Origin of the sequence: Mycobacterium sp., from assembly GCF_035633495.1 — a bacterium.
Lineage (GTDB): Bacteria > Actinomycetota > Actinomycetes > Mycobacteriales > Mycobacteriaceae > Mycobacterium.
Window position 1 is genome coordinate 1 of the sequence record NZ_DASQEU010000013.1, and the last position, 55556, is coordinate 55556.

58 protein-coding genes and 2 pseudogenes (1 of these 60 running past the window's edge) are annotated in these 55556 nt (G+C 67.3%); 31 read left to right on the forward strand and 29 right to left on the reverse strand.

All coding sequences use genetic code 11. The features are described from left to right. Together VET27_RS01910 and VET27_RS01915 are read left to right on the forward strand one after the other, a co-directional pair. Positions 1–144 (forward strand): annotated as a pseudogene (locus VET27_RS01910) (SatD family protein); the annotation flags it as partial. Next, positions 141–878 carry a hypothetical protein gene (locus VET27_RS01915; protein WP_526514690.1) on the forward strand — a complete coding sequence of 246 codons (738 nt, stop codon included), beginning with the start codon at positions 141–143 and terminating at the stop codon, positions 876–878. The pseudogene VET27_RS01910 and the gene VET27_RS01915, both read left to right, overlap by 4 nt. Positions 879–905: 27 nt before the next feature. Here VET27_RS01915 and VET27_RS01920 read toward each other — a convergent pair whose 3' ends face one another. The 5 genes from VET27_RS01920 to ipdE1 form a co-directional block, all read right to left on the reverse strand. Then, complete coding sequence (locus tag VET27_RS01920) at positions 906–1775, reverse strand: endonuclease domain-containing protein (RefSeq protein ID WP_526514691.1); 870 nt, start codon at positions 1773–1775, stop codon at positions 906–908. 164 nt (positions 1776–1939) lie between these two features. After that, a complete protein-coding gene (gene fadA6 / locus VET27_RS01925) occupies positions 1940–3088 on the reverse strand; it encodes a steroid 3-ketoacyl-CoA thiolase FadA6 (RefSeq protein ID WP_526514692.1) in 1149 nt (382 codons plus the stop codon). Between the two features lie 3 nt (positions 3089–3091). Then, the gene (kstR2, locus tag VET27_RS01930; protein WP_526514693.1) at positions 3092–3685 is read right to left on the reverse strand and encodes a TetR family transcriptional regulator KstR2; all 594 of its coding nucleotides are present in this window, start codon (positions 3683–3685) and stop codon (positions 3092–3094) included. Beyond that, positions 3682–4470 (reverse strand): (5R,7aS)-5-hydroxy-7a-methyl-1-oxo-2,3,5,6,7,7a-hexahydro-1H-indene-carboxyl-CoA reductase, encoded by a 789-nt coding sequence (gene ipdF / locus VET27_RS01935; RefSeq protein ID WP_526514694.1) that lies wholly within the window; start codon positions 4468–4470, stop codon positions 3682–3684. Before ipdF ends, kstR2 begins: the two co-directional genes overlap by 4 nt. After that, positions 4467–5615: an acyl-CoA dehydrogenase IpdE1 gene (ipdE1, locus tag VET27_RS01940; protein WP_526514695.1), complete on the reverse strand. Its 1149-nt coding sequence runs from the start codon at positions 5613–5615 to the stop codon at positions 4467–4469. Before ipdE1 ends, ipdF begins: the two co-directional genes overlap by 4 nt. A gap of 47 nt (positions 5616–5662) precedes the next feature. On the opposite strand from ipdE1, the gene fadD3 reads away from it, so the two are divergent. The 9 genes and pseudogenes from fadD3 (at position 5663) to VET27_RS01985 (ending at position 13599) form a co-directional block, all read left to right on the forward strand. Beyond that, positions 5663–7207: a 3-((3aS,4S,7aS)-7a-methyl-1,5-dioxo-octahydro-1H-inden-4-yl)propanoate--CoA ligase FadD3 gene (fadD3, locus tag VET27_RS01945; protein ID WP_526514696.1), complete on the forward strand. Its 1545-nt coding sequence runs from the start codon at positions 5663–5665 to the stop codon at positions 7205–7207. Then, positions 7207–8337, forward strand: coding sequence for an acyl-CoA dehydrogenase family protein (locus tag VET27_RS01950; RefSeq protein ID WP_526514697.1), 1131 nt, complete (start codon positions 7207–7209; stop codon positions 8335–8337). The genes fadD3 and VET27_RS01950 overlap by 1 nt, the downstream gene beginning before the upstream one ends. 9 nt (positions 8338–8346) lie before the next feature. Further along, on the forward strand, positions 8347–9315 hold the full coding sequence (locus tag VET27_RS01955; protein WP_526514698.1) for an acyl-CoA dehydrogenase family protein: 969 nt from the start codon (positions 8347–8349) through the stop codon (positions 9313–9315). Continuing rightward, positions 9312–10253, forward strand: coding sequence for an acyl-CoA dehydrogenase IpdE2 (ipdE2, locus tag VET27_RS01960; protein ID WP_526514699.1), 942 nt, complete (start codon positions 9312–9314; stop codon positions 10251–10253). Before VET27_RS01955 ends, ipdE2 begins: the two co-directional genes overlap by 4 nt. Positions 10254–10262: 9 nt before the next feature. Continuing rightward, complete coding sequence (locus VET27_RS01965) at positions 10263–11441, forward strand: pyridoxal phosphate-dependent aminotransferase (protein ID WP_526514700.1); 1179 nt, start codon at positions 10263–10265, stop codon at positions 11439–11441. Between the two features lie 335 nt (positions 11442–11776). Beyond that, positions 11777–12136: pseudogene (locus VET27_RS01970) on the forward strand (LysR substrate-binding domain-containing protein); the annotation flags it as partial. A 43-nt stretch (positions 12137–12179) separates the two neighbouring features. Then, entirely contained in the window at positions 12180–12425 is a 246-nt protein-coding gene (locus VET27_RS01975) for an AbrB/MazE/SpoVT family DNA-binding domain-containing protein (protein WP_526514701.1), read from the forward strand. Next, complete coding sequence (locus VET27_RS01980) at positions 12422–12787, forward strand: PIN domain-containing protein (protein ID WP_526514702.1); 366 nt, start codon at positions 12422–12424, stop codon at positions 12785–12787. Before VET27_RS01975 ends, VET27_RS01980 begins: the two co-directional genes overlap by 4 nt. Positions 12788–12831: 44 nt before the next feature. Then, positions 12832–13599, forward strand: coding sequence for an alpha/beta hydrolase (locus VET27_RS01985; protein WP_526514703.1), 768 nt, complete (start codon positions 12832–12834; stop codon positions 13597–13599). A gap of 70 nt (positions 13600–13669) precedes the next feature. Here VET27_RS01985 and hsaB read toward each other — a convergent pair whose 3' ends face one another. The 4 genes from hsaB to hsaA are packed head-to-tail and all read right to left on the reverse strand — an operon-like array spanning position 13670 to position 17229. Beyond that, positions 13670–14233, reverse strand: coding sequence for a 3-hydroxy-9,10-secoandrosta-1,3,5(10)-triene-9,17-dione monooxygenase reductase subunit (hsaB, locus tag VET27_RS01990; protein WP_526514704.1), 564 nt, complete (start codon positions 14231–14233; stop codon positions 13670–13672). Between the two features lie 9 nt (positions 14234–14242). After that, positions 14243–15145: an iron-dependent extradiol dioxygenase HsaC gene (gene hsaC / locus VET27_RS01995; protein WP_526514705.1), complete on the reverse strand. Its 903-nt coding sequence runs from the start codon at positions 15143–15145 to the stop codon at positions 14243–14245. After that, positions 15142–16032 (reverse strand): 4,5:9,10-diseco-3-hydroxy-5,9,17-trioxoandrosta-1(10),2-diene-4-oate hydrolase, encoded by an 891-nt coding sequence (gene hsaD, locus VET27_RS02000; protein WP_526514706.1) that lies wholly within the window; start codon positions 16030–16032, stop codon positions 15142–15144. Before hsaD ends, hsaC begins: the two co-directional genes overlap by 4 nt. A 12-nt stretch (positions 16033–16044) precedes the next feature. After that, entirely contained in the window at positions 16045–17229 is a 1185-nt protein-coding gene (gene hsaA, locus VET27_RS02005; protein WP_526514707.1) for a 3-hydroxy-9,10-secoandrosta-1,3,5(10)-triene-9,17-dione monooxygenase oxygenase subunit, read from the reverse strand. Between the two features lie 191 nt (positions 17230–17420). Between hsaA and VET27_RS02010 the strand changes: the two genes are divergently transcribed. After that, positions 17421–18479 (forward strand): 2Fe-2S iron-sulfur cluster-binding protein, encoded by a 1059-nt coding sequence (locus VET27_RS02010; RefSeq protein WP_526514708.1) that lies wholly within the window; start codon positions 17421–17423, stop codon positions 18477–18479. Positions 18480–19123: 644 nt separating this feature from the next. Here VET27_RS02010 and msrA read toward each other — a convergent pair. Further along, positions 19124–19873 (reverse strand): peptide-methionine (S)-S-oxide reductase MsrA, encoded by a 750-nt coding sequence (gene msrA, locus VET27_RS02015; protein ID WP_526514709.1) that lies wholly within the window; start codon positions 19871–19873, stop codon positions 19124–19126. Between the two features lie 114 nt (positions 19874–19987). On the opposite strand from msrA, the gene msrB reads away from it, so the two are divergent. Beyond that, positions 19988–20485, forward strand: coding sequence for a peptide-methionine (R)-S-oxide reductase MsrB (msrB, locus tag VET27_RS02020; protein ID WP_526514710.1), 498 nt, complete (start codon positions 19988–19990; stop codon positions 20483–20485). Positions 20486–20492: 7 nt separating this feature from the next. Here msrB and VET27_RS02025 read toward each other — a convergent pair whose 3' ends face one another. Then, positions 20493–22649, reverse strand: coding sequence for an acyl-CoA dehydrogenase family protein (locus tag VET27_RS02025; RefSeq protein WP_526514711.1), 2157 nt, complete (start codon positions 22647–22649; stop codon positions 20493–20495). Positions 22650–22929: 280 nt separating this feature from the next. On the opposite strand from VET27_RS02025, the gene kstR reads away from it, so the two are divergent. Together kstR and otsB are read left to right on the forward strand one after the other, a co-directional pair. Then, a complete protein-coding gene (kstR, locus tag VET27_RS02030) occupies positions 22930–23535 on the forward strand; it encodes a cholesterol catabolism transcriptional regulator KstR (RefSeq protein WP_526514712.1) in 606 nt (201 codons plus the stop codon). 3 nt (positions 23536–23538) lie between these two features. Beyond that, positions 23539–24285 carry a trehalose-phosphatase gene (otsB, locus tag VET27_RS02035; protein ID WP_526514713.1) on the forward strand — a complete coding sequence of 249 codons (747 nt, stop codon included), beginning with the start codon at positions 23539–23541 and terminating at the stop codon, positions 24283–24285. Here the strand turns inward: otsB and VET27_RS02040 are convergent. Next, the gene (locus VET27_RS02040) at positions 24282–25382 is read right to left on the reverse strand and encodes an Rv3575c family transcriptional regulator (RefSeq protein WP_526514767.1); all 1101 of its coding nucleotides are present in this window, start codon (positions 25380–25382) and stop codon (positions 24282–24284) included. The two genes, otsB and VET27_RS02040, sit on opposite strands and share 4 nt — an antisense overlap. A gap of 311 nt (positions 25383–25693) precedes the next feature. Here VET27_RS02040 and VET27_RS02045 point away from each other — a divergent pair, with 311 nt between their 5' ends. The 4 genes from VET27_RS02045 to VET27_RS02060 all read left to right on the forward strand — a co-directional run bounded on the left by VET27_RS02045 (position 25694) and on the right by VET27_RS02060 (position 29536). Further along, positions 25694–25876: a hypothetical protein gene (locus VET27_RS02045; protein WP_526514771.1), complete on the forward strand. Its 183-nt coding sequence runs from the start codon at positions 25694–25696 to the stop codon at positions 25874–25876. Positions 25877–26943: 1067 nt separating this feature from the next. Then, complete coding sequence (locus VET27_RS02050; protein ID WP_526514714.1) at positions 26944–27867, forward strand: metal ABC transporter solute-binding protein, Zn/Mn family; 924 nt, start codon at positions 26944–26946, stop codon at positions 27865–27867. 9 nt (positions 27868–27876) lie between these two features. Beyond that, positions 27877–28683: a metal ABC transporter ATP-binding protein gene (locus tag VET27_RS02055; protein ID WP_526514715.1), complete on the forward strand. Its 807-nt coding sequence runs from the start codon at positions 27877–27879 to the stop codon at positions 28681–28683. Continuing rightward, positions 28676–29536, forward strand: coding sequence for a metal ABC transporter permease (locus tag VET27_RS02060; RefSeq protein WP_526514716.1), 861 nt, complete (start codon positions 28676–28678; stop codon positions 29534–29536). Before VET27_RS02055 ends, VET27_RS02060 begins: the two co-directional genes overlap by 8 nt. On the opposite strand, the gene VET27_RS02065 is transcribed toward VET27_RS02060, so the two are convergent. After that, a complete protein-coding gene (locus VET27_RS02065) occupies positions 29523–30353 on the reverse strand; it encodes a sulfurtransferase (protein ID WP_526514717.1) in 831 nt (276 codons plus the stop codon). The genes VET27_RS02060 and VET27_RS02065 overlap by 14 nt on opposite strands. Positions 30354–30371: 18 nt before the next feature. Here VET27_RS02065 and bluB point away from each other — a divergent pair, with 18 nt between their 5' ends. Genes bluB through VET27_RS02085 form a run of 4 tightly spaced genes read left to right on the forward strand, consistent with a single transcriptional unit; the run spans position 30372 to position 33965 of the window. Further along, on the forward strand, positions 30372–31058 hold the full coding sequence (gene bluB, locus VET27_RS02070; protein ID WP_526514718.1) for a 5,6-dimethylbenzimidazole synthase: 687 nt from the start codon (positions 30372–30374) through the stop codon (positions 31056–31058). Next, the gene (locus VET27_RS02075; protein ID WP_526514719.1) at positions 31007–31810 is read left to right on the forward strand and encodes a LamB/YcsF family protein; all 804 of its coding nucleotides are present in this window, start codon (positions 31007–31009) and stop codon (positions 31808–31810) included. Before bluB ends, VET27_RS02075 begins: the two co-directional genes overlap by 52 nt. Continuing rightward, complete coding sequence (locus VET27_RS02080) at positions 31810–32730, forward strand: MBL fold metallo-hydrolase (protein WP_526514720.1); 921 nt, start codon at positions 31810–31812, stop codon at positions 32728–32730. Before VET27_RS02075 ends, VET27_RS02080 begins: the two co-directional genes overlap by 1 nt. Further along, a complete protein-coding gene (locus VET27_RS02085) occupies positions 32727–33965 on the forward strand; it encodes an SLC13 family permease (protein ID WP_526514768.1) in 1239 nt (412 codons plus the stop codon). Before VET27_RS02080 ends, VET27_RS02085 begins: the two co-directional genes overlap by 4 nt. Positions 33966–33979: 14 nt before the next feature. Here the strand turns inward: VET27_RS02085 and VET27_RS02090 are convergent, their stop codons facing one another. The 7 genes from VET27_RS02090 to carD all read right to left on the reverse strand — a co-directional run bounded on the left by VET27_RS02090 (position 33980) and on the right by carD (position 39440). Then, on the reverse strand, positions 33980–34834 hold the full coding sequence (locus VET27_RS02090) for an SDR family NAD(P)-dependent oxidoreductase (RefSeq protein WP_526514721.1): 855 nt from the start codon (positions 34832–34834) through the stop codon (positions 33980–33982). 64 nt (positions 34835–34898) lie between these two features. After that, positions 34899–35339 carry a MarR family winged helix-turn-helix transcriptional regulator gene (locus tag VET27_RS02095; protein ID WP_526514722.1) on the reverse strand — a complete coding sequence of 147 codons (441 nt, stop codon included), beginning with the start codon at positions 35337–35339 and terminating at the stop codon, positions 34899–34901. Positions 35340–35431: 92 nt separating this feature from the next. Continuing rightward, positions 35432–35770, reverse strand: coding sequence for a YciI family protein (locus tag VET27_RS02100; RefSeq protein WP_526514723.1), 339 nt, complete (start codon positions 35768–35770; stop codon positions 35432–35434). A 222-nt stretch (positions 35771–35992) separates the two neighbouring features. After that, entirely contained in the window at positions 35993–36931 is a 939-nt protein-coding gene (rlmB, locus tag VET27_RS02105; protein WP_526514724.1) for a 23S rRNA (guanosine(2251)-2'-O)-methyltransferase RlmB, read from the reverse strand. A 6-nt stretch (positions 36932–36937) separates the two neighbouring features. Continuing rightward, positions 36938–38395 (reverse strand): cysteine--tRNA ligase, encoded by a 1458-nt coding sequence (cysS, locus tag VET27_RS02110; RefSeq protein WP_526514725.1) that lies wholly within the window; start codon positions 38393–38395, stop codon positions 36938–36940. A gap of 29 nt (positions 38396–38424) precedes the next feature. Further along, the gene (gene ispF, locus VET27_RS02115; RefSeq protein WP_526514726.1) at positions 38425–38901 is read right to left on the reverse strand and encodes a 2-C-methyl-D-erythritol 2,4-cyclodiphosphate synthase; all 477 of its coding nucleotides are present in this window, start codon (positions 38899–38901) and stop codon (positions 38425–38427) included. Between the two features lie 50 nt (positions 38902–38951). After that, positions 38952–39440, reverse strand: coding sequence for an RNA polymerase-binding transcription factor CarD (gene carD / locus VET27_RS02120; protein ID WP_526514727.1), 489 nt, complete (start codon positions 39438–39440; stop codon positions 38952–38954). Between the two features lie 306 nt (positions 39441–39746). On the opposite strand from carD, the gene VET27_RS02125 reads away from it, so the two are divergent. From VET27_RS02125 to disA, 3 genes are read left to right on the forward strand one after another with little or no spacing between them, the layout of a single operon-like run. Further along, the gene (locus tag VET27_RS02125) at positions 39747–40340 is read left to right on the forward strand and encodes a copper chaperone PCu(A)C domain-containing protein (RefSeq protein ID WP_526514728.1); all 594 of its coding nucleotides are present in this window, start codon (positions 39747–39749) and stop codon (positions 40338–40340) included. A gap of 46 nt (positions 40341–40386) precedes the next feature. Beyond that, positions 40387–41787 carry a DNA repair protein RadA gene (gene radA, locus VET27_RS02130; RefSeq protein ID WP_526514729.1) on the forward strand — a complete coding sequence of 467 codons (1401 nt, stop codon included), beginning with the start codon at positions 40387–40389 and terminating at the stop codon, positions 41785–41787. Next, positions 41787–42905: a DNA integrity scanning diadenylate cyclase DisA gene (gene disA / locus VET27_RS02135; protein WP_526514730.1), complete on the forward strand. Its 1119-nt coding sequence runs from the start codon at positions 41787–41789 to the stop codon at positions 42903–42905. The genes radA and disA overlap by 1 nt, the downstream gene beginning before the upstream one ends. A gap of 10 nt (positions 42906–42915) precedes the next feature. On the opposite strand, the gene VET27_RS02140 is transcribed toward disA, so the two are convergent. After that, a complete protein-coding gene (locus tag VET27_RS02140) occupies positions 42916–43707 on the reverse strand; it encodes a hypothetical protein (RefSeq protein WP_526514731.1) in 792 nt (263 codons plus the stop codon). A gap of 59 nt (positions 43708–43766) precedes the next feature. After that, positions 43767–44387, reverse strand: a complete 621-nt coding sequence (locus VET27_RS02145; protein WP_526514732.1) for a carbonic anhydrase — start codon at positions 44385–44387, stop codon at positions 43767–43769. Between the two features lie 28 nt (positions 44388–44415). Between VET27_RS02145 and VET27_RS02150 the strand changes: the two genes are divergently transcribed. Beyond that, the gene (locus VET27_RS02150; protein WP_526514733.1) at positions 44416–45312 is read left to right on the forward strand and encodes an iron-sulfur binding domain-containing protein; all 897 of its coding nucleotides are present in this window, start codon (positions 44416–44418) and stop codon (positions 45310–45312) included. A 9-nt stretch (positions 45313–45321) separates the two neighbouring features. Next, positions 45322–46671 carry a bifunctional lipase/adenylate cyclase LipJ gene (lipJ, locus tag VET27_RS02155; protein WP_526514734.1) on the forward strand — a complete coding sequence of 450 codons (1350 nt, stop codon included), beginning with the start codon at positions 45322–45324 and terminating at the stop codon, positions 46669–46671. Between the two features lie 19 nt (positions 46672–46690). Here the strand turns inward: lipJ and VET27_RS02160 are convergent, their stop codons facing one another. Beyond that, positions 46691–47659 carry a GlxA family transcriptional regulator gene (locus VET27_RS02160; protein ID WP_526514735.1) on the reverse strand — a complete coding sequence of 323 codons (969 nt, stop codon included), beginning with the start codon at positions 47657–47659 and terminating at the stop codon, positions 46691–46693. Positions 47660–47730: 71 nt separating this feature from the next. Between VET27_RS02160 and VET27_RS02165 the strand changes: the two genes are divergently transcribed. Next, positions 47731–47952 carry a hypothetical protein gene (locus VET27_RS02165; RefSeq protein ID WP_526514736.1) on the forward strand — a complete coding sequence of 74 codons (222 nt, stop codon included), beginning with the start codon at positions 47731–47733 and terminating at the stop codon, positions 47950–47952. Here the strand turns inward: VET27_RS02165 and VET27_RS02170 are convergent. Further along, a complete protein-coding gene (locus VET27_RS02170; RefSeq protein WP_526514737.1) occupies positions 47926–48696 on the reverse strand; it encodes an alpha/beta fold hydrolase in 771 nt (256 codons plus the stop codon). The two genes, VET27_RS02165 and VET27_RS02170, sit on opposite strands and share 27 nt — an antisense overlap. 97 nt (positions 48697–48793) lie before the next feature. Here VET27_RS02170 and mhuD point away from each other — a divergent pair, with 97 nt between their 5' ends. Continuing rightward, positions 48794–49111 (forward strand): mycobilin-forming heme oxygenase MhuD, encoded by a 318-nt coding sequence (gene mhuD, locus VET27_RS02175; protein ID WP_526514738.1) that lies wholly within the window; start codon positions 48794–48796, stop codon positions 49109–49111. Continuing rightward, positions 49086–50447 carry a serine hydrolase gene (locus tag VET27_RS02180; RefSeq protein ID WP_526514739.1) on the forward strand — a complete coding sequence of 454 codons (1362 nt, stop codon included), beginning with the start codon at positions 49086–49088 and terminating at the stop codon, positions 50445–50447. Before mhuD ends, VET27_RS02180 begins: the two co-directional genes overlap by 26 nt. Positions 50448–50462: 15 nt before the next feature. Here VET27_RS02180 and VET27_RS02185 read toward each other — a convergent pair whose 3' ends face one another. From VET27_RS02185 to lsr2, 5 genes are all read right to left on the reverse strand, one after another. Next, entirely contained in the window at positions 50463–51014 is a 552-nt protein-coding gene (locus VET27_RS02185) for a histidine phosphatase family protein (RefSeq protein ID WP_526514740.1), read from the reverse strand. A 69-nt stretch (positions 51015–51083) separates the two neighbouring features. Continuing rightward, positions 51084–51896, reverse strand: a complete 813-nt coding sequence (locus tag VET27_RS02190) for a CbtA family protein (protein WP_526514741.1) — start codon at positions 51894–51896, stop codon at positions 51084–51086. A 22-nt stretch (positions 51897–51918) separates the two neighbouring features. Next, complete coding sequence (locus VET27_RS02195) at positions 51919–52134, reverse strand: CbtB domain-containing protein (protein WP_526514742.1); 216 nt, start codon at positions 52132–52134, stop codon at positions 51919–51921. 253 nt (positions 52135–52387) lie between these two features. Further along, positions 52388–54943, reverse strand: coding sequence for an ATP-dependent protease ATP-binding subunit ClpC (gene clpC1, locus VET27_RS02200; RefSeq protein ID WP_526514743.1), 2556 nt, complete (start codon positions 54941–54943; stop codon positions 52388–52390). Between the two features lie 275 nt (positions 54944–55218). Continuing rightward, positions 55219–55556 carry the 3' portion of a histone-like nucleoid-structuring protein Lsr2 gene (gene lsr2, locus VET27_RS02205; RefSeq protein WP_526514744.1) on the reverse strand. The gene runs 4 nt beyond the window's last position, so only the last 338 of its 342 coding nucleotides appear in the window; the start codon falls outside the window, past its right edge; the stop codon is at positions 55219–55221.

Below are 55556 nucleotides of genomic sequence, written 5' to 3' on the forward strand. Positions count from 1 at the left end.
CTGAGAGGTCTCGTGCTCGACCGGTCCAAGCGCGAACTCGCCGCCGACGAGGGCATCAGCCCGTCGGCGGTGTCCCAGCGTGCGGCACGCGACGGGCTGGACCTCATCGTCGCTGCCTCGCAACGCCTTTCGGAGATTGCATGAGTGCGCTGGCCGTGCTGCTGATCGCCGTCGGGATCGGCGACGTGTGCCGACGCCTGATCGACGCCCGATGGGCGGCTCCGATGGCTGCCGTCGTGTCGATCGCGGCCTGCCTGCTGCTCGCTGCGCTGTGGCATCCGGGCGACCTGCTTCTACTCATCGTCGCCGCCGTGTCCAGCGTCGCGTGGCTGCTGTTGTGCGACCGTGCCGAGCGCACGGCCAAGCACCAGGCATTACCGCTCACGGTCTTCGGCGGTGCAGTTTCCACGCTGATCCTGTTGTCCGGCTTGGGGACTGATGTCGGAGGTCTGGTCGGGCGCTGGTTGGCGTGGGTGGGCTACGCCACCAGCCCGAACCGTGCGTTGATGGTGGTGGGCGTGCTGCTGGTGCAATTGGCCACGGCGAATCAGGTGGTGCGCCTCGTCCTGGGCTCCGTCGGCGCCGTCAAGCCTGCCGGTCAGCCGCAGGCGTCGGATCAGCTCAAGGGCGGCCGACTGCTCGGTCCCATGGAGCGGCTGCTGATCGTCGGGTTGGGACTGGCCGGTCAGCTGACCTTGGCCACGGCCGTCGTGGCGGCCAAGAGCATCATCCGGTTCCCCGAGATCAGCGCCAAGCGCGACAAGAACGGCACGCCCGAGCGGGTCGGGATCGACGACGTCACCGAGTACTTCCTGGTCGGCAGTTTCGCCAGCTGGATGCTGGCATTCGGCGCCCTCGCACTCGTCGCCGCGACCTAACCCTGACCTAACCCCTTGGCTGCCGCATCACATCACGAAGTTCCGCTCGCGCAACGCCGACTCCACGCGCACAACGTAGGTCGGCCGCCGATATCGCAGCAGGTCGCGACTGACCCGAATGATGAACCAGCCCAGCGCCGTCAGCTCGAACAGTCGGTCGATGTCCCGCTGCCGTACGGCCGGGTCGGTCCAGTGCTGCGGACCGTCGTACTCGATGCCCACCTTGACGGCTTCGTAGGCCATGTCGACGCGTGCGACGAACTCACCATATCGACCGAACACCTCGAACTGCGTACTGGGCGCGGGTAACCCAGCGTCGACGAGCGCCAACCGCGCAGCGGTCTCCTGGGGTGATTCAGCACCGCCGTCCACCAGTGGCAGCACGGAGCGAAGACGAGACAGTCCACGAATCCCGGGATGCGCCTTCACCACGGCTTCCACTTCCGGGAGGGTCACCAAGGTGGCGTGGGCGAGCGCGTCGAGTCGCTGTACGGCTGCCAGCCGAGAAGCGGTGTGTCGTCCGATGTCGAAGGCGGTTCGGGCGGCTGTGGTCACGGCCAGGCCTCGCATATTGAGCACCTCGCTCGGACGCAACACGTCGGAGTGGACGGTGAGCAGTGCTGGAGACTTTCGATTTCCATGGATGAGTTCGGCAGACCGTCGACCGTCGATCCACTTGGCGCCGAGCATGGCGGCCGCCGACTGCCCGGCCACGACGCCGCGGCGCCTGGACCACAGCCAGGCCGCCTCGGCGCGCTGACATGCTGACGGCTCGACACCCCGAGGCACGTAGACGCCGGGATACAACTGCTCGTAACACCTGCGCATGGCGCGCTCGGGCATCACGCCAGCCGCCAACGCCTCTACGCCGACGAACGGCCACCGAACATCCCTCATGGCCGCATGCTGCGGCCGACACCCGACAGAACGAATGCGTCAGCTGGCGGTCATCCACAGCCATGCACGCCGAGTGTGAATTTCACGACGCTTTCGCCGAGCGGACCGTCGTGAAATTCACACTCGCGGCGGGGGTGAGGGCAGGAGGGCGGCGGCGGGGGGAGCTAGAGCCGTTCGATGATCGTGACGTTGGCGGTGCCGCCGCCCTCGCACATCGTCTGCAGGCCGTAGCGACCGCCCGTGCGCTCCAGCGTGTTGAGCATCGTCGCGAAGAGCTTTGCGCCAGTTGCGCCCAGCGGGTGTCCGAGCGCGATGGCACCACCACTCGGGTTCACCTTCGCGGGGTCGGCCTTCGTCTCCTGGAGCCACGCCATGACGACTGGCGCGAACGCCTCGTTGATCTCGATGGTGTCGATGTCCTCGATCGACAGCCCGGTCTTCTCCAACGCGTAGTGCGTCGCCGGGATCGGGCCGGTCAGCATGTACACCGGGTCGGCGCCGCGGGCGCTGACGTGGTGGATGCGAGCCCGCGGCTTCAGTCCATGGTCCTTGACGGCTTGCTCGGACGCGATCAGCACGGCGCTGGCGGCGTCGGAGATCTGGCTGGCCATCGCCGCCGTCAACCGACCGCCCTCGACGAGAGTATTCAGCCCGGCCATCTTCTCCAGCGACGTCTCGCGCGGTCCTTCGTCGGTGACGAAGCCGTCCACCGCGACTATTTCGTTCTCGAAGTATCCGGCGCGGATCGCCTCCTGCGCCCGATGGTGGCTCGTCAGCGAGTACTGCTCCATCTCCTCGCGCGAGATGTTCCATTTCTCCGCGATCATCTCCGAGCCACGGAACTGCGAGATCTCCTGATCGCCGTAGCGGTGCAGCCAACTCTTCGACTCGTTCGTGGGCGAGGTGAAGCCGAACTGCTCGCCTACGATCATCGCCGACGAGATCGGGATCTGGCTCATGTTCTGCATGCCGCCCGCGACGATCAGGTCAGCGGTACCGGACATGATCGCTTGTGCGCCGAAGGAGATCGCCTGCTGACTAGAGCCGCACTGCCGGTCGACCGTGACGCCGGGCACCTCTTCGGGGAAGCCCGCGGCCAACCACGACAGCCGGGCGATGTTGCCCGCCTGACCACCGATGGCGTCGACGCACCCGGCGATCACGTCGGTGACGGCACCCGGGTCGACGTCGTTGCGGTCGAAGAGACCACGCCAGGCGGCGGCCCCGAGGTCGACGGGGTGCAGGCCGGCGAGCGATCCGTTGCGCTTGCCGACTGCGGTACGCACAGCGTCGATGATGTACGCCTCACCCATTGTTCAGTCTCCTTCATTCGTGATTCCGCCAAGAACGATGGCGAGGTACTGCCTGCCGACCTGCTCGGCCGTGAGGGGTCCACCTGGTTGGTACCAGCGGACGGAAACCCATGTCGTGTCGCGGATGAACCGGTAGACCAGGTCGACGTCGAGGTCTGCGCTGAAGCAACCCTCGGCGACGCCCTGCTTGAGCACGTCCACCCACATCGTGCGCTGCTCTCGGTTGCGCTCGTCGACGAACGCGAACTGTGGGAGTGGTGAAAGTCGTTTGGCTTCATCCTGATAGATGACGACCTGGGCGTGCCGGTGCTCGATGGCCTCGAAGGACGCCATGAAGAGCCCCTCGACGCGCTTCAGTGGGTCGGTCTCGGCCTCGACGATCTCCTGATACCGGTCGAAGAGCCAATCGAGGAAGTCACGCAGCACCTCCTCGACCATCTGCTCCTTGGACTTGAAGTGGTGGTAGAGGCTCCCGGACAGGATTCCCGCGGAATCTGCGATGTCGCGCACGGTCGTGGCCCGCAACCCGCGCTCGGCGAACATCGCCGCGGCGAGGTCGAGAAGCTCGTCGCGGCGACTCGGCGGAGGGACGGTCATGCGCGCTGGCTCGACACCGAAATCACTTCTCCGGTCAGATAGCTGGAATAGTCGCTGGCAAGGAACGCCATGGTCGCCGCTACTTCCCACGGCTCGGCGGCGCGACCGAAGGCCTCGTCGCCCGCCAGCCGGTCGAGAAGCTCCGAGCTGCTCGTCTTCTCGAGGAACTCGTGCCTGGCGATGCTCGGCGAGACCGCGTTGATGCGAACGCCGTACTCGACGGCTTCGATTGCGCTGCAACGGGTCAACGCCATCACGCCGGCCTTCGCCGCTGCGTAGTGCGACTGCGAGTGCTGGGCGCGCCACCCGAGCACGCTGGCGTTGTTGACGATCACGCCGCCGTGCCCGGCATCGCGGAAGTACCGCAGCGCCGCACGCGTGGCGCGCATGACCGACGTCAGCGTCACGTTCAGGACGCGGTCCCACTCGTCGTCGGTCATGTCGATTATGGGCGTCTGCCCGCCGAGGCCGGCGTTGTTGATGAGGACGTCCAGACGACCCATCTTCTCGACCGCCGTGGTGATCAGTGCGTCGACGGCCTCGGTCGACGTCACGTCGCACACCACCGAGTCCACCCGGCCCAACCCGAGTCCGGCCAGCTCGTCACGGGTCTCGCCGAGTCGCCGCTCGTGGAAGTCCGACACGACGACGTCGGCGCCCTCGGCCAGCGCGCGCCGTGCCGCGGACGACCCGATGCCGGTACCCGCCGCGGCGGTCACCAGTACGACCTTGCCAGTCAGCAGTCCGTGACCGTCGATCTCCTTGGGCGCAATGGCCAGATTCATCCCTTGACCTCTCGAGGCAGGCCGAGCACGCGCTCGGCGATGATGTTGCGCTGGATCTCGTTCGAGCCGCCGTAGATGGTGTCCGCGCGCGAGAAGAGGTACAGCCGTTGCCATTCGTCGAACTCGCCACCGTCGAGCAGCAATCCGGACATGCCCTGGACGTCCATCGCGATCTCTCCGAGTTCGCGATGCCAGTTGGCCCACAACAGTTTCGACACGTTGTCCTGGCCCGGCTGCTCGACGTCCATGGTCGCCAGCGCATACGACCGCATGGTCTTCAGCCCCACCCACGACAGTGTCAGCTTCTCGCGGATCAGCGGGTCGTCGATGGCCCCGGTCTTCTTGGCTAGCTCGACGATGCCGGAAAGCTCACGCGCATAACGAATCTGCTGCCCCAACGTCGACACGCCACGCTCGAAGGTCAACGTGCCCATCGCGACGCGCCACCCGTCGCCGGGCTCCCCCACGACCAGGCTCGCGTCGGTGCGGGCATCGTCGAAGAAGACTTCGTTGAACTCCGAGTCGCCCGTCAGCTGGACGATCGGGCGCACCTCGACGCCCGGCTGATCCAGTGGGACGAGTAGGTACGAGAGGCCGGCGTGCCGCTTGGAACCCCTTTCGGTCCGCACGACGACGAAGCACCACTGCGCCCAGTGCGCCAGCGAGGTCCACACCTTCTGCCCGTTGATGACCCACTGGTCACCGTCGAGTTCGGCGGTCGTCGACACGTTGGCGAGGTCGCTACCCGCGCCCGGCTCCGAGTACCCCTGACTCCACAGTTCCGTGACGTGGAGGATGTTCGGCAGGAAGCGCTTCTGCTGCTCTGGCGTGCCGTAGGCGATGAGCGTCGGCCCCACCAGCTCCTCGCCGAAGTGGTTGACCTTGTCGGGGGCGTCGGCGAGGGCGTACTCCTCGTAGAACGCGACGCGGTGCGCCACCGTCAGACCTCGGCCGCCGTGCTCCTCGGGCCAACCGAGACACGTCAGCCCGGCCGCGGCAAGATGCTGGTTCCACGCGCGTCGGCCGTCGAACGCCTCGTACTCCCGGCCCGGTCCGCCGAGCCCCTTGAGCGCGGCGAATTCACCGACGAGATTGTCGGCGAGCCACTGCCGGACCTCGGCCCGGAACTCCTGGACCTCTATCACCCCTGTAGGCTAACCTACCAAGCACTTGCTTTGTTAGAGGAGTCTCGATGGAGAGCCAGCCGAGGACCATTCCCGGCGTACTGGACCGAGTCAGCGGCGAATTCTCCGACCACGAAGCGCTCGTCACCGAGGATCGGATACTGACCTACGCCGAACTCAGGGCCGAAGTCAGGCAGGCCGCCGCGGCAATGATCGACCTCGGGGTCAACGCTGGAGACCGCGTCGCGATCTGGTCGCCCAACACCTGGCACTGGGTGGTCGCGTGCCTCGCGACGCACTACGCGGGCGCCATCGTCGTTCCGCTCAACACGCGATACACCCCGAGCGAAGCCACCGACATCCTGGCCCGTACCGACGCGCCGCTGCTGATCGGCATGGGTGAGTTCCTAGGCTCCGACCGGATCACCGAACTCGACCGGGAGGCGCTGCCCGCACTGCGACACATCGTCCGGGTACCGATCGAGAAGGACGACGGCACGTGGGACGTGTTCATGGCGCGTGGGGACGGGGTTGCCGCCAAAGACGAAGTCGACGTCCGCGCCGCGGCGGTCGACCCCGACGACGTGTCCGACATCCTCTTCACCTCGGGCACCACCGGGCGCAGCAAGGGCGTGCTGTGCGCGCACCGGCAATCCCTCGACGCACCCGCGGCGTGGGCGGAGTGTGGTCGGCTCACCAGCGACGACCGCTACCTCTGCATCAACCCGTTCTTCCACAACTTCGGCTACAAGGCCGGGATCCTGGCGTGCATGCAGAAGGGGGCCACGCTGATCCCGCAGCTGACGTTCGATCCCGAGAAGGCGATGCGGGCCGTCCGGGACCAGAAGATCACCGTGCTGCCCGGCCCGCCGACGATCTACCAGACTCTGCTCGACCACCCAAGTCGCAGCAAGTACGACCTGACGTCGCTGCGGTTCGCCGTGACCGGCGCGGCCGTCGTGCCCGTGATCCTGATCGAACGCATGCAGGAAGAGCTGGACATCGACATCGTGCTGACGGCCTACGGGCTCACGGAGGCAAGCGGTTTCGGCACGATGTGCCGGGCCGACGATGATGCCGTCACGGTCGCGACGACGTGCGGTAGGCCGATCGCGGACTTCGAGCTGAGGATCGACGCGGCCGACGAGGGTGGCGCTGGCGAGGTTCTGTTGCGCGGACCCAACGTGATGCTCGGCTACCTCGACGACCCCGCGGCGACCGCCGCCGCGATCGACGCCGACGGCTGGCTGCACACCGGCGACGTCGGAAAGCTCGACGAACGCGGCAATCTCAGCATCACCGACCGTCTCAAGGACATGTACATCTGCGGCGGCTTCAACGTCTACCCCGCCGAGATCGAGCAGGTTCTCGCCCGCCTCGACGGCGTGGCGGACAGCGCCGTGATCGGGGTGGCCGACGAGCGACTCGGCGAGGTCGGGAAGGCCTTCATCGTCGCCAAGGCAGGCCACCAGCTCGACGAGGCGACCGTGATCGCCTACACCCGCGAGCATCTGGCGAACTTCAAGACGCCACGGTCGGTTGCCTTCGTGGACGTGTTGCCGCGAAATCCTGGAGGAAAAGTGGTCAAACCGCTACTGCGAGAGATCAGTTGATGGATCTGACGTTCGACGACGAGACCGAGGAGTTTCGCGCCGAGATGCGCGAGTTCCTGGCCGCCAACAAGGCGCACTTCCCGACGAAGTCCTACGACACCGCCGAGGGTTTCGAGCAGCACCGCGACTGGGACAAGGTGCTCTTCGACGCGGGCCTGTCGGTGATCGCCTGGCCCAAGAAGTACGGCGGTCGGGACGCGACGCTGTTGCAGTGGGTCGTCTACGAGGAGGAGTACTTCCGCGCAGGGGCACCGGGCCGGGCCAGCGCGAACGGTACCTCGATGCTCGGCCCGACGCTGTTCGCCCATGGCACCGAGGAGCAGCAGACGAGGGTGCTGCCCAAGATGGCCAGCGGCGAGGAGATCTGGGCCCAAGCGTGGTCGGAGCCCGAGTCGGGCAGCGACCTGGCGTCACTGCGGTCGACGGCTACCAGGACCGATGGCGGTTGGAAGCTCAACGGACAGAAGATCTGGAGTTCGCGAGCCCCCTTCGGCGATCGGGCCTTCGGGCTGTTCCGTTCCGATCCGACAGCCCAACGGCACCGCGGTCTGACCTACCTGATGTTCGACCTCCACGCCGACGGCGTGACCGTGCGGCCGATCGCTCAGCTCGGCGGGGACACGGGCTTCGGCGAGATCTTCCTCGACGACGTGTTCGTACCGGACGACGACGTCGTCGGGGCCGTCGACGACGGCTGGCGCGCCGCGATGAGCACGTCGAGCAACGAGCGTGGCATGTCGCTACGCAGCCCCGCCCGCTTCCTCGCGCCGGCAGAACGTCTGGTTCGGGCATGGCAGGCCGACCGCAATCCCGCCTTCGCCGACCGCGTCGCGGACGCGTGGATCAAGGCGCAGGCGTATCGGCTACACACGTTCGGCACCGTCACCCGATTGGCCGAGGGCGGCGAACTCGGCGCCGAGTCATCGGTGACCAAGGTGTTCTGGTCCGATCTCGACGTCGCGCTGCACCAGACCGCGCTGGACCTGCGCGGCGCGGACGGCGAACTCGCCGACCACTGGACCGATGGCCTGTTGTTCGCCCTTGGCGGCCCGATCTACGCCGGCACCAACGAGATTCAGCGCAACATCATCGCCGAGCGGCTGCTGGGCCTACCTCGGGAACCGAAATGAGACTTCGCCGTGCACTTTGAGATAGACGCTTCTCAGCGTGACTTCGCGGCCAGCATCGACGGTGCCCTGGCGGCCGCCGACGTGCCCGCCGTCATCCGCGCCTGGTCCGCAGGCGATACCGGACCCGGGCGCAAGGTGTGGGCCACGCTGGCCGACCTGGGCGTGACGGCATTGGCCGTACCGGAGAAGTTCGACGGCATCGGCGCCCATCCCGTCGACCTGGTGGTGGCTGCCGAAAGGCTGGGCCGCTGGGGGGTGCCCGGTCCCGTCGCCGAATCGATCGCCGTGGCGCCGATCCTGCTGGCGGACGACGAGCGCAGCAGCGCCTTGGCGTCCGGCGAACTCATCGCCACGGTCGCGATGCCGCCACGCGTGCCCCGTGCCGTCGACGCCGATTCCGCTGGTCTCGTCCTGGTCGCCTCCGACGGCGAGGTGCGGGACGCCGACGCGGGACCGCAGCACGAGTCGGTCGACCCGGCGCGCCGCCTCTTCGACGTCACCGCCTCCGGTGCGCCACTAAGGGTTGACACCGCAAGGGCTTTCGAGTTCGGCGCGCTGGTCACCGCCGCTCAATTGATCGGCGCGGGTCAAGCCATGTTGGACGGTTCGGTCGCCTACGCCAAGCAGCGCACTCAGTTCGGCAGGGTGATCGGCTCATATCAGGCGATCAAGCACGAGCTCGCCGACGTGCACATCGCCATCGAACTGGCCCGCCCGCTGGTCTACGGCGCAGCGCTGTCGCTCGCCGACGGATCACCCGACAGCGCACGCGACGTCAGCGCGGCCAAGGCAGCCGCCTCAGAAGCCGCGCTGCTGTCGGCCCGATCGTCGCTGCAGACGCACGGAGCCATCGGTTACACGCAGGAGCACGACCTCTCGCTGTTGCTCCTACGGGTGCATGCGTTGCGGTCGGCGTGGGGCGATCCGACCTGGCATCGCCACAGGGTCCTCGAGGCACTGGCATGGAGGACGTCATGACCGAAGAACGGGAGATGCTGCGCGACACCGTCGCGTCGCTGGTCGAGAAGCACGCGTCCCCCGGGGCAGTGCGCCGCGCAATGGCATCCGAGCGCGGCTACGACGAATCGCTGTGGACGCTGTTGTGCGAGCAGGTCGGCGCGGCGGCCCTCGTCATCCCCGAGGAGCTCGGCGGGGCGGGTGGTGAACTCGCCGATGCTGCGGTCGTCGTCGAGACACTGGGACGCAACCTGGTACCGACGCCGCTGCTGGGTACGACGCTGACCGAGCTGGCCCTGCTGTCGGCCGACGAGCCGGACGCCGACGCCCTGGAGAAGCTGGCCGAGGGCGCGTCGATCGGTGCGGTCGTCTTCGATGCCGGGTACGTCCTCAACGGCGACGTCGCCGACGTGGTGGTGGGCGTCGACGACGGCCGGTTGAGCCGCTGGACGGGTTTCACCGCGGAACCGCAGGTCGCCATGGATCCCACCCGCAGGCTGGCGCGCGTCACGGCCGGCGACACGGTGGCGATCGGCCCGGACCCCGGAATCGCCGACACCGCGGCAATCCTGTTGGCGGCCGAACAGATTGGCGCGGCCAGCCGCTGCCTGGACCTGACCGTCGCCTACACCAAGGACCGCGTCCAGTTCGGCAGGCCCATCGGCAGTTTCCAGGCGCTCAAGCACCGGATGGCCGACCTCTACGTGCTGGTGCAGTCGGCGCGAGCGGTCGTCGACGACGCGGTCTCCGAGCCGTCCGCGACGGCTGCGGCGCTGGCACGAGTATCGGCCAGCGAGGCGTTCAGCGCCGTCGCCGCCGAGGCCGTGCAGATGCACGGCGGCGTGGCGATCACCTGGGAATACGACATTCAGCTGTACTTCAAGCGAGCGCACGGCAGCGCGCAACTGCTCGGACCGCCGCGGGACTACCTGCGTCGCCTCGAATCCGAGGTGCTCTAGCCTGGCTAGATGAGTGATCGTGTCGCGCTGCGCGCCGGGATTCCACCGTTCTACGTGATGGACGTGTGGCTGGCCGCCGCCGAACGCCAACGCACCCACGGTGACCTGGTGAATCTCTCGGCCGGGCAACCGAGCGCCCGGGCGCCCGCGCCCATCCGTGCCGCGGCTGCCGCCGCGCTTGCCGAGCACAATCTGGGATACACCGTGGCGCTGGGCATTCCAGAGCTTCGCGGGGCCATCGCCGCGTCCTACCAGGACCGCTACGGCGTGGCGGTCGGCCCCGAGGACGTCGTCGTCACCACCGGGTCCACCGGCGGATTCCTGCTCGCATTCCTGGCCTGCTTCGACGTGGGCGACCGCGTGGCCGTGACGAGCCCAGGATATCCGTGCTACCGCAACATCCTCTCGGCGTTGGGTTGCGAGGTCGTCGAGATACCGTGCGGCCCCGAGACCCGGTTCCAGCCGACCATCGAGATGCTCGCCGAGATCCAGCCGCCCATCAGGGGCGTCGTGCTCGCCAGCCCGGCCAACCCGACGGGCACCGTCATCCCGCCTGCGGATCTGGCGACGATAGCGGCGTGGTGCGAGGCCAGCGGCGTCCAGTTGGTCAGCGACGAGATCTACCACGGCCTGGTGTACCCCGGCGCGCCACCGACCAGCTGCGCGTGGGAGACATCGCGCGAAGCCATTGTGGTGAACAGCTTTTCGAAATACTACGCGATGACCGGCTGGCGACTCGGCTGGCTACTCGTACCGCCCGCCCTGAAGCGTGCGGTCGACCGGTTGACCGGGAACTTCTCCATCTGCCCGCCCACGCTGCCGCAACTCGCTGCCGTCGCCGCGTTCACGCCCGAGTCCGCAGCCGAGGCCGACGAGTTGGTCGAGCAGTACGCCGTCAACCGCGAGATGCTGCTGCATGGCCTGCCGGAGATCGGACTGCCCCGACTGGCGCCGGCAGACGGCGCGTTCTACGTCTACGCCGACATCTCCGAGTACTCGATGGACTCGCTTGGCTTCTGCGCAAAATTGTTGTCCGACACCGGTATTGCGATTGCGCCAGGGGTCGACTTCGACACCGTGCACGGCGGCGGGTACGTGCGGCTGTCGTTCGCGGGCGCCACCTCCGACGTCGCAGAGGCGCTGCGGCGGATGGGGCCGTGGCTCGCCTGTGCTAGCGGGGGAGCCTGACTGCCCGATCCGAACCGACGTGCGCGTTCATCCAGCGGTCCAGTTCGTCCGCGGGCAGCGGAGGTCATCTCGACTCCCTGCTCGCGCCAGGTTCGCACCTGGCCCAGTGCCGTGAGGAGAAGTGCCCATCTCCGGTCAGCGCGAGCCGGCATCGAGAGCGCGCCGGCGCCGAGAGCGACCAGGAACAGGTCGCCGACCGGGAATGCCAACGCCAGCACCACTTGCGCGGGAGACCCGCTGGTGCCCGTGCCCCAGGGACCGAACGCGATTGCGGCGACCGCGGCCACTGCCGAACCGGCAATCAGGGCATCCAGCGACAACGCGAGCGCCAGGCGTCCAGAGCCGATCTCACCGGCCACTCGCTCGTCTACTTCATCGACTCCATGTTGCAGGTCGACGACCTCGACCTGGCCCGCACCTTCGCCCCCTCGCTGCGGGAGTCCATCACCTCCACCAACGTCTTCGTCCACGTCGAGGCGACCCGGGCGGCCGCGGGACTCGGCCTGCTGCCGTGCTTCATGGCGGACCGGCACTACGACCTGGTGCGGGTACTCCCCGACGACGTCGGCCTCCTGCTGACCTACTGGCTGGTGGCTCGCAACGAAACCCTCCGCAAGCCTGAAGTGGGGGTGCTGATCGACGCGATCCGGGCCCGCATGGAAGACCAGCGGAACGTGCTCCTCGGCGCGCGGTGAGACGATCATCCCACTGCCGAGAGGCAAATGGTACGTTTAGGTCGTGAGTGGGACGTATACGGCAACGATGGGAGATCGAGGACGACTCGTCATCCCGGCAACCCTTCGCGAACGGGCGGGTCTCGTCGAGGGCCAACCCGTTGTGCTGCTCGAGACCGCCAAGGGAATCGTGCTGCTCACCCGCGAACAACTGAAGGAGCTCGTTCGCGCCGATCTGAACGGTCTCGATCTCGTAGCCGAGTTGGTGAGCGAACGACGTCGCGAAGCCGCCGTGGAGGACGTGGCTTGAACGTCTTCGACGCGTCGGCGTTGCTCGCGTTCCTCCAAGCTGAACCCGGTGCTTCGGCAGTGGAAGGCGAACTCGCCACGGGCGGGCACTGCGGAGCCGCCAACTGGTCCGAGGTTGCGCAGAAGGTGCTTGCGCACGGGCGCGATTGGGACTTGGCCAAGGCGCTGTTGCTCAGCTACGAACTAGAGGTTGATTCGGTCACCGCGAGCGATGCCGAATGGGCTGCCCGTCGGTGGCGCCGCGGCGAGCGACTGTCGATGGCAGACCGGCTTTGCCTCGCGCTCGGCGAACGGCTCGACGCGTTGGTGTGGACTGCCGACACAGGTTGGCCATCCAACGAGAGAGTCAGGCAGATCCGCTGAGCAGATGTGTTGCGGGATGCGCGGACACCTGATGAGGTCGGGGCATGCCATTCCTGGAGACCGACGACGGACGGGCCTACTATCGCCACTGGGCCACCCCCGACCCTCGAGCCGCCGTCATCTTCCTACACGGCTTCGGTGAACACACCGGGCTCTACCACCGCTACGGCTTCGCCCTGAATGCGGCGGGCATCGACCTGTGGGCCGTCGATCAGTTCGGGCACGGATTGACGCCGGGCGAACGCGGCGACTTCCGCACTCTCGAAGCCAGCGGGGCACTCGCCGATCGGCTCACCGAGTTGGCACTCACCGAGCACCCCGGCATTCCGCTTGTCGCCCAAGGGCATTCGTTCGGTGCGGTCGTCACGTTGTTCCGGCTACTCGGAGCGCCCGACCGCTACCGAGCCGGGGTGATCTCCGGTGCGCCGCTGGTTCCGGTGCCCGGGCTCGTCGACGCGGACTCGACGTTCGAGATCGCGCCCAGCCAGTTGTCCGCCGACCCGTTCTACCTCGACGCGATGGAGAACGATCCGCTGGCCTTCGTCGACGCCGACGGCGGCCCGTTGGCACGGGAACTGGACAGGGGCTGGGACACCTTCGGAGCGACGTTGCCCGCGCTGGCGGTGCCGACGCTCGCGGTGCACGGCAGCAACGATCCGATCGCGCCCGTCGGAGCGCTCAGGGCGTACGCCGAGCAGATCGAACCGCTGTCGCTCATCGAGATCGCGGGCGGCGGCCACGACATCCTCAACGACGTCACGCACCGCGAGGTGGCGGCGGCCATCATCAAGTTCATTGGCGAACAGACGTAAAGTGACCCCGACACGCCGACTTCAAGGGACGTTTGCGTCTGCTCGCGCAGGAAAGAGCCGCTCCGAACGGCTAGAGCCAGGTGTCCGCGGTGGTGGTGGTGAGGAACGCGTCGAGGTCGTCACGCCACTGCGCGGGCGTGGTCTTGTCGGGTTCGATGCCGGTGTACTCGCCGCGGTAGAACAGCAGCGGTCGGGGCTTCTCCTTGGGCACCTCCGATAGCGAGTGCACCGCCCCCAAGACCACGAAGTGGTCGCCGCCGTCGTGCACCGAGGCCACCGTGCAGTCGATGTGCGCAAGCGTGCCACCAATGACCGGTGAGCCGAGAGATGATGGCTGCCAATCAATCCCAGCGAACTTGTCCGGCTCCCTGGAACCGAAGCGGGCCGACACGTCCTTCTGGTTCTCGTGCAGCACGTTGACGCAGAACATCCCGCTGGCCTCGATCGCCTGCCATGACCGCGACACCTTGCTCGGACAGAACAACACCAGCGGCGGATCCAGCGACAGAGCGGCGAACGACTGACAGGCGAACCCGACGGGCTCGTCGTCGTGCACGGTCGTGATGATGGTTATACCCGTGCAGAATTGGCCGAGCACGTGCCGGAACGTGCGCAGATCGATGGGATCGGACACGATCGAACGCTATCCCTTGAAGCCGACGCTGAAGTCGTGTCCCCACAGGCTGATGGCGGTACTCTCCCGCGCCACCCAGTTGTCGTCCTCGACTTCCAGTCCTTCGCAACCGAATTCGATGTCGAAGCCGCCGGGGGTCTTCATGTAGAACGAGAGCATCTTGTCGTTGACGTGCCTGCCGAGGGTGGCCGACATCGGCACCTTGCGCCGGAGTGCGCGATCGAGGCACAGTCCGACGTCGTCGCTGTTGCCGACCTCCATCATGAGATGGACGATACCGCTGGGGGTCTCGCCCGGCATGAATGCCAGGCTGTGGTGGCGTGGGTTGACGCCGAAGAAGCGCAGCCATGCGGGCGGGTCGCCGGCTTCCCGGCCGACCAGCTGAGGCGGAAGCCGCATCGAGTCCCGCAGCGAGAAGCCCAACACGTCGCGGTAGAAGTGCAGCGACTCCGCGTCGTCGCGGGTGGTCAGCACGACGTGGCCGAGGCCCTGCCCCTCGGTGACGAACTGGTGGCCGTAGGGGCTGACGACGCGCCGGTGCTCGAGTGCGGCACCGTGGAACACCTCCAGCGTGTTCCCCGACGGGTCCTCGAAGACGATCATCTCGTCGACGCGCCGGTCGGCGAGCTCGAAGGCCGTGGCCTCCTTGTACGGCGTGCCCTCGACGTCCAAGGAATCGCGGATCTCTTGCAGCCCAGCGGCGTTCGCCGTCTCCCATCCGGACTGCAACAACCGGTCGCGTTCGCCGGGAACGATGACGAGCCGGGCGGGGAACTCGTCCATCCGCAGATAGAGCGCACCCTCGGTCGCACCCTTGCCCTCGACCAGGCCGAGCACCTTGAGCCCGTACTCGCGCCACGCCGACACGTCGGTGGCCTCGAGTCGGAGGTACCCCAGTGACCGGATGCTCATGCCTGCGTCCCCTTGGATCCGCTCAGAAAATCGGTGGTCAGCTTGTTGAACTCGTCGAACTTCTCCAGTTGCGCCCAGTGGCCGCACTGCCCGAACACGTGCAACTGCGCGCGCGGGATCTGCTTGAGTGCCATCAGCGCACCGTCCAGCGGGTTGACCCGGTCCTCACGACCCCAGATCAGCAGCGTCGGCTGACGCAGCTTGTACACGTCGCGCCACATCATGCCGAGTTCGAAGTCCGCGCCCGCAAAGGACTTTCCCATCGCTCGCGCGGCGGCCAGCGACTCGGGCTGGCTGGCGATCGCGAACCGTTCGTCGATCAGTTCCTGGGTGACGAGCTTCTGGTCGTAGACCATGATGCGCAGGAACCTCTCCATGTTCTCGCGCGTCGGCTGATGCGTGAACTTGCCGAGCAGCTTGACGCCCTCGGTGGGATCGGGCGCGAAGAGGTTGACGCTGAGCCCGCCCGGGCCCATCAGCACCAGCCGACCCGCCCGGCCCGGGTTGTCGAGGGCGAACCGAACCGCGGTGCCCCCGCCGAGTGAATTGCCTACCAGCGCAGCGTGTTCGATGCCGAGATGGTCGAACAGATTCAGCAGGGCGGTGCCGCTGTAGCGGTTGTACTGCTCGTGTTCGGTGTGCTTGTCCGACAGGCCGTACCCCGGCTGGTCGACGGCCAGCACGTGGAAGTGCCGCGCCAGGACGGCGATGTTCTTCGAGAAGTTCGACCAGCTCGACGCTCCAGGTCCACCGCCGTGCAGCAGCACCACGGTCTCGCCGTTGCCGACGCCGGCTTCGTGATAGTGCAGACGCATGTCCTCCCGGACCTGCGCGTAGCGTGAGGTCGATTCGAACGTAACGTCTTGGTCTTGAACCGCTTGACTCATCAGGCCTTCCAGTTAAACCATCGTGTCCGCGGGGGGCAGCCCGAACGCCTCGTTTCCAAAGATGAGGTAGGCCCGCTCGGGTTCGTTGGCCGCGTGCACGCGACCGGCATGGGCATCACGCCAGAAGCGCTGCACCGGGGCGTCCATGTTGAGTGCGGTGGCACCGGACGCCTCGAACAACAGATCGATGGAGGCGATGGCCCGGGCGGTGGCGCGCACCTGGTCACGACGCGCGCGGGCGCGGAGTTCGAACGGAATCTCCTGGTCGGCCTTGAGCAGGGCGTACTCGTCGGAGACGTTGCCGATCAGCTGACGCCATCCCGCGTCGATGTCGCTGGCAGCCTCGGCGATGCGGACCTTGGCGAAGGGGTCGTCCTTGGACTTCTCCCCCGCGAACGCGGCGCGCACGCGCTTGCCCTGGTGTTCGACGTGAGCGTCGTAGGCGCCGTAGGCCATGCCCATGATGGGCGCCGTGATCGTCGTGGGATGCATGGTGCCCCAAGGCATCTTGTACACCGGCGCGGTGTTGTTCTCGAGGCCGCCCGCGGTGCGGTCGTTCATCGCCCTGTAGGACAGGAACCGATGGCGGGGCACGAAGACGTCCTTGACGACGACCGTGTTGCTGCCGGTGGCCTTGAGCCCGACGACGTGCCAGACGTCGTCGATGCGGTACTCGCTGCGCGGGATGAGGAAGCTGCCGAAGTCGACCGGGCGGCCGTCCTTGATGACCGGTCCACCGAGGAACGCCCACGACGCGTGGTCACAGCCCGACGACCACTGCCATGCACCGCTGACCAGGTAGCCGCCGTCGACGACGGTGCCCGCGCCCATCGGCGCGTACGACGACGACACGCGGACCGTCGAATCGTCGCCCCAGACCTCGTCCTGCGCCTGCTGGTCGAACAGAGCGAGGTGCCAGTTGTGCACGCCGATGATCGAGCTGACCCAGCCGGTCGAGCCACAGGCGCTGCCGAGCCTGCGGACCGCCTCGTAGAACAAGGCGGGGTCGCACTGCAGCCCGCCCCACTGTTCGGGTTGCAGCAGCTTGAAGAAGCCGACCTCGTCGAGTTCGGCGATGGTCTCGTCGGGGATTCGACGCAGATCCTCGGCCGCTTGCGCGCGCTTGCCGATGAGCGGCAACAAATCATCGATGCCGTCTAGGACCGACTGCACGTCGCGTTGTTGAATGGACGTCATTGGTTGCCTCCGGGCAGTGTGGGGCCGACAAGGATCTGTACAAAGATTAGAACACGTTACGATTTGTGTCGAGTAAGGCATTCCTACGGCGGCTAGACCTGCGAAAGCGCGCTTTTGTAACATGTTCTAGTTTTGACCGCGCAACACCACAACTCACTGACAGGGACTCTTCGACAGATGGAGGATCGACCGTGACGGACGAGCCGCTCGGCACCTACGTGCTCGAGCTGCAACTGGCCGACGTCATCGACGAAACCGCCGACGCGCGATCGCTGGTGTTCAAGGTGCCCGACGGAGCCCAGATTCCCGCCGACCGGCTGCGCCATGCGCCCGGCCAGTTCCTCACTCTGCGGGTGCCCAGCGATCGCACCGGGTCGGTGGCCCGCTGCTACTCGCTGTCCAGCTCGCCCTTCACCGACGACGCGCTGGCCGTCACCGTCAAGCGCACGGCGGGCGGCTATGCGTCGAACTGGCTCTGCGACAACGCCCACCCCGGCATGCACCTCCACGTCCTGGCGCCGTCGGGCACCTTCGTACCGAGGACGCTCGACACCGACTTCCTGCTCCTGGCCGCCGGCAGCGGCATCACGCCGATGATGGCGATCCTGAAGTCGGCGCTGTCCGAGGGCAGCGGCAGGGTGACCCTGGTGTACGCCAACCGCGACGAGAAGTCGGTAATCTTCGCGGCCACCTTGCGCGAGTTGGCGGCCGAGTACCCCGACCGTTTCACGGTCGTGCACTGGATCGAGACCGTGCAGGGACTGCCGAGCTCGGCCGCGCTGGGCAACCTGGTGGGGCCGTACGTCGAGCGTGAGGCGTTCATCTGTGGACCCGGCCCGTTCATGACGGCGGCCGAGGAAGCGCTCATGGCCGAGGGTGCCGCGCCGGCGCGAATTCACATCGAAGTGTTCAAGTCGTTGGAGTCCGATCCGTTTGCTGCGATCGTCGTCGAGGAAGATGACGGCGAGGAAGGCCCGGCGACTGCGGTCGTCACACTCGACGGGGAAACCCAGGAGATCCGCTGGCCGCGCCACGCGAAGCTGCTCGACGTGTTGCTCGACAAGGGACTCGATGCGCCGTTCTCGTGCCGCGAAGGGCATTGTGGCGCATGCGCGGTGCTGGTCAAGAGCGGGAAGGTCGACATGGACGTCAACGACGTGCTGGAAGCCTCCGACCTCGACGAGGGACTGATCCTCGCCTGCCAGGCCAAGCCGGCGTCGGATTCGGTCGAAGTCACCTATGACGAATGACGTGCGGGCCAACATTCGCTGGACCGATCGGTAGGAGCAACGTGAAGCGGCTGGCTGGAACTCTCGCGGCGGTGTCGGCGACCCTGCTAGCGCTTGCCGTCGTCACCCCCACGGCGCAGTCCGTCGCCGCGACGAAGACCGCCACCAGTTCCATCCCGATCGACCCGCTCACCACGCTGGAGATGGCGCGGACGGCGCCTTCATCCCGTTCCCCGACGACTTCTACGCGAGGCAGAACACCACCCTGCGGTCGTCGAACCGGATGGTCTACCTCGACTCCGACTTCAATGCGCCCAACACGCGGATGATGAAGTCGATCGGACCCGTCGAGTTCCCGACGGTCTACTTCGGCGGCGGCCCGCCGCAGAAGTTCATGGTGCACGGCAACACTCGGACGGTCGACTGGGCCACCGGGCAGCCGAAGACCGACGCCGACTACAACGTGTGCGCGTTCATCCAGGTCGTCTACGGCGGAGTGAACCTCACCAGTCCGACGGCCTGCGCCCAGACCACGTACCCCCGAGCGAGCTCATCGAACGCCCGGTCCTATCTCCCAACAGACACCCGAACTACGCGCTATGCGCGTTTTCTGCACCACGTAGTCGTGAAGTCGAGTCAGTCCCAGGAGAGAGCTGCCCTGCCGTTTAGTCCATCTTGCCGACCAGCACCGGCTGCGCGCGGTACTCGTCGGGAAACAACCGCTCGAGATCGTCGAGCTTGGGCATGTCGTTCATCGCGATGTACGGATACGACGGGTTCGAGTTCAGGAAGTCCTGGTGGTACTGCTCGGCGGGGAAGAACCCGGTGTTCGGCTCGACCTTCGTCACGATCGGTCCGGGAAAGACTGCGGCCTGTGAGAGCTGAGCGATGTAGCCCTCCGCGACCCGCTGCTGGGTGGCGTCCTGCGCGAAGATCGCGGATCGGTACTGGGTGCCCTCGTCGGGACCCTGACGGTTGAGTTGGGTCGGGTCCTGCACCACGGAGAAGTAGATCCGCAGGAGTTGGCCGAAAGTGACCTGGGTGGGGTCGTAGGTGATGCGCACCGACTCGGCGTGCCCGGTGGTCCCGGTGCTGACGGTCTCGTAGTCGGCCGCCGCCTGTTGACCGCCGGCGTAGCCGGATTCCGCCTTGGTGATGCCCTTGACGTGCTGGAACACTCCTTGGACGCCCCAGAAGCAGCCCCCAGCGAGCACCGCCGTCTCCTGCGCACCCGACGCCGCCGCCGGTTCGTCGACCTGCGGCGCGGGAACGACGAACGAGGACGCCGTGCCGATTCCCGCGAGCACCGCGGGTCTGGGGATGCTGCCGGACTGCACTCCGATGAACGCGGCCGCCGCCACCCCGAGCACCGCGAGACCACCACCCAGGGTCAGCCTCTTGCGGTTCGCCACCATGCGACCAGTGTCCTGCCACATGGGCCGCCAGGACTCGCAGCGGTTGTTACCGGAGGCTGACGAAATGACGCGCCGATCCGGGTGCGAGGGTCCGCGAGGCCTACCGTTCGAGGGATGAACCGGCGGCACCTGCTCGTGGGCACGGCGATGCTCGGCGCGCTCACCGGTTGCGGATGGCTACGAGACGTCGCAGGGGCCGACACTCCCAGGGAGTCGACCGAAACCTTCGAGGTCAGCCACTCCGATGCCGAGTGGCGCACCCTCCTGCGCGCAGAGCAGTACGACGTACTCCGCACCGCGGGCACCGAGAGGCCGTTCACCAGTCCGTTGAACGACGAGCACCGGACGGGTGTATTCGGTTGTGCGGGTTGCGCTCTCGATCTGTTCTCGTCGACCACCAAGTTCGACAGCGGCACCGGCTGGCCAAGCTTCTGGAAGGCCTTGGACAACGCGGTGATCGAGAAGCAGGACGACACCCTGGGCATGCCGCGCACCGAGGTGCGGTGTCGCCGATGCGGCGGGCACCTGGGTCACGTCTTCGACGACGGCCCGGAACCGACCGGGCTGCGCTATTGCATGAACGGCGTCGCGATGAATTTCCGGGCGACCTAGGCACCCCTCAGCGCGGCAGCCCCAGCAGTCGCTCGCCCGCGAGGTTGAGCAGGATCTGTTCGGTGCCGCCCGCGATCGACAGACACCGGGTGTTGAGGAAGGACCGCACGTCGGGCGAGTCGACGATGCCCGAACCGTCGTGAGAATCCATGATCGCCTCGGCGAGGTTCTGCCGGTACCGCACGCCGATGAGCTTGCGCACGCTCGACGGGGCACCGGGGTCATGACCTCCGACGGCCATCTGCGCGATCAGCTGGTCGAGGAGTGCCCCGACCTGAGCCGCGACGATCAGCGCGCCGAGTCGATCGGCCTCGGCGGGGTCGACGTCACCGTCGCCGATGACCTCCAGCAGGTGCTCCATACCCCTGTCGAGCGCCCCGCCGGCGGCGATCGCGACGCGCTCGTTGGCCAGCGTCGTACGGGCCAGCGGCCAACCCCCGTCCACCGGCCCGACCACCATGTCGTCGGGCACGAACAGTTCGTCGAAGAAGACCTCGTTGAAGAGGGCTTCACCGGTGATCTCGCGGAGGGGACGGATGTCGATGCCCGGCGAGCGCATGTTCACCAGGAAGTACGTGATGCCCTTGTGTTTTGGAGCGCTCGGGTCCGTCCGAGCCAGACAGATGCCCCAGTCCGCGCGGTGCGCGTTGGACGTCCACACCTTCTGCCCGGTGAGCAGCCAGCCCCCATCCGTGCGAACGGCCTTGGTGCGCAACGCCGCAAGGTCTGAACCAGCCCCCGGCTCACTGAACAGCTGGCACCAGTACACGTCGCCGTTCAAGGTGCCGGGAATGAACTTCTCGATCTGCTCCGGACTCCCGTGCCCCAGGATCGTGGGCGCCGCCCACCACCCGATCGAGATGTCGGGCCGCACGACGCCTGCCGCCTCGAGTTCCTGGTCGATGACCAACTGCTCGGCAGGTGAGGCCTCGCGCCCGTACGGCTTGGGCCAGTGTGGCGCCATCAACCCCGTCTCGGCAAGGGCGGCCTGGCGCTTCTCCTCGGGAAGCGCCGCGATGTCCGCGGCGACCCCGGCGACCTCGGCCCGGATGTCCTCGCCGTCGGCGACGTCGACGTGGAGCTGGCGACGGACGCCGTCGCGGGTCAGCTGCGCGCAGCGCCTCAGCCAGAACGATCTGCCGCCCAGGAACTGCGCGTTGGCGTAGGCGCGGCGCAGGTACAGGTGCGCGTCGTGCTCCCAGGTGATGCCAATGCCACCGAGCACCTGTATGCAGTCGCGGGCGTTGACCTTCTCGGCCTCGATGCCGATCGCCGATGCGACTGCCACCGCAATCGACAGCTGCCCATCGTCGGGGTCGGCGACCGCGGCGGCGTCGGCCGCCGCAACGGCGATCTGCTGTGACCGCAGCAGCATCTCGGCGCACATGTGCTTGACGGCCTGGAAGCTGCCGATCGGCTTGCCGAACTGCTCGCGTACCTTCGCGTACTCGGTCGCGACGTCGAGCAGCCGGCGGGCCAGCCCGGCGGCTTCGGCAGCCAGCACGGTCGCGGCCAGGTCGGCGACGTGCTGGTAGGGCAGCTCGATCCTGGTGGCGGGCGCGGACGTCAACTCGACGCTGGCCAGCGGTCGGGAGAAGTCGGTGGCCTCGAGCCGTTCGACCGTGACCCCCGCTGCGGTGGCGTCGACGTGGATCCAGTCGTCACCTTCGTCATTCCCCGAGTCGCTTCGCTCCTGCCCCCTGGCGGGCAGCACGAGCAGGCCGTCCACCAGACCACCGAGCACGAACGTCGCCGTACCGGTAGCCGTCGTCCCGTCGAAGGTGATGTCGGACCGCAGAGCCATCCCCGCCGTGCGCTGTCCCGAGGTCAGGGCGTCGAGCACCTTCTCGTCGGTGATCACCAGCGTCGCCAGCGCCGTCGACGCGACGGGACCGGGCACCAGCGCCGCGGCCGCCTCGTCGACCATCACGCACAGGTCCTCCACGCTGCCGCCCGCACCGCCGAGCTCCTCGGACACGGCCACGCCGAACGTCCCCAGTTGGGCCAGCCCGTCGTACGCCGCCCGCCACGCCTCTGAATCGCCCTGCTCGACGCTGCGCACCGCGGCGATGGCACCCGACGAAGCGGCCCAACTCCTGACGAGTTCTCGCGCTGCAAACTGTTCCTCGGTGCCGGTGGCGGGTACCGAACCTGTATGAGCCATCGCCGGGCCCTCCTTGGCCTTGGAGAGAAGGCCGTGCTTCTCACTAGAACGTGTTCTAATGGTGCCAGCGTTCCAACGTCAAGTCGACTGCCATTACAGCAGGACACGTCGATTGTCCGGGGGCACGGAGGTGAGAAATTTCTGATCCGCGTGCGTATCGTTTTTCCCTAGTGCGTACTACGAAGGAGCTGCCCGCCGCATGTCCGGCTCTTCGCTGCCAGCAGCAACAAGTTCGGGTTCGGGGTCTGATTCGACCGCCGGCCCCCGCCAGGTGATGAACGTGGCCGTTCTGGCCGAGTCCGAACTCGGATCCGAGGCGCAGCGCGAACGCCGCAAGCGCATCCTCGACGCCACCCTCGCCATCGCCTCGAAGGGCGGTTACGAGGCAGTTCAGATGCGTGCGGTCGCCGAACGCGCCGATGTCGCGGTGGGCACGCTCTACCGATACTTCCCCTCCAAGGTCCACCTCCTGGTGTCCGCGCTGGGCCGTGAGTTCGAGCGGATCGACGCCAAGACCGACCGGGCGTCGCTGGCGGGCGGAACCCCTTATCAGCGGCTCAACGTCATGGTCGGCAAACTGAACCGCTCGATGCAGCGCAATCCCCTGCTGACCGAGGCCATGACTAGGGCCTTCGTGTTCGCGGACGCGTCCGCGGCGGGTGAGGTTGATCACGTCGGCAAGTTGATGGACTCGATGTTCGCCCGCGCGATGAGCGACGGTGAGCCCACCGAGGACCAGTTCCACATCGCGCGCGTCATCTCCGACGTGTGGCTCTCCAACCTCCTGGCATGGCTAACCCGCCGCGCCTCGGCAACGGACGTCAGCAAGCGACTGGACCTTGCGATTCGGCTGCTGATCGGCGACGGGGAACACCCTAAGATCTGACCGGTGACCGAGTTCCCGGCAGACCTCACCCGCGCGCTCGACGAGGCCGCTGCGACGCCTCGCCTGCTCGTCGCCTCCGACTTCGACGGCACGCTCGCGCCGATCGTGGACAACCCCGCCGATGCTCGCCCGCTGCCGCGCGCGGCGGAGGCCTTGATCGCATTGGCCGCGCTGCCGTCCACCGACGTCGTACTCGTGTCGGGGCGGGCACTGGCCGTACTCCGCGAGTACTCCGCAATGCCGTCGAACGTGCACCTCGTCGGCAGCCACGGCGCCGAGTTCGACAGCGGTTTCGCCCTCGAAGTCGACGAGGCGCTGTTGTCCACGATCACTGCGGAGTTGCACGCGATCGCCGAGGGGAAGCCCGGGGTCACCGTCGAGCCGAAGCCTGCCAGCGTGGCGCTTCACGTGCGCAACGCATCGGCGGCCGACGGATCGGCCGCGCTCGCCGCGGCGCGGATGGTCGGCGAGGCGTTGGGTGCCGAGATCACCGCGGGCAAGCGGGTATTGGAGTTCGCCGTCATCTCCACCGACAAGGGCGAGGCCGTCGACGTCCTGCGACGGGAAACCGACGCCACGGCCGTCACGTTCTTCGGCGACGACGTCACCGACGAGAACGCGTTCCGTCGGATGCGTGACGCGGACGTGGGCGTGAAGGTCGGCCCGGGCGAGACGCTCGCGGTCTACCGCGTCGAGTCGCCCGAGCACGTCGCCGAGGCGCTGGCGTATCTGCTCGAGCGACGACGCTAGGCGGCCGGGCCCGACGTCCGACCGCGCACCAGTTCGGTCTCCAGCACCTCGATCGCGGGCAGACCCGAGCATGGCGGGTTGTGCAGCAGGTAGCCGGCCCGACGGCCCTTCTCGACGCTGGGTTGCTTGACCGTCGTGAGTCCCCGTGCCAGGGCGTCCGGCACGCCGTCGAAACCGGTCACGGTTACCTGCCCCGGCACGTAAATGCCATGTGCGCGTAGATAATCCATCGCCGAGAGCGCAAGTACGTCGGTGGTGCACATCAGCGCCGTGATGCGGGGGTTGACCTCGAGCGCCATCTCGGCCGCACTTCCGCCGGACGTCGGCAGATGCTCGTAGCTCTCCACGACCGTCAACGAATCCGTGCGCAGCCCAGCATTCTTCATGGCGTCGTGGACACCCTGGATGCGCTCCCGCTGGACGTGAAAGTGCGGGGTGCCCGCACGTTCGGGGTCGGCGACGGCGGACTTGGCGTCGCCGTGGGGCCACTCACGTCCCAGCCGCATCGTGAGCACCCCGATGTCCCGGTGCCCCAGCCCGATGACGTATTCCGCGACGCCGCGCATCGCGGCGCGGTCGTCGATGCACACTCGCGACGCGCTCGGCACGTCCTTGGGTTGGTCGACGACCACGATCGGTAGTGCGCGTTGCGTGACCACCTGCAGGTAGGGATCGTCATCGGACGCCGAGTAGACGACGAACCCGTCGACGCCCGCCGACAACACCGCCGCGGCGCCGTCGCTCACGCTGCGATTCGGACCGGCCGCGACCAGCAGCAGGCCCTGACCCACCTCCTCACACGATTCGGCGAGTCCGGCGACGAAGTCGAGGGCCGCGGGGTCGCGGAACGAGTAGTTCAGCGGTTCGGTGAGGATCAGGCCGACCGCGCCCGCGCGACGGGTGCGAAGCGAGCGCGCGACCGGATCGGGTCCGGCGTAACCCAACTGCTTGGCGGTCGCCAGCACGCGCTCGCGAAGGTCGGCCGACAGTTGGTCGGGCCGGTTGTAGGCGTTGGAGATCGTGGTGCGCGAGACATTGAGTTCGGCGGCCAACGAAGCCAGGGTTGCGCGCCGACGCGGCACAGGACCTCTGGACATGCTCCATGACGCTAGCGGATTGGCCAGTTGGGGGATATCCGGCCGAGACGACCGTGTCCAGCGCGGTGTTGGTGGATTGGTCGACCACCCCGACCGTGCCACCCGCGTAGTCCGTCACGTAGACGCGCTCCGCGGTGGCGGCGACGCCGAAGGGATCGCCGTCGATGGAGAAGCGGGCAAGCTCGGCGTTGTCGTTCAAGTCGATCACCGACACCGTTCCGGCGTGATCGGCGACGTACAGGCGGTCACCCGTGACCTCGAGACCGAACGGATTGGTACCGACGTCGATGACGTCGACGACCCTGTTGGTCATGACGTCGACGACCGACGCGGTGCCGTCGTCGGCATTGCCGACGTACAGCGATCTTCCGCTGGCCGCCAGCGCGAACGGCATGCTGCCGACCTCGACCGACCCGATCGGCATCTTGCTCGACGTGTCGATGATCTTGACGAAGCCGTTGCCCGCGGCGTCGTCGGAGCCGTTGAGGACGTAGAGCCGGTCTCCGACGACGGCCAGACCGTAGGTGAGCCCGTCGCCGACCTCGATGGTGTCTGTGACGACGGCCTCCGCGGGCTCGACGGGGCACGCACGTCGATCGTCCGGCCGTTCGACGCTGCCACGCTGAATGGAACGGCGCCGACGTGGACACGACCCGTCACTCGGCCCGTCACTCGGGCTACCCGGTCGACGGTCCCACCGGGAGCGTCCACCGCCGCGTCCGCGTCCACCTTCTCGGTTCGCCGCGGGTAGGCGATGAACTTCGATCGCTGGTCGAGTGTGCTGCGGTCGAATTGTCTTCGCACCCAGGCGAGTGCGGCCCACAGCGTCGGCGGTTCGACCGGGCTGCCCGGGAGGGGTACGACGAACGGAGCCAACGCCGCCGCGAGCACACCCGTGAAGATCCTCGACGACGCCTGGGACGTGGCTTGTCCCAGCCCGGTCTGCGGCGTGTCGGTGGCCTGGTCCAGCGCACCCGAGGTGACCGCGCCACCCGAGCTCCGCACGACGACGCCGGGCGCGGGCTCGTTCGTGGTCTCCGTCGACCCCGTCGAGCCAGCCGACTCATTGGAGTCGATGGCCTGGTCGGGGTCCGACGAATCGTCGGACCCCGACCAGGCTTCGACGGAGCCCGCCCCCGCGGATGGTGTCGACCCCCTAGGCGACACCACCCCGAGCTCCGTCTTCGAATCCGGACCTCCCCGTGCCGGACTCTCGACTTCGGACGCGTCAGCGGACGGCTCGGACGTTGGATCGGCAGCCGCGATGCCCGGATGGGTCATCGTCGCCACACCAACGCCGAGCGCGACTGCAAGGACCCCCGCACATCGGGCGTATCTCGTGTTGCTTACCGCCCGTGCCCCTTGCCGTCGTCCCTTCCGACGTCATCGGAGTAATGATGACCCGTTCCCCCACGTGGCGAATCGGGGATTCCCCTAGAGTTCAGCGCCCTGCTACCCCTTGACCCCGGGCCGGGCGTCCCCACATCTGGCTTTGCACGTCACCCGACCTTGCCCTACCATTATTGGAAATGGTTTTCATTAGTAATAAGGAGGTCGTGTCGTGGCTCGCCCCAAACCCGTCCAATCCGTGTTGGCGCTCGGTCTCACCTTGATCGTCTTCGGTGCCGCGGCGTGCGGAACGGCGGCTTCGCCGGTCCGGTCAGGCCCCCCGACGGTGGTCGCCACGACCGACGTCTGGGGCAGCGTCGCGAGGGCGGTCGCGGGTGACCACTCGACCGTCCACTCGATCCTCGACAGTGCCGCCGACGACCCGCATTCCTACGAGGCGACACCCTCGGACGCCGCGGCGATCACCGACGCGACGCTGGTCGTCTACAACGGCGGCCACTACGACCAGTGGGCCGACGACATCCTCCACGAGCATCAGGACGTCACCACCGTCGACGCGTACTCGCTCACCCCGCAGCAACCGGACGGCCAACCCGCCAACGAGCACGTGTTCTACGACCTCGCGACTGCCAAGGCGGTCGCCGTCAGCATCGCCGATCACCTCGCGAGCGACGACCCGGCGAACGCCACCGCATACCGCGACAACGCCGCCGCGTTCGGCACCCAGGCAGACGCGATCGCCGCATCCGAACGCGACATCGGGCGCAAGCACCCCGGCGCCGCCGTCGTCTCCACCGAACCCGTCGCGCACTACCTGCTCGCCAACGCCGGCATCGCCGACCGCACCCCGGAGTCGTTCGCCAGCGCCATCGAAGAGGGCGACGACCCCGCGCCCGCCGATGTCGCGGCGATGCTGGACCTGATCAACGGCCACCGGGTGTCGGCCGTCGTGGTCAACAAGCAGACCGAGACCCCCGTGACGAACCAGATTCAGGACGCCGCGCGCAAGGCGGGGATTCCCATCGTGACGGTCGCCGAGACGCTTCAGGACGACCTGGACTACCTGGGCTGGCAGCGCAAGACGGTCCAGGAGTTCGCAGACCAGTTGGACCGCGCCCCCGCCATGGCGCGATGATGTCTACCCGTGGCGTCTGACGATCCCCCCGTAGTCGAACTGTCGGGCGCCCGCCTCGCGTTCGGCGGACGCGTCCTGTGGGACCACCTCGAGCTCACGGTGCGACCAGGCGAGTTCATCGCCGTGCTCGGCCCCAACGGCACGGGAAAGACGTCGCTGCTTAAGGTTCTGCTCGGTGAGGTGCCGCTCAGCGCGGGCAATGCCGAGGTCGTGGGCGGCATCGGCTATGTGCCCCAACATCGTTCGATGGTCGCGGGGCTGACTCTACGCGGATGCGACCTGGTCGGCCTCGGGTTCGACGGGCATCGGTGGGGGATCACCAGCCCACGTCAACGGACCGCGAAGCGCGCCATCGTCGCCCGGGCACTGGAACAGGTCAACGGAATTCACCTCGGCGACGTGCCGGTCGGGGTGATGTCCGGCGGCGAGCTGCAGCGGGTACGGATCGCCCAGGCGCTGGCGACCGACCCCGCGCTGCTGCTGTGCGACGAGCCGCTGCTCAACCTCGACCCGGCCAACGCCCGACTGATCTCCGCGCTCATCGATCAACGTCGACGGGAGTCGGACACCGCCGTGCTGTTCGTCACGCACGAGGTTAATCCCGTTCTGCCGTACGTCGACCGGGTGCTCTATCTGGTGGACGGACGCTTCCGCGTCGGCACCGTCGCCGAAGTGATGACGTCGGAGACGCTCTCGGAGCTCTACCGGGCCGACATCCAGGTCGTGAAGATCGGTGAGCAGTACGTGGTCGTCGGCGAGCATAGTGAGACCGCGCACGACCACTCGGGCCACACGAGCGGGCGGAACCATGCCTGACCGCCTGGCAGACCTGTTGGCAAACCTGTTCGCATTCGACGTCACCGCTGACCTGTTGCGGCGCGACTTCGTCCAACAGGCGTTGCTCGCCGCGGCACTCCTGGCACTGCTGGCCGGGCTGATCGGGCCGTTCATCGTGATGCGGCAGATGTCCTTCGCGGTACACGGCTCCAGTGAGCTGTCGCTGACGGGAGCGTCCTTCGCACTGCTCACCGGCTTCAACGTCGGGCTGGGCGCCTTGGTCGGAAGTGCGCTGGCGGCAATACTGTTCGGCTTCCTCGGCCAACGTGCCCGCGAGCGCGACTCCGCGATCGGCGTCGTCCTGGCGTTCGGCCTCGGCCTCGCGGTGCTGTTCATCCACCTCTACCCCGGCCGGACGGGCACCAGTTTCGCGCTGCTGACGGGCCAGATCGTGGGTGTCGGCTACTCGGGGCTCGCGCTGCTCAGTGTGATCACACTGCTCGTCGTCGCCGTGCTCGCGGTGAGCTACCGACCGCTGCTGTTCGCCACGGTCGATCCGGACGTAGCGGCTGGCCGCGGTGTGCCGGTGCGCGCGCTCGGCATCGTCTTCGCGGCTCTGGTGGGCGTCGCCGCCGCACAAGGCGTCCAGATCGTGGGCGCCCTTCTGGTGATGTCCCTGCTGATCACTCCCGCGGCAGCGGCCGCCCGCATCTTCACCGCGCCCGCGGCGGCCATCGTCGCCTCGGTGGTGTTCGCCGAGATCTCGGCCGTCGGTGGCATCGTGCTGTCGCTGGCCCCCGGCGTCCCGGTCTCGGTGTTCGTGACCACGATCTCGTTCGCAATCTTCCTGCTGTGTTGGGCGATCGGCGGCCGGCGCGTCAGCCGCCGGTAGCGACGGGACGAGTGGGTTCGCCACACCACTGCGACCACGATCCGGGAAAGAGCGCCACGTCCGCTCCGATCACGGCCGACGCCGCGACGACCACCGACGCGGTGACACCCGACCCGCAGTACGCGCCCGTGACACCGGCCAACGCTCCAGCGAGGTCGGCGTCCGCGAGGAACGTCCCGTCGACGTCGAGCAGTGAGGTGCTCGGCACGTTGACGGCGCCGGGGATGTGACCGGCGACCGGGTCGACGGGCTCGACGTCACCGCGGAACCGTTCCGGCGCCCGCGCATCGGTCAACCGGACACCGATCATCGCCGCGTCGTCCGCGCGCAACGTCGGCATGCCGCCCGCGTAGAGGTCGTCGTGGGCGACGGTGACGTTGCCAGGCTCGGGCGCGACGGCACCCGTTTCCAATGCGCCGCCGGACGCAGTCCACGCAGCGACACCGCCGTCCAGGATGCGCACGTCACTCAGACCCGCCGCCTTCAGCACCCACCAGGCCCGTGCCGAGCCTGCCCGATTCCAGTCGTCGTAGACCACGACGGCGCTGCCCGCGTCGATTCCCCACCGCCGCGCCGCGGCCTGCAGCTCGGGTCCGGGCGGCAACGGGTGCCTGCCCCGACCGGCCACCCCGTGATCGGTGAGTTCGTCCTCCATGGACACGTACACCGCGCCGGGGACGTGGCCCGCCTCGTAGGCGGCGCGGCCGTCCGGCTGCGCCAGCTGCCAGCGAACGTCCAGGATGACCGGGGGCACCTCGTCCGAGATGAGCTGCCCCAGTTCGCTTGCCGTGACCAGAACCTCGGTGCGCACGCCCATGAACGTACGCTGACCCGCGTGGGCGAGCACGCGTTCAGCGCGGACGAGAGGCGGGCCGTGTACCGGGCCATCGCGGAACGGCGCGACATGCGCCGGTTCGTGGCCGGCGCTGCGGTGCCCGAGGACGTACTGGGCCGACTGCTCCAGGCAGCACACGCCGCGCCGAGCGTCGGATTGATGCAGCCGTGGCGGTTCATCCGCATCACCGACCACGGGCTGCGGCAACGAATCCACGGCCTCGTCTCCGACGAACGTCAGCAGACGGCGCTTGCCCTGGGACCGCGTAGCGACGAGTTCCTCCGACTGAAGGTGGAGGGCGTTCTCGAGTGCGCCGAGCTCTTCGTCGTCGCACTCGGTGAGGGTCGCGGCCGCCACGTCTTCGGCCGGCGCACCCTGCCGCAGATGGATCTGGCCTCGGTGTCGTGCGCCATCCAAAATCTGTGGCTGGCCGCGCGGGCGGAAGGTCTGGGCATGGGGTGGGTGTCGATCTTCGATCCTGACCGCCTCGGCACGCTGCTCGGCATGCCCGACGACGCTGAGCCGGTGGCGATCCTGTGCATCGGCCCGGTCCCCGACTTCCCCGACCGGCCCGCGCTCGAGGTCGACCGGTGGGCACTCGGCAGACCGTTGGCCGAGTTCGTCTCGGAGAACGGATGGCCGGACGCCGCGGCACCCGCCGTAGACTTGCCGTCGTGTCCGCCGTGACCGTCGACCTCAACGCCGACCTCGGCGAAGGTTTCGGGGTGTGGCGGTTGGGCGACGACGACGCCATGCTCGACGTCATCACCAGTGCCAACGTGGCGTGCGGCTTCCATGCGGGCGATCCGGCCGGGCTGGCACGCGTGTGCCGAGCCGCAGCGCAGCGCGGAGTCCGCATCGGGGCGCAGGTGAGCTACCGCGACCTCGCCGGCTTCGGCAGGCGATACATCGACATGACGCCCGAGGACCTCACCGCCGACGTGATGTATCAGATCGGTGCGCTGCAGGCCCTGGCCACCGCAGCGGGGTCGACGGTCAGCTACGTGAAACCCCATGGAGCGCTGTACAACACGATCGTCACCGACCACGGCCAAGCGGCCGCCGTCGCTCGGGCAGTGTGGGCCGTCGACCCCCGGCTGCCGGTGCTGGGCCTGGCTGGTTCGGCATTCTTCACCGCGGCGGGCAGCCTCGGGTTGCGCACCGTCCCCGAGGCATTCGCGGACCGCGGGTACCGGCCCGACGGAGGACTGGTCTCGCGCCGCGAACCCAACGCCCTGTTGGACGAAGCGGACGCGATTGCGGACCGGGTGGCCTCGATGGTCGGCCACCGCAGCGTCTCGGCCGTCGACGGTTCGACCATTCCGATCACCGTGGAATCGGTTTGCGTGCATGGAGATTCACCCGGCGCCGTGCGTATCGCCACCGCCGTCCGCGACCGGCTGACCGCCGACGGCGTCGCGTTGAAGGCGTTCACCTGATGCGGCTCAAGCTCGGACGGCCGAAGCTCGCCGACTACCGCGGCTACTTCGACCAACCAGCTGCGACGACGCAGTCCCCGCTGACCGTGACGTGGGCGGGCGTCACCACACTGCTGATCGACGACGGCGAGTCGGCTCTGATGACGGACGGGTTCTTCTCCCGCCCCGCGTTGCTGACCGTCGGCGCGCGCAAGCTGGCCCCGTCACTGCCTCGCATCGACGGTTGCCTGACCCGCCTCGGCGTCGAACGACTCGACGCGGTCATACCTGTCCACACCCACTTCGACCACGCGATGGACTCCGCGGTGGTCGCCCGGCTAACGGGCGCCAAGGTGGTCGGTGGCGACTCGGCCGCCCACCTCGGCCGCGGCGCGGGCCTGCCCGACGACAGGCTCGTCGTCGTCACACCCGGGGAGCCAGTGTCTTTGGGCGCCTTCGACGTAACTCTCGTCGTCGGTGACCACTGCCCACCCGATCGTTTCCCCGGCGTCATCACCGCACCCGTCGTTCCGCCAGTCAAGGCGTCGACCTACCGGTGCGGAGAGTCGTGGTCGACGCTGATCCACCATCGCTCGTCGGACCGGCGGTTGCTCGCCGTCGGCAGCGCGGGCTTCATCCCCGGCGCACTGCGGGGACAGCGCGCCGACGTCGTCTACCTCGGTGTCGGGCAGCTGGGCCTGCAGCCGGAGCACTATGTGGTCGACTACTGGAACGAGGCGGTGCGCGCGGTCGGTGCCAGGCGGGTCGTCCTGATCCACTGGGACGATTTCTTCCGCCCGCTGCACGAGCCGCTGCGCGCACTGCCCTACGCCGGTGACGACCTCGACGTGTCGATGCGGGTGCTGACCAGGCTGGCTTCCGAAGATGCGGTGGCCCTTCATCTCCCGACACTCTGGGAACGTGCTGATCCGTGGGGCTGACGCTAGCGCTTGGTGCGCTGGCCATGGTGCTGGTGTTCGCCATGTTCCGGCCGAGGGGCTGGCCGGAAGCCGTAGCGGCCGTGCCCGCAGCAGGCCTGTTGATCGCGCTGGGGGTGGTCTCGCTCGACGATGCCGTCGCCGAGGTCAAGGAACTGCTGCCGGTCGTCGGGTTTCTCGCCGCGGTGTTGGTGTTGGCCAAGCTGTGTGACGACGAAGGCCTGTTCCACGCCGCCGGGGTGGCGATGGCCCGCCGCAGTGCGGGCGAACCGCAGTGGCTGATGGGCACGGTCTTCGTCATCGCCGCGACGACGACGGCGGTGCTGAGCCTCGATGCCACCGTCGTTCTGTTGACCCCCGTCGTGCTGGCGACCGCTGGGACACTTGGTATTCCGCCCCGCCCCCACGCCTTCGCCACCGCGCACTTGGCCAACACTGCGTCCCTGCTGCTGCCGGTGTCCAACCTGACCAACCTGCTCGCCTTCAGCGCGGCCGGTCTGACCTTCGCTCACTTCAGCGCCGTGATGGCGTTGCCCTGGCTCCTGGCGATCGCCGCGGAGTACGTCTTACTGCGCTGGTTCTTCCGCCGCGATCTCGGCGAGAAGCCTGCGACTCCGGTGAGTCCGCCGCCCGCGGAGCTGCCGATCTTCGAATTCGTCGTGCTGGCTCTGACACTGGTCGGGTTCGCGGTCGCGTCGCTCCTCGACATGGCGCCGGCCTGGGCGGCGCTCGCCGGAGCTGTGTTGCTCGGCGTGCGCGGCCTGCTTCGCCGACGCAGCACGGTCACGGGGATCGCGTTGGCCGCCAACGTGCCGTTCCTGGCGTTCGTGTTGTGCCTCGGCGTCGTGGTGACCGCGGTGATGGAGCACGGTCTCGACGACGCGATGCGTCACGTGCTGCCCACCGGCACGACGTTGCCCGCTCTACTCGGCATCGCGGCCGCCGCCGCGGTGTTGTCCAACGTGGTCAACAACCTCCCCGCGGTGCTCGTGCTCCTGCCGCTGGTTTCCGGGATGGGTCCGGCCGTGGTGCTGGCCGTGCTGATCGGGGTCAACGTCGGACCGAACCTCACCTACCCCGGCTCGTTGTCGAACCTGCTGTGGCGCAGCGTGGTTCAGCGCGAACGCCGACCCGCCGGGTTCCTCGAGTTTAGCCGCGTCGGGCTGTTCACCGTGCCGGTCACGCTTGGTGTTGCTGTGCTGGGCCTATGGGCCGGGATCCATTTGTTCGGGGTCTGACCGGTGTGCTCGAACTAGTGACTCGAGATCGCTTCGTGGTAGGTGATTCCTCGGCTCATTCGCAGCAGGCGGGCGACCGGGCGCATGGTCAAGGCCGAGGCGATGAGGTCGCCGATGCGAGGTGAGAGTGCTTCGCCGAGCAACAGCATGTTCGCGGTGCGCGGCAATACGACGCGGCGCTTGCCACGACGCACCGCGGCGACCACCGAGCGCGCGACGTCTTCAGACTGCAGTGGCGTCATGTGCCGGAACGGGGCGGGCATCTGCGTCTCGTCGACCGTTCGCAACAGGTCGGTCGCGGTGAGGGCGGGATGGATCACCGAAACCCGGATGTCCGTTCCGGCCACCTCTTGGCGAAGCGCATCGGAGAACGCCGAGACCGAGTGCATCACGATTGCGTAGGAGCCGAAGCGAGCGAACGCCTTGCGGCCCATCACCGAGGACATGTTGACGACCGTGCCCGATCCCTGTTGCCGAAGTATCGGAAGCACCCGCTGAGTCACGTGAATCATCCCGAACAGGCTCGCCTGCAGCGTGTCTCGCAGGTCTTCTTCGAACGTCACCGACTCGATGGTGCCTACCTTGGCGATACCGGCATTGTTCACCAGCACGTCGATGCGACCAAATCGGTTCATCGCCGCCTCGACCAGCATGGTCACTGCCGCGGGGGAAGTCATGTCGGTCGGCACTGCCAGCGCCTCCTGGCCGAGGTCGCGAATCTCCTGGGCGACCCGATCGAGTCGTTCGACCGACCGGGCCGCCAGAATCACGGATGCGCCTTGCCGGGCAAAGGCCAGTGCGACGTCCCGACCGATACCTCGCGAGGCGCCGGTGACCAGTACCACGGCGTTCTCGAAATGTGTGTTCATGATATTTATCCTTTTGTTGTATATACATCAACGGTTGACGACTTGATCGTCGATTGAGGGACGGTTAGTCGACTGGTATGTGCCCGAAGCTGTTTGCGATCGTTCGGACCATCTTCACGCCGCCCGTCCCGAGGAGTAGCGCGGCCTCCTCCTGGGCTCGCCGCCAATCGGGCATCACCGATTCGACTTTCTTCTGCCCGGCCCGGGTGAGCGCGATCTCTCGCACACCCTTCGCATCTGAGGACACGGCCTCGATCCAGCCGTGCTTGCGTAGCAGGTTCAGATTGCGACTGACCGTCGACCTCTCCAGGTGCAGCACCTCGCCCAGTCTTACCGGAGGACAAGGACCAATCTTGCCGAGGGCGGCCAGAAGATTGACCTGGGCGATGCTCAGCCCGTGGGTCTCGAGGGCACCGTCATAGAGTGCGGTAACGGCGCGGCCGATCAGCCGGACACGGACTGCCAGGCATTCACCAACGATCTCGTCAATGGGAGAAACGGCCACTCGGACATTGTTGCATATACACCACAATTGTCAAGTCTCCAGAAGCACCCAAAGGCCGGGGCAGAGAGTTGATCACGTCCTACTGCAGGGTCTCACCCCCGTGCGGCACGTTCCGCTCCAAGGGTCTTCTGCAACGACCCCGAGCTAATTTCCGGCAGCACCTGGCTCCATGGTCGGACGATGAGGCGGGCGAAGTCGCCGTTGCGGTTGTAGGGTTCGGCGTCGATGAATGCCTCCGCGGCCTCATTAGACGCGGCTTCCACGACGATCACCATCGTCTGCGGTGGTCTGCCGGGGCAGGCACGGGCCGGGCCGCCGAAAACGATGTCGCCGCGGTGGGCGATGAGGAACTCGTAATGCTCGGCGCGCAGGGCCGCCAAGACGTTCGCTTTGGCGGGGTCGATGGTGCATTCCACCAAGTAGCGGCTCACCCCCGGCCGACGTTTCCGCGTAGCACCGACAGGAACGCCGCGGCGGTTGGTGTGGCCGAGGCCGCGCGAAATCCGGCCTGCCCGATGAACGAGGTCAGATCCGCTTGGCGTGCGTAGTTCCGTTGGGAAAGCGCTCATCTCATCATTCAAGCCGTTGCCACCCCTTGTGTCTGTGGGTGTCGATGCATCGTCAACCAGCGCTGGTTGTCCATGGCGTCGCGGCTATCGCCTCTGGCGGGCGATCTCCGCAAGCACGACCCCCGCCGCCACGGATGCGTTGAGCGATTCCGTCGGCCCGGCCATCGGGATCGAGACGATCGCATCGCAGTTCTCCCGCACCAGGCGCGAGAGTCCCTTGCCCTCGGATCCGACGACGACGACCATCGGCCCGGTGCAGTCGAGTTCGTCGAGTTCGGTGTCACCGCCCGCGTCCAGACCGACCACCTGCAGGCCCTCGTCGGCCCAACTCTTCAGTGTCCGAGTCAGATTGGTGGCGCGTCCGACGCGAAGCCGTGCCGCGGCACCCGCACTGGTGCGCCACGCGACCGCCGTCACCGACGCCGACCGGCGCTGCGGGATCAGTACGCCGTGCCCGCCGAACGCCGCCACGGACCGAACGATCGCGCCGAGGTTCCGCGGGTCGGAGATGTTGTCCAACGCCACCAGCAGGGCCGGCGTCGCATCAGCGTTAGCCGCCCGCAGCAGGTCGTCGGGGTGTGCATAGTTGTACGGCGGTACCTGTAGTGCGATGCCCTGGTGCAGGCCATTCGAACTGATGCGGTCGAGGTCATGCTTCTGCACTTCGAGGATCGCGATGCCCTTGTCGGCGGCCCGCTGCACTGATTCGGCGAGGCGCTCGTCGGACTCGGTCCCGAGGACCACCCAGAGTGCGGTGGCGGGAACTCCCGCACGCAAACACTCCAGCACGGGGTTCCGGCCGAGCACGACCTCGGTCTCATCGGTCTTCTTGTGGCGCCCCTGGTCCGACCGTGCGGCTTTTGCGGCCCGCTTGCCTGCGGGGTGGTGGGGTCGGGCGCTCGCCGGCGGAGTGGCGCCCTTTGCTTCGAGCCCGCGACGTCGTACACCGCCGGAGCCAATCGTCGGCCCCTTCTTGGTGCCGGCCTTGCGCACCGCGCCGCGCCGTTGGGAGTTGCCTGCCATCTTCGTCTAAACCCCTCTGTCGGCCCTGGCCGACTTGCCGTCTCCGACGGCCTTGGCCGACTTGGCATCTCCGTCGAGGAGCGCCCATTGCGGTCCGTCGGCGGTATCGGTGACGTCGATGCCCGCCGCCTTGAGCCGGTCGCGAATCTCGTCGGCCTGAGCCCAGTTTCGCTGTTCGCGGGCCTCGGCGCGACTCGCCAGCGCCCACTGCACCAGTTCGTCGATCGCCGCGAGGGCAGCGGACGTCTCGTCGCGTGATTCCCAACGCTCGTCGAGCGGGTCGCAGCCGAGGATGCCCATCATCGCCCTGATGGACCTCGCATACGCCATCGCCGCGTCGTGATCGCCCGCGTCGAGGGCGCGGTTGCCCTCGGCGCGCGCGGCGTGCACCTCGGCGAGGGCAGAGGGGACGGCCAGATCGTCGTCGAGCGCGGCCCCGAACTTCTCGGTCCACTCACCGGGCACGACCGTGCCCACGCGGCTACGTACCCTGTGCAGAAACTCCTCGACGCCGGTATAGGCCTTGACCGCATCCTGAAGCGCGTTCTCAGAGAACTCCAGCATCGACCGGTAGTGCGCGCTGCCGAGGTAGTAGCGCAGTTCCGCGGGCCGGACACGCTGAAGCACGGCCGGGATCGCCAGCACGTTGCCGAGCGACTTGCTCATCTTCTCGCCACCCATGGTGACCCAGCCGTTGTGCATCCAGTACTGCGCGAAGCCGTCGCCCGCCGCCCGCGCCTGGGCGATCTCGTTCTCGTGGTGCGGGAAGACGAGGTCCATCCCGCCGGCGTGAATGTCGAACGCCGGGCCGAGATACGTCTCGCACATCGCGACGCATTCGGTGTGCCAGCCGGGCCGACCGGGGCCCCACGGCGTCGGCCACGACGGTTCGCCCGGCTTGGCGCCCTTCCACAACGTGAAGTCGCGTGGGTCGCGCTTGCCCGTCGCGACGCCCTCACCCTGGTGCACGTCGTCGATCCGGTGGCCGGACAACTTGCCGTAGTCGGGAAAGCTCAGGACGTCGAAGTAGACGTCTCCGCCACCGGTGTACGCGTGTCCGTCGGCCAGCAGTCGCTCGATCAGCTCGACCATCTGGGTGATGTGGCCGGTGGCGCGCGGTTCGGCCGACGGCGGCAGCACACCGAGTGCGTCGTACGCCGCGGTGAACGCTCGCTCGTAGGTGGCGGCCCACTCCCACCACGGCCGGCCGGCGTCGGCAGCCTTGTTGAGGATCTTGTCGTCGATGTCGGTGACGTTGCGGATGAACGCGACGTCGAAACCCTTCGCCGTCAGCCAGCGACGTAACACGTCGAACGCGACACCGCTGCGGACGTGACCGATGTGGGGCAATCCCTGGACGGTGGCGCCACACAGGTAAATCGATGCATGGCCGTCACGCAGCGGGACGAAGTCACGCACCACACCCGTCATGGTGTCGTGAAGTCGCAGGGCCTGATCGGTCACGACGGGCCAGCTTACCGGCCCGTCAGGCCTCAATCGTCAACACCGACGACCAAAGCGGTAGCAATGGCCGCCAGGCCTTCGCCGCGACCGGTGAGGCCAAGGCCGTCGGTAGTGGTCGCCGACACCGACACCGGCGCATCCAGGAGTTCGGAGAGCAACTGCTGCGCCTCGGAGCGACGAGGACCCACCTTCGGCCTGTTGCCGATCACCTGAACGGCGGCGTTGCCCACCCGGAACCCCTCGGCACGCAGCATCCCGTGCACGTGGCGGAGCATGTCCGTCCCACTGGCGCCTCGCCACTCGTCGCGGTCGGTGCCGAACACGCTGCCGAGATCGCCGAGACCGGCAGCGCTCAGCAGTGCGTCGCAGAGGGCGTGCGCGGCGACGTCTCCGTCCGAATGCCCGGCACAGCCGTCAGCATCGTCGAAGGACAAGCACAACAACCAGCACGGACGGCCGGCTTCAATCGGGTGTACGTCGGTGCCCAAACCGATTCTGAGGTTCATTGCTCTTCGCACCAGCGGTCGTCGCCGCACCGACGTGCCCGCTTGGAACGTCAGGAAGCGGCGGCGAGAACCTCGTCGAGAATGGTTTCGGCCTTTTCCTCGTCGGTGTTCTCGGCCAACGCGAGCTCACCCACGAGGATCTGCCGAGCCTTGGCCAGCATGCGCTTCTCGCCTGCGGACAGCCCGCGCTCCTGATCGCGACGCCACAGATCGCGGACGACCTCGGCAACCTTGTTCACGTCACCGGAGGCCAGCTTCTCGAGGTTCGCCTTATACCGACGCGACCAGTTGGTCGGCTCCTCGGTATGCGGGGCACGCAGAACCTGGAAGACCTTGTCGAGACCCTCCTGACCCACTACATCACGAACGCCGACATACTCGGCGTTGTCTGCGGGAACCCGAACGGTGAGATCGCCCTGAGCTACCTTGAGGACGAGATACTCCCTCTGCTCGCCCTTGATGGTTCGGGTTTCGATCGCCTCGATCAACGCAGCACCGTGATGTGGATAGACGACGGTGTCTCCGACCTTGAAAATCATCAGATTCGAGCCCCTTTCACAACCCAATGTTAGCACGGGGCTAAGACACGCGTTGCGCAACGATGCAGGTCAGGGGCACGGCGGGTGAAGACTAGGGGTTGACACGGTGACGAATCCATGCAACACGCGTGTTGTCCGGCAAACCCCGACCCGCTGATCCGGACGCACCGTCGGCCGGTCCGCAGGAGCGATCTCGGGCCACTCACCAGCCCTCGACTTCCACCGCCCACCGCCACCTACTACTCTCAATAGTCGACACACGGGACGTTCGTCACGGTCGTCCCGTCGCCCGAGCAGGAGGCTTGAGTGACGCCCTTGAAATCGCGGTCTTCCGCCGTCGCACTGGCGGCTTGCGGCCTGACCGCCGTCCTCGCCCTGTCCGGTTGCAGCGCAGGCCAGATCTCGCAGAGTGCCAACCAGGCGCCTGCGGTCAACGGCACCCTCACCTGGGTCGGTGACCCCTCCAGCGGTATCGCGCTCCGCAATATTCACCTGCGCGCCACTCAGACCGCCGACTACGTGCAGCCCGGCAGCGACGTCGAGCTGTTGTTCGTGGCCGTCAACGAGTCGGCCGAGAAGGACGACCGCCTGGTGTCGATCACGTCCAGCGTCGGCACCGTGAGCCTTACCGGCGATCTCCGAGTGCCGGCCGCCGGGACCCTGGTCGTCGGGACGCCGGACGGTACGCCAAGCCCGCTGGATGCCACCGAGGGGGCCGACACCGTGCAGGCCGCCGTCCAGTTGACCCAGCCGATCAGCAACGGATTGAACTACCCGTTCACCTTCACGTTCGAGCGTTCGGGCCAGAAGGAGATCGTCGTGCCGATCTCCGCGGGTGAAGCGCCTCGCCGAGCGGCCCCGGTCGAGGCAGGCGCCGAAACCGACACGGGCGGCGGCTAGCCCCCGCTGCCGACGTTCTGTCGGTGCCGACGGATACCGTCAGCACGTGGCGAAGGTGGGTTCGAAGGCGCGTTCACAACACCGCTGTTCGGAGTGCCGACACGTCACTGCCAAGTGGGTCGGCCGGTGCCCGGACTGCGGTAGCTGGGGCACCGTGGAGGAGACCGCGGTCCTCACACCCATCACGGGTTCGGGGTCACGGGCTGTCGCTCCGAGTTCACCCGCGGTGCCGATCAGTTCGATCGATCCGGGTTCCACCAGGCACATCCATACCGGGGTCAGTGAGCTCGACCGGGTTCTCGGCGGCGGCCTAGTCCCGGGCTCGGTGACGCTGCTGGCCGGTGATCCCGGGGTCGGCAAGTCGACGCTGCTGCTCGAGGTCGTGCACCGCTGGGCGCAAGCCGGCCGCCGCGCGCTCTACCTGTCGGGTGAGGAGTCGGCGGGGCAGATCCGGTTGCGGGCCGAGCGCACAGGCTGCACGCACGACGAGGTCTTCCTCGCGGCCGAGTCCGATTTACAGACCGCGCTCGGGCACATCGAGCAGGTCAGGCCGACGCTCATCGTCGTCGACTCGGTGCAGACCATGTCGACCACCGAAGCCGACGGTGTCACGGGCGGCGTCACTCAGGTGCGCGCGGTGACCACGGCCCTGACGATGGCGGCGAAGACCACCGGCGTGGCGATCATCCTCGTCGGCCACGTGACCAAGGACGGCGCCATCGCCGGGCCGCGCTCGCTGGAACACCTCGTCGACGTCGTGCTGCACTTCGAGGGTGACCGCACGTCGGCCCTCCGGATGGTGCGCGGCGTGAAGAACCGCTTCGGCGCTGCTGACGAGGTGGGCTGCTTTCTGTTGCACGACAACGGAATCGAATGTGTCGCCGATCCGTCGGGCCTGTTCTTGGACCAGCGGCCGCAACCGGTGTCCGGCACCTCGGTGACGGTGACGCTCGACGGCAAGCGGCCACTCATCGGCGAGGTGCAGGCGCTCATCGGTTCGGCGACCGCGTCCTCGCCACGTCGGGCGGTCAGCGGCATCGACTCGGCCCGAGCGGCGATGATCACCGCAGTCCTGGAGAAGCGCGCCCACCTGAACGTCGGCCAGAACGACATCTACCTGTCGACGGTCGGCGGTATGCGGCTAACGGATCCGTCCTCGGACTTGGCGGTCGCCCTGGCAATCGCCTCGGCCTACGCGGACATACCGATGCCGTCGACGGTGGTGGCCATCGGCGAGGTCGGTCTTGCGGGCGATCTTCGCAGGGTCACGGGCATGGACCGGCGCCTCGCCGAAGCAGCTCGGCTCGGGTTCACCTGTGCCGTCGTACCGCCGGGTGTGAAGGACGTTCCCGCTGGTCTGACCGTCATGTCGGAAGACAACATCTCGGGGGCATTGCGGGTTCTCAGGACTATCGCAGACAATGGCGGCCGGAGCAGGGAGGGTTGATGGCCGTGAAGGCTGCCAGGACATCGCGCGGCAACGTCGTGCAACTCGCTCGACCGACGCTGCGGGAGACCCTCGGGCAGCTCGCGCCGGGAACCGCGCTTCGCGACGGGCTGGAGCGCATTCTGCGCGGCCGCACCGGTGCGCTCATCGTGCTCGGCTACGACGACACGGTCGAGGCGATCTGTGACGGCGGCTTCGCCCTCGACGTCGCCTACGCACCCACGCGGCTGCGCGAGCTGTCCAAGATGGACGGCGCCGTCGTGTTGTCCAGCGACGGCACCCGCATCCTGCGCGCCAACGTCCAGCTGGTTACCGATCCTTCGATCCCCACCGAAGAGTCGGGCACGCGGCACCGGTCGGCCGAGCGCACCGCCGTGCAGACCGGTTATCCCGTTGTCTCCGTGAGCCATTCGATGAATATCGTCACCGTGTACGTCGAGGGTGAGCGGCACGTCGTGCCCGATTCCGCGACCATTCTGTCGCGCGCGAATCAGACCATCGCCACGCTGGAGCGCTACAAGGCGCGTCTCGACGAGGTCAACCGGCAGCTTTCGACGGCCGAGATCGAGGACTTCGTCACGCTCCGCGACGTGATGACCGTGGTTCAGCGACTGGAGATGGTGCGCCGCATCAGCCTCGAGATCGACGCCGACGTTGTCGAACTCGGCACCAACGGGCGCCAGCTCAAACTGCAGCTCGAGGAACTGGTCGGCGACAACGACACCGCACGCGAACTGATCGCGCGGGACTACCACGCCGCCCCGGATCCGCCGTCCACGGCACAGGTAATGGCCACGCTGGACGAGCTTGACACGCTCAGCGACAACGAGCTCCTCGACTTCACGGCGCTGGCCAGGGTATTCGGCTACCCGTCGACCCTCGAGGCGCAGGATTCCGCGATGAGTTCGCGCGGCTACCGCGCGATGGCGGGCATTCCGCGTCTGCAGTTCGCGCACGTCGACCTGCTGGTCCGGTCCTTCGGCTCGCTACAGGGCGTGCTGGCTGCCAGCGCCAACGATCTGCAGTCCGTGGACGGAATCGGTTCGATGTGGGCCCGGCACATTCGCGAGGGTCTGTCCCTGCTGGCCGAGTCGACGATCGCCGACCAGCTGGCGTGACCGCGAGGAGCTAGTTGCCTGCAGGCGCCGTGGTCTCCTCGACGGGCGGAGGTGCGTCGGCCGGGGCCGGCGGTGCCTCACCTGCGGGTGGGGCGGCGGGCTCGGCCAAGACGAATGGAACCGTCGCCGACCGAAGATTGCCCAGTTGCACCACCAGGTTGTAAGTGCCCGGCCCGATCGGCTGACGCGGCAGCGGGCAGTTCGCCGCAGAGCCCATGCCGGTCCAGGTGACTTCGGTGGTCACCTGCTCGCCCGGGTTGAACGTCTTGACCAGCGTCTCGTTCGATGGCGCGCAGTCGAGGTTCGACCAGAGGCGGTTGTTGTCGAGTCCGTACACATAGGCCGCCAGCACCGCGGCTCCGACGTCGCGCTTGCACGCCACCAGGCCGATGTTGGTGACGACCATGGTGAACTTCGGCTGGTCGCCAACGACGTAGTTGGGCTGGCTGGTGATGCCCTTGACCGCCAGGGTGGAGTCAGGGCAGTCGTCGCCCTCCTGCATGACGGGCGGGGGCACGACGGCCTCCACGGGCGTCGGAGTCGGGGACGGCGACTGCTGGGCGGGCGGCAGGATCGGGGTCTTGACCTCGGGATTCGCTCCGGGAAGCGGCGTCGGAGACGCGGCGCCGGCCGTCGAGGCCGGTTGGGTGCCGGTCGAGTCTCCACTGGTGCTGTTGGTGAACACCACCACGACGACGGCGATGACGATGACGAGAACTAGCGCTCCAACACCGAGCGCGAGAAACCGCCTGCGCCGGTAGATCTCCGGCGGCAACGGGCCATGCGGTTCAGTTTCCAGCACGAATCTACGGTAAGGCCAGGTCACACATAGTCGTCCGACCTCGCCCGGCGTGTCGCCGGTCAGCCTGCGCCGATGTCTCCCAGGGACTCGCGAAGGCAGGCGCGTCCGTCGGCGAGGTGGTAGGTCACGCCGGCGATCGCCAGCGTGCCGGAATCGACGCCATCGGAGATGGCCTTCGAGCGGCTGACGAGCTGTTTGGCGGTCTCGGAGACGTGCCTGGCCTCGAACTCGTCGACCCGGGTCAGCCCTTCCTTTCGGCCCAGCAGGATCGATGGAGTCACGCGTTCGACGATGTCGAGCACGTAGCCACCGGGCACCGCACCGTCATCGAGCGCCGCCAGTGTCGCCTTGACCGCCCCGCAGCTGTCGTGTCCGAGCACGACGATCAGCGGCACGTTGAGAATCGTTACCGCGTACTCAATGGAACCGAGGACCGCCGAATCCAGCACGTGACCAGCGGTTCGTACCACGAACATGTCGCCGAGGCCCTGGTCGAAGATGATCTCCGCGGCCACCCGACTGTCGGCGCAGCCGAAGACCACCGCGGTCGGCTTCTGCCCGTCGGCGAGGCTGGCGCGGTGGTCGATGCTCTGGCTGGGGTGCTCGGGAGTTCCCGCGACGAAGCGGTCGTTACCCTCGCTGAGTGCCTTCCATGCTGTTACCGGGCTCATATTGGGCATTGCGACATTGTGCCCGGAGTCGGCCGTAATGGTCGACGCGAGCGAGCTAATGCGATGGTATGAGGAGTCTCAGCGGGACCTGCCGTGGCGACGGCCGGGCGTGCCGGCGTGGCAGATCCTGGTCAGTGAGTTCATGTTGCAGCAAACCCCGGTCGTCAGGGTCGAGCCGATCTGGCGCGACTGGGTGGCACGGTGGCCGACGCCATCCGCCACCGCTGCCGCGAGTGCCGCCGACGTGCTGCGGGCCTGGGGCAAGCTCGGTTACCCACGCCGGGCGAAGCGGTTGCACGAGTGCGCGACGGTGATCGCAGTCGAACACGGTGACGTGGTGCCCGACGACGTCGACACGCTGCTGACCCTGCCCGGTGTCGGCACCTACACCGCGCGGGCCATCGCGTGCTTCGCCTACGGCAAGCGGGTTCCGGTCGTCGACACCAACGTGCGGCGCGTGGTCGCCAGGGTCGTGCACGGCCGTGCGGACTCGGCTGCCAGCGTCCGCGATCTCGCTGACGTCGACGCCATCCTGCCCAATGATTCACGCGCACCCGGCTTTTCGATCTCCTTGATGGAGCTCGGCGCCACCGTGTGCACCGCGCGCTCGCCCCGTTGCGGGCTGTGCCCGTTGAGCGTCTGCTCGTGGCGGTCGGCCGGGTACCCTCCTGGGACCGAGCCCGCCCGCCGCGTGCAGAAGTACGCCGGGACAGACCGCCAGGTGCGCGGTCGGCTATTGGACGTGTTGCGCGCCAACGACGCTCCGGTCAGCAGGATTCAGCTGGACGTGGCGTGGCTGTCGGACCCGGCCCAGCGCGACCGCGCACTCGACTCTCTGCTGACCGACGGTCTCGTCGAGCAGACGGCCGAGGGCTTGTTCGCGCTCGCCGGCGAAGGTGGTGAAGCGGGGCCGAACCCCGGCCTGGTGAACTAGCCTGGGTGCGTGGTCGTACCCGTCTCGCGGGCTCCGCGGACTCGCTATGCATCGCGGGGCGACCTGGACATCGCCTATCAGTTGATTGGCGATGGTCCGGCGGATCTGGTCGTGATGCCGGGACCGTTCATCCCGATCGACTCGATCGACGCCGAACCATCGATGTACCGCTTCTACCGTCGCCTGTCGTCATTCTGCCGGGTGATTCGCTTCGATCACCGCGGCATGGGGATGTCCTCGCGCATCGGCGCGGACAAGATCACGCCGGCCTGCTGGGCGGAGGACGCCATCGCGGTGATGGACGCCGTCGGATCCGAGAGCGTCACCGTCCTGGGATCTGGGTTCACGGCCATCAGCGCGCTGTTCCTCGCCAGCGAACAGCCCGAGAGGGTGTCCGGTCTGGTTCTGCTCAATGCCGGCGCACGCGCGTTGTGGGCGCCCGACTACGAAGTGGGCGCAGCGCGCAGTGGCGCCAGTGCGTTCACCACAGTGGCGATGGAACCGGACGCCGTCGAGCAGGGCTTCGACGTTCTCGAACTCATCGCACCGTCCGTCGCCCGCGATCAGTCGTTCCGTACGTGGTGGGACGCCGCAGGCAACCGGGCGGCCTCACCGAGCATGGCCCGTCGATCCAGTCAGGCACTCGTCGATGCCGATGCGCGCGACAGACTCCCGCTCATCACCTCGCCGACCTTGGTGATGCATCGCGCGCAGTCTTCGTTCGTCGCGGTCGGCCACGGCCGCTACCTCGCCGAGAACATCGCCGGTGCCCGCTACGTCGAGCTTCCCGGAGCGGACACCCTGTACTGGGTCGGTGACACCACGCCCATCCTCGCGGAGATCGAGGAGTTCATCACCGGCAAGCGAGGCGGTACCGACCTCGAACGCGTCCTCACCACGATCGTGTTCACCGACATCGTCGGGTCCACCGAGCGGGCGGCCGCGCTGGGAGACGACCACTGGCGCGACCTGCTCGACAGTCACGACACCGTGGTGCGCAGAGAACTCCAACGCTTCGGCGGTCGCGAAGTCAACACCGCCGGTGACGGTTTCGTCGCAACGTTCAGCAGCCCCAGTGTCGCCATCGACTGCGCGGCGGCGATCGTCGACGCGGTCCGTACGCTGGACATCGAAGTACGGGTCGGCATCCACGCCGGCGAGGTCGAGGTCCGGGGGCACGACATCGCGGGCATGGCGGTGCACATCGGCGCGCGCGTCGCCGCGCTGGCCGGTCCGAGTGAGGTCCTGGTGTCGTCGACCGTGCGCGAGATCGTGACCGGTTCGCGCCGGAAGTTCACCGATCGCGGCGAACATCAGCTCAAGGGTGTCCCAGGCACCTGGTGCGTGTACGCGCCCTGAAGTGAGGGCGGGAAATGGGCTAAGCCGTTGCTGCACAACTAGAATCGTCGCAGGCGAAACGGCGACGGTAGTCCGATGGCGTGACCCCGATGACGCGCCGGAAGTGATGACGCAGCAACGTGGCCGTACCGAAGCCCGACTTGTCGGCAACCCGGTCGATGTCGAGATCGGTTTCTTCGAGCAGCCGTCGCGCATAGAGCACCCGCTGATCGGTGACCCACTGCATCGGGGTGCGACCGGTTTCGTCGACGAACCTGCGTGCGAAGGTACGGGCGGACATGCTGGCCCGCTTCGCGAGCGAGGCGACCGTGTGCGGCTTGTCCAGATTGCCCAGGATCCAGTCCAGGTGCGGCGCAAAGCCTTCCGAACAACGAACCGGGATGGGCTGGTCGATGTACTGCCGCTGACCACCGTCGCGCTGCGGCGGTACGACCATCCGACGGGCAATGATGTTAGTGATCTCGCTGCCGAGCTCGCGCCGGACCAGGTGCAGACACGCGTCGATGCCCGCCGCCGTGCCTGCACTGGTGATGAGGTTGCCGTCGTCGACGAAGAGCACGTCTCGATCGATCTCCGCCGTGGGGTGCAGGGCCGCCAGTTCGTCTGCGTGCATCCAGTGGGTGGTGCACCTGCGGCCATCCAGAAGCCCAGCGGCACCAGCGACGAACGCCCCGGAACACACCGTCAGGATGATCGACCCAGATGCGGCGGCGGCTCGAACCGCATCGAGCGCTTCCTGCGAATAGGGGCCCGCGATCGCCGGAATGGCCACCAGGTCGGCGCCGACGAGGGCGTCGAACCCGTGGTCGGGGGTCAGGTGCGCGCCGACCGTCATCCGTAGCGGCTTGCCCGGTTCGGGTCCACAGACCTTGAAATCGAAGTTGGGCACGCCGTCGGCGGTGCGATCGATGCCGAAGACCTCGCAGATGACACCGAATTCGAAGGGGGCCACCCCGTCCAGCACCAGTGTTGAGACACTTTCAATCATGGCAGAATCTTAGCGCACCATGTCCGCACTGCCACTGGTGGCGGAATATTCGCGGACAAACAATTGCTGCCATGAACGTGATATTCGCCTTCCTGATTCTGTCCGCACCCTTCGCGCTCGCCGCCCTGCTCAGCTGGGCCAGCCATCGCAATGATGCGATGCGCAGCCACCTGATCAACCAGTTCAGCGATCCGGACTGGTACCGCGTCCAGCACGACGCCGACGCCGCTCGCACCCGTTTCGAGCACGCCCCCTCGTGGCCTGCCTCAGGCGTGATGGGCGAACGCCGCTAAGAACGGTTCCACTGCACCGCGGTATTCCTGCGGGGCGTCGTCGTGCACGAGGTGCCCTGCGCCGGGCACGCGCAGATACGTGGTCCGGTCGCCGGTCCTTCGCATCTGCTCCATTTGGCCCGGCGGAGTGACGGAGTTCCCCGCTTCGATCAGTAGGACGGGCGCGCGAACGGAGCGCCACTGCTGCCAATAGTCGCGGGTGCCCCACTGTGCCGCGATCTCGATCCACCGCTCGGGGCGGCCGTGCAACCGCCATCCGGTGGCAGTTCTGTCGAACGCCTCGAGGAAGTACCGGCCGGCAACGGGCCCGAACTCATCGAAAACTTCACGCTCGCTATCGAATTCGACGGGCAGTGCGTGCAGCCACGGCTCCCACGGACCCGTCGTCCTGCCGCGGAAGTCGGGCGCCATGTCCTCCACGACCACCGCGGTCACCAAGTCGGGACGCGCCGCCGCGAGGCACCACGAGTGCAGGCCCCCCATCGAATGTCCGACCAACGTGGCAGGCCGCCCGAGCTCGGCGACGGCATCGGCGAGATCGGCCACGAATCGCTCCGTGCTGACGGGATGCGGGCCCTCCACGTCGCAGCCCCGATGCCACGGCGCGTCGTAGGTGTAGACCTCGCCCAGTTCGGTCAGCCACGGCACCTGGCGCGACCAGGTCGTACCGCGCCCCATCAACCCGTGCACCAGGACGATGGGCTCGCCTTCGCCTCCGCGGCCCGTCAGCAGGGGGGAACGCATGCCCGCCATCCTGGCAGGAGCGGAGCGACCGGGGATAACGGGATCCGGAGGGGAGGAGCGGAGCGACCGGGGATAACAAGACGGTAACGTAGTCCCCATGTCCGTCGTGAAGATCAATGCGATCGAGGTTCCGCCCGACGCAGGCCCCGAGTTGGAGAAGCGCTTCGCGCACCGCGCTCACGCCGTCGACAACCAGCCTGGTTTTCTCGGGTTCCAGCTGCTGCGCCCCGTCAAGGGCGAGAACCGCTACTTCGTGGTCACCCAGTGGGAGTCCGACGAGGCGTTCCAGGCCTGGGCCAGCGGCCCCGCGGTCGAGGCACACGCGGGTCAACGCGAGAACCCCGTCGCCACGGGTGCCTCACTGCTCGAGTTCGAGGTCGTGTTGGACGTTGCGGGGACCAGCTCCAGCGCGTAGCCAGGCGGGACGGCGGGCTACTGCGATCGCGGTGGCATGCGCCCTCGTCGTCGCCCTGGCTTGCGGATGCGCCAACAGCGGCCCGGCCGCACCGGCCGAGGCCGCCTACGGCGCCCACATCGACACCAACACCCCACAGGGTCTGCGTGCCAAGCAGACCGTGGACATGCTCAACTCCGACTGGCCCATCGGCACCGTCAACGTGGCGACGCTCGCCGCACCCCGACAGGTGGACGACGTCGCCTTCGTGATGGACCGGATGTGGTGGGACCGGCCCTTCACCGTCACCGACATCGACTACGGCGCGGGACTGGCCACCCTGCACCTGCTGACCTCGTACGGTGTCGGTCAGGACATCCAGTTGCGGACCAATGACGCCGGGATGGTCGACCGCTTCGAAGTCACGCTGCAGAAACCTCGGATCACGCAGTGGTCCGACATAGACGCGCTGCTGACGCAGTCCGGCGCGCACTACTCCTACCAAGCGTCCAAGGTCACCGACGGCAAGTGCACGACGGTGGCGGGCAGCAACGTGGACGATTCGCTGCCACTCGCGTCGATCTTCAAGCTCTACGTACTCCTGGCCATCGCGGACGCAATCAACGCGGGCACAGTCGGCTGGGACGACCAGCTGACCATCACCAAGGAGGCGAAGGCCGTGGGGTCAGCCGGTCTCGACGACCTTCCGCCCGGGTCTCAGGTGTCGGTGAGAAGAGCTGCGCAGCAGATGATCTCGGCGAGCGACAACATGGCCACGGATCTGCTGATGGCGAGACTCGGACCAGGTGCCGTCGAGCGGGCACTGGTGCACGCAGGACATCACGATCCGGGCAGCATGACCCCGTTCCCGAACACGCACGAACTCTTCTCGGTGGGCTGGGGCGAACCCGACCTGCGCGAGCAGTGGAAGGCCGCGTCGCCTCAGGGCCGCGCCCAGCTCATCGCGCAGACGAATACCCGCCATTACGAACCGGATCCGACGCGAACCCATACGCCTGCGTCGCCGTATGGTGCCGAGTGGTACGGCACCGCGGCGGACATCTGTCGGGTGCATGCCACCCTGCAGTCGGTCGCGGTCGGCCCCGCCGCACCGATCAAGGACATCCTGTCCGCGATTCCCGGCATCGATCTCGACAAGACCAAGTGGAACTACATCGGCGCCAAGGGCGGAAACCTGCCCGGAGACTTGACCTTCAGCTGGTATGCCGTCGACCATACGGGTCAGCCATGGGTGGTCAGTTTCCAGTTGAACTGGCCGACGTACCGCAGCCAGACGGCGGCCGGTTGGCTGCTGTCCATCGCACAGGGGGCGTTCGCACTCATTCAGCCCACCTGAGACTCCGCAACGATCTCAGCCCGTGGACCTCAACGTCCAGGCGTGCCCGCGAAGATGCAGGACGGTGCGGCTGACGGGACCAACGTCGATGCGCCAGAACGACTTCGGAGGTGCATTCAGCGCGAAGACGATCGCGGCACGGATCACGCTCGGGTGGGTAACGGCCACCAGTCGCCCGCGACGGTCAGACAGCGAATCCAACCAACCACCCACGCGGGCAACGAGGTCCACGACCGACTCCCCGCCGTGGGGCGCCTGCGTAGGATCGGTCAGCCAGAGCGTGAGCTCCGCGGGACCGACGCCGTTCAACACGCTGCCGCGCCACGCTCCGCAGTTGAGATCGGCCAGCTGCGGCTCAGTCTCCGCTCGCAACCCGAGCAACTCGGCGGTCTGCCTGGCCCGCTTCTCGGGTGCACAGAGCGCCGCGTCGACGACACCGAGGTCGAAGGTGGCATCGACCTGCCGCTGTCCGAGGGCGTTCAGGGGCTCGTCCCGGGGAAACCGTCCGGCCGCCATCGCATCCGTCATCGCGTGGGAGACCAGGGTCAGCCGGAGGATCTCACTCACGCCGTTTCATCCCCCCGAGTCGCTTCGCTCCTGCCCCCGAGGAACGTCATCCCCCCGGAGTCGCTTCGCCTACCCCCGAGGACCGAAGGTAGAGTCCGCCCGGCTTCGCCTGCCGTCCAGCACCTTCGAGATCAGCGCGGCGAACACCAAGCCGATGGTCACCCACATGACGACCTGCACTCCCAGCGAGTACAGCCGGAACTCATAGAGGTCGTCTGCGGGGAAACCGCCGAGGACGACGTTGCCCGCGTCGTCACGCAGAGGACCCGGCACCTCGTCGATCGTCGGGAGAACGAGCATCACGACGGCAATCGCGACCAGGTAGCTGCCCGCCGCGGCCAACGTGGCGTTCCAGGTGCCGAGTCGGGACACCAGTCGACGGCCGAGATACACCGCCCCGACCAACAGCGCCGCGGACACCACCACCATCAGGAGGTACAGCAGCGTGCGCTGACGAATGGTCTCGTCGAGGCTCACCGCGGGCGGATTGGCCGGGTACTTGAGTGTGGGAACCACGTAGAGGCTCAACAACATTCCGCCAGCGACGAGCACCGAGAGAACGCGGGCCGACACGCTCCCGACCCGGCCATGGGCGACCGCGAACACCACGGCGAACAACGCGCCCATCGCGACGCTGAACGCCAGCACCCCGAAGCCCATGCCGATGTTGGCCTGCACACCGCGGGTGAAGAGTTCCACCCCGTGGTCGTGGCCACCCTGTCCGGACGCGGCCTCCACGGCCTCTTGCGCGGCGCCGACCCCGTCCTCGTACCCGATGGCGCGCTCGATCACGGGCTCCACGAAGATACGCGCGAAGACGAATGCGAGCACACCCGCGAGGGCGCCGGCCAGAAGGCCGCGCCCGATGATCTGTCTTTCCATCGCGCCGATTACTCCCTGCGCGTCAGTGGCAGGGGAAGCCGAGGAGGTGGCGGGCGTCGTGCAGGAACTCGTGCACGTGGGTGTCGCTGCCGAATATCGACGTAGCGCCCTGATCCATGCCGACGAAGTACAGCACCAGCAGAGCGAGGAATGCGGTGGCCGACAGCCAGATCGCCGCCCTCGCACCGGCGAAGTCAAGTGCAGGCGCAGTGATCTCGAGAGCCTTGGGAGATGTCATGTCCAGTGTCCTTTCGGGAGTTCGCGTCCCGTATCACAGGTGACGAACGTCGGGTCTGACTTTCACAGTGGCGCGACCGCTCTGGATTTTCACCAGCATTCCTTCGTCCGTCGATTACCCAAGCATCATATGCACAGGCAAACGGCACCGCCTACCCCCGACGCCATGTCCCAAATGCTGGGCGGGCCATCCGAAACGAAATGAGCGGTACCCCGTGAGGGGTACCGCCCATTTCTTCACGCGTTGCGCTATGTCACTCCGTGGTGGTCGCGGTTCCCGCCGCTCCCGGCGCACCGGCCTTGGCCAGGTCTGGCGCGTCCTCGTCCACGACTGGTCGGATCGAGCCGACGAACGTGAACACTGCGTTCTCGCCAGCCCCTTCGCCGTCCCAGTTCTCGACGTCGACCTTGACCAGCTGACCGGGGCCGACCTCGTCGAAGAGGATCTTCTCCGACAGTGCATCCTCGATTTCGCGCTGGATCGTGCGGCGCAGCGGCCGTGCACCCAGCACCGGGTCGAAGCCGCGCTTGGCCAGCAGCGCCTTCGCCTTGTCCGACAGCTCCATGGTCATGTCCTTGGCCCTGAGCTGATTTCCGACGCGGTTGATCATGAGATCGACCATGCGGATGATCTCTTCCTTCGTCAGCTGGTGGAAGACGATGATGTCGTCGATGCGGTTGAGGAACTCCGGACGGAAGTGCTTCTTCAGCTCGTCGTTGACCTTGAGCTTCATCCGCTCGTAGTTGTTCTCACCGCCACCCTGGGTGAAGCCGAGACCGACCGCCTTGCTGATGTCGGACGTGCCGAGGTTCGAGGTGAAGATCAGCACGGTGTTCTTGAAGTCCACCGTCCTGCCCTGACCGTCGGTGAGTCGGCCGTCCTCGAGGACCTGCAACAGCGTGTTGTAGATCTCCTGGTGGGCCTTCTCGATCTCGTCGAACAACACGACCGAGAACGGCTTGCGGCGCACCTTCTCGGTGAGCTGGCCGCCCTCTTCGTAGCCAACGTAACCCGGAGGGGCACCGAACAGCCGCGACGCGGTGAAGCGGTCGTGGAACTCACCCATGTCGATCTGGATCAGGGCATCGTCGTCGCCGAACAGGAAGTTCGCCAACGCCTTGGAGAGCTCGGTCTTACCGACACCGGACGGGCCGGCGAAGATGAACGAGCCCGACGGGCGCTTGGGGTCCTTCAACCCGGCGCGGGTACGGCGGATGGCCTTCGAGACGGCGCGGACCGCATCCTCCTGGCCGATGATCCGCTTGTGGATCTCGTCCTCCATGCGTAGCAGGCGCGTGGTCTCGGCCTCGGTGAGCTTGAACACGGGGATGCCGGTCCAGTTGCCGAGCACCTCGGCGATCTGCTCGTCGTCGACTTCGGCCACGACGTCGAGGTCACCCGAGCGCCACTGCTTCTCGCGCTCGGCGCGCTGACCCACCAGTGTCTTCTCGCGATCGCGCAGGTTGGCTGCCTTCTCGAAGTCCTGCGCGTCGATCGCGGACTCCTTCTCCCGGCGCGCGTCGGCGATCTTCTCGTCGAACTCGCGCAGGTCTGGCGGAGCGGTCATCCGGCGGATGCGCATCCTGGCGCCCGCCTCGTCGATCAGGTCGATCGCCTTGTCGGGCAGGAACCGGTCGTTGATGTAGCGGTCGGCCAAGGTGGCAGCCGCCACGATCGCGCCATCGGTGATCGACACCCGGTGATGCGCCTCGTACCGGTCGCGCAGACCCTTGAGGATCTCGATGGTGTGCTCGACCGTCGGCTCGCCGACCTGAACCGGCTGGAAGCGGCGTTCCAGCGCGGCATCCTTCTCGATGTACTTGCGGTACTCGTCGAGGGTCGTGGCACCGATGGTCTGCAGCTCGCCGCGGGCCAGCTTCGGCTTGAGGATCGACGCCGCGTCGATTGCACCCTCGGCAGCACCCGCGCCGACGAGCGTGTGCAGCTCGTCGATGAACAGGATGATGTCGCCGCGGGTGTTGATCTCCTTGAGCACCTTCTTCAGGCGCTCCTCGAAATCACCACGGTAGCGGCTGCCTGCCACCAGGGACCCGAGGTCCAGGGTGTACAGCTGCTTGTCCTTGAGCGTCTCGGGCACGTCGCCGTGCACGATGGCCTGGGCCAACCCCTCGACGACGGCGGTCTTGCCGACGCCGGGCTCGCCGATCAGCACCGGGTTGTTCTTGGTGCGGCGGCTCAGCACCTGCATGACCCGCTCGATCTCCTTCTCGCGGCCGATGACGGGATCGAGCTTGCCCTCCATCGCGGCGGCGGTCAGGTTGCGGCCGAACTGGTCGAGCACCAGCGACGTCGACGGGTTGCCCGCCTCGCCACCGCGCCCGCCCGTGCCGGTCTCGGCGGTCTCCTTGCCCTGGTAGCCACTGAGCAGCTGAATCACCTGCTGGCGCACGCGCGTCAGCTCGGCACCCAACTTGACCAGCACCTGCGCTGCGACACCCTCACCCTCGCGGATCAGGCCGAGCAGAATGTGCTCGGTGCCGATGTAGTTGTGGCCGAGTTGCAGAGCCTCTCGCAGGCTCAGCTCGAGGACCTTCTTGGCGCGCGGGGTGAAGGGGATGTGCCCGGACGGCGCCTGCTGGCCCTGGCCGATGATCTCCTCGACCTGGCTGCGGACACCCTCCAGCGAGATGCCCAGCGACTCCAGCGACTTCGCGGCAACACCCTCGCCTTCGTGAATGAGGCCAAGGAGGATGTGCTCGGTGCCGATGTAGTTGTGGTTCAGCATCCGGGCTTCTTCTTGAGCCAGGACGACGACGCGCCGTGCGCGGTCAGTAAAGCGTTCGAACATCGGTGGTTACCTGCCCTCCGTAGATAGCGCAGCGCTTGAACTAAGCCTGCACGGCGGGCCGTGCTCTGCACCTACCGTCCACTGTAGTGGGCGGTGGCCCGGGCTGCCCCGCTTGTCCTCTCCCAGTGAAAGGCCGACGGCAAAGATTCCCGCGCTGCTTACAGCTCAACGCCGGGTGGGCGTGGATCGTTTCCGCCGACCGGGTGCGCACGCTTCGCCCCTAGCGAAAGCGCATTTCCCACCGACCCGGACTGCTTCGAGTTGGCAACCTGCTGTTACGTTGCCGCGTGGAATGCGTCGATGACGTCTGCCGGAATCCGCCCGCGAGTGGAAACACTGTGACCATTGCGGCGGGCCCACTCCCGGATGGCAGCGCTCTGTTCGCGGTCGATGGACGCGCGACCGCGCCCCGAACCGGCCGCACGACCGCGGTGACGGCCCCCGACACGACGACCCGCTTCCACCCATTGCTTCAGGTCGCCCCGAAGCTTCGAAGCATTCTTCGACGAAAGGTCGATCTCGTAGCTCACGCCGTCGAGTGAGAATTCGACGGTCTCGTCGGCAGAGCCTTCACCGTCGAAATCGTCGACCAAGGTGACAGTTACTTTCTTTG

What these genes read in the sequence shown, in the direction of transcription:
- hsaD (WP_526514706.1), bottom strand. Translation starts at nt 16,032, where the DNA reads ATGAGTCAAGCGGTTCAAGACCAAGACGTTACGTTCGAATCGACCTCA.
- msrA (WP_526514709.1), bottom strand. Translation starts at nt 19,873, where the DNA reads ATGGTGGCGAACCGCAAGAGGCTGACCCTGGGTGGTGGTCTCGCGGTG.
- VET27_RS02170 (WP_526514737.1), bottom strand. Translation starts at nt 48,696, where the DNA reads ATGCGTTCCCCCCTGCTGACGGGCCGCGGAGGCGAAGGCGAGCCCATC.
- VET27_RS02080 (WP_526514720.1), top strand. Translation starts at nt 31,810, where the DNA reads ATGCGGCTCAAGCTCGGACGGCCGAAGCTCGCCGACTACCGCGGCTAC.
- fadA6 (WP_526514692.1), bottom strand. Translation starts at nt 3,088, where the DNA reads ATGGGTGAGGCGTACATCATCGACGCTGTGCGTACCGCAGTCGGCAAG.
- VET27_RS02150 (WP_526514733.1), top strand. Translation starts at nt 44,416, where the DNA reads ATGGTCGACGCGAGCGAGCTAATGCGATGGTATGAGGAGTCTCAGCGG.
- VET27_RS02075 (WP_526514719.1), top strand. Translation starts at nt 31,007, where the DNA reads ATGGCCGGACGCCGCGGCACCCGCCGTAGACTTGCCGTCGTGTCCGCC.
- disA (WP_526514730.1), top strand. Translation starts at nt 41,787, where the DNA reads ATGGCCGTGAAGGCTGCCAGGACATCGCGCGGCAACGTCGTGCAACTC.
- VET27_RS02065 (WP_526514717.1), bottom strand. Translation starts at nt 30,353, where the DNA reads ATGGGCGTGCGCACCGAGGTTCTGGTCACGGCAAGCGAACTGGGGCAG.
- ispF (WP_526514726.1), bottom strand. Translation starts at nt 38,901, where the DNA reads ATGAACCTCAGAATCGGTTTGGGCACCGACGTACACCCGATTGAAGCC.
- VET27_RS01920 (WP_526514691.1), bottom strand. Translation starts at nt 1,775, where the DNA reads ATGAGGGATGTTCGGTGGCCGTTCGTCGGCGTAGAGGCGTTGGCGGCT.
- VET27_RS01915 (WP_526514690.1), top strand. Translation starts at nt 141, where the DNA reads ATGAGTGCGCTGGCCGTGCTGCTGATCGCCGTCGGGATCGGCGACGTG.
- fadD3 (WP_526514696.1), top strand. Translation starts at nt 5,663, where the DNA reads ATGGAGAGCCAGCCGAGGACCATTCCCGGCGTACTGGACCGAGTCAGC.
- VET27_RS01965 (WP_526514700.1), top strand. Translation starts at nt 10,263, where the DNA reads ATGAGTGATCGTGTCGCGCTGCGCGCCGGGATTCCACCGTTCTACGTG.
- mhuD (WP_526514738.1), top strand. Translation starts at nt 48,794, where the DNA reads ATGTCCGTCGTGAAGATCAATGCGATCGAGGTTCCGCCCGACGCAGGC.
- VET27_RS02025 (WP_526514711.1), bottom strand. Translation starts at nt 22,649, where the DNA reads ATGGCTCATACAGGTTCGGTACCCGCCACCGGCACCGAGGAACAGTTT.
- kstR2 (WP_526514693.1), bottom strand. Translation starts at nt 3,685, where the DNA reads ATGACCGTCCCTCCGCCGAGTCGCCGCGACGAGCTTCTCGACCTCGCC.
- VET27_RS02165 (WP_526514736.1), top strand. Translation starts at nt 47,731, where the DNA reads ATGAACGTGATATTCGCCTTCCTGATTCTGTCCGCACCCTTCGCGCTC.
- ipdF (WP_526514694.1), bottom strand. Translation starts at nt 4,470, where the DNA reads ATGAATCTGGCCATTGCGCCCAAGGAGATCGACGGTCACGGACTGCTG.
- VET27_RS02045 (WP_526514771.1), top strand. Translation starts at nt 25,694, where the DNA reads ATGACGTCGACGACCGACGCGGTGCCGTCGTCGGCATTGCCGACGTAC.
- VET27_RS01985 (WP_526514703.1), top strand. Translation starts at nt 12,832, where the DNA reads ATGCCATTCCTGGAGACCGACGACGGACGGGCCTACTATCGCCACTGG.
- hsaC (WP_526514705.1), bottom strand. Translation starts at nt 15,145, where the DNA reads ATGAGCATCCGGTCACTGGGGTACCTCCGACTCGAGGCCACCGACGTG.
- VET27_RS01950 (WP_526514697.1), top strand. Translation starts at nt 7,207, where the DNA reads ATGGATCTGACGTTCGACGACGAGACCGAGGAGTTTCGCGCCGAGATG.
- VET27_RS02160 (WP_526514735.1), bottom strand. Translation starts at nt 47,659, where the DNA reads ATGATTGAAAGTGTCTCAACACTGGTGCTGGACGGGGTGGCCCCCTTC.
- VET27_RS02145 (WP_526514732.1), bottom strand. Translation starts at nt 44,387, where the DNA reads ATGCCCAATATGAGCCCGGTAACAGCATGGAAGGCACTCAGCGAGGGT.
- carD (WP_526514727.1), bottom strand. Translation starts at nt 39,440, where the DNA reads ATGATTTTCAAGGTCGGAGACACCGTCGTCTATCCACATCACGGTGCT.
- VET27_RS02040 (WP_526514767.1), bottom strand. Translation starts at nt 25,382, where the DNA reads ATGTCCAGAGGTCCTGTGCCGCGTCGGCGCGCAACCCTGGCTTCGTTG.
- clpC1 (WP_526514743.1), bottom strand. Translation starts at nt 54,943, where the DNA reads ATGTTCGAACGCTTTACTGACCGCGCACGGCGCGTCGTCGTCCTGGCT.
- ipdE2 (WP_526514699.1), top strand. Translation starts at nt 9,312, where the DNA reads ATGACCGAAGAACGGGAGATGCTGCGCGACACCGTCGCGTCGCTGGTC.
- VET27_RS02195 (WP_526514742.1), bottom strand. Translation starts at nt 52,134, where the DNA reads ATGACATCTCCCAAGGCTCTCGAGATCACTGCGCCTGCACTTGACTTC.
- VET27_RS02090 (WP_526514721.1), bottom strand. Translation starts at nt 34,834, where the DNA reads ATGAACACACATTTCGAGAACGCCGTGGTACTGGTCACCGGCGCCTCG.
- rlmB (WP_526514724.1), bottom strand. Translation starts at nt 36,931, where the DNA reads ATGGCAGGCAACTCCCAACGGCGCGGCGCGGTGCGCAAGGCCGGCACC.
- VET27_RS02190 (WP_526514741.1), bottom strand. Translation starts at nt 51,896, where the DNA reads ATGGAAAGACAGATCATCGGGCGCGGCCTTCTGGCCGGCGCCCTCGCG.
- msrB (WP_526514710.1), top strand. Translation starts at nt 19,988, where the DNA reads ATGAACCGGCGGCACCTGCTCGTGGGCACGGCGATGCTCGGCGCGCTC.
- hsaA (WP_526514707.1), bottom strand. Translation starts at nt 17,229, where the DNA reads ATGACGTCCATTCAACAACGCGACGTGCAGTCGGTCCTAGACGGCATC.
- VET27_RS02060 (WP_526514716.1), top strand. Translation starts at nt 28,676, where the DNA reads ATGCCTGACCGCCTGGCAGACCTGTTGGCAAACCTGTTCGCATTCGAC.